Source organism: Haloarcula sp. CBA1127, assembly GCF_001485575.1.
In the GTDB taxonomy this organism is placed as follows: Archaea; Halobacteriota; Halobacteria; order Halobacteriales; family Haloarculaceae; genus Haloarcula.
The window spans coordinates 388070-442688 of sequence record NZ_BCNB01000006.1 but is presented as its reverse complement, the minus strand read 5'-3'; the positions used below and the strand labels follow the sequence as shown (position 1 = coordinate 442688).

General features: G+C 63.8%; 62 protein-coding genes (2 of these 62 cut by a window edge). 33 read left to right on the top strand and 29 right to left on the bottom strand.

The window, feature by feature from the left end:
* Positions 1 to 285, bottom strand: the 5' end (the start) of a protein-coding gene (locus AV059_RS06880) for a hypothetical protein (protein WP_058993326.1). It extends 501 nt beyond the left edge of the window; the window shows 285 of its 786 coding nt (coding positions 1-285); the start codon lies at positions 283 to 285; its stop codon lies off the left edge, out of view.
* A gap of 167 nt (positions 286 to 452) precedes the next feature.
* Here AV059_RS06880 and AV059_RS06875 point away from each other — a divergent pair, with 167 nt between their 5' ends.
* Complete coding sequence (locus AV059_RS06875) at positions 453 to 839, top strand: RidA family protein (protein WP_058993325.1); 387 nt, start codon at positions 453 to 455, stop codon at positions 837 to 839.
* 41 nt (positions 840 to 880) lie between these two features.
* On the opposite strand, the gene AV059_RS06870 is transcribed toward AV059_RS06875, so the two are convergent.
* Complete coding sequence (locus AV059_RS06870) at positions 881 to 2350, bottom strand: MATE family efflux transporter (protein ID WP_058993323.1); 1470 nt, start codon at positions 2348 to 2350, stop codon at positions 881 to 883.
* Positions 2351 to 2434: 84 nt separating this feature from the next.
* Between AV059_RS06870 and AV059_RS06865 the strand changes: the two genes are divergently transcribed.
* The gene (locus AV059_RS06865) at positions 2435 to 2881 is read left to right on the top strand and encodes a MaoC/PaaZ C-terminal domain-containing protein (protein WP_058993321.1); all 447 of its coding nucleotides are present in this window, start codon (positions 2435 to 2437) and stop codon (positions 2879 to 2881) included.
* Here the strand turns inward: AV059_RS06865 and AV059_RS06860 are convergent.
* A complete protein-coding gene (locus AV059_RS06860; RefSeq protein WP_004960333.1) occupies positions 2871 to 3116 on the bottom strand; it encodes a ferredoxin in 246 nt (81 codons plus the stop codon). The genes AV059_RS06865 and AV059_RS06860 overlap by 11 nt on opposite strands.
* Before the next feature lie 115 nt (positions 3117 to 3231).
* Here AV059_RS06860 and AV059_RS06855 point away from each other — a divergent pair, with 115 nt between their 5' ends.
* From AV059_RS06855 to AV059_RS06840, 4 genes are all read left to right on the top strand, one after another.
* Positions 3232 to 5631, top strand: coding sequence for an ATP-dependent DNA helicase (locus AV059_RS06855; RefSeq protein WP_058993319.1), 2400 nt, complete (start codon positions 3232 to 3234; stop codon positions 5629 to 5631).
* A complete protein-coding gene (cgi121, locus tag AV059_RS06850) occupies positions 5631 to 6158 on the top strand; it encodes a KEOPS complex subunit Cgi121 (protein ID WP_058993317.1) in 528 nt (175 codons plus the stop codon). The genes AV059_RS06855 and cgi121 overlap by 1 nt, the downstream gene beginning before the upstream one ends.
* Positions 6159 to 6279: 121 nt before the next feature.
* Positions 6280 to 7584 (top strand): NADH-dependent flavin oxidoreductase, encoded by a 1305-nt coding sequence (locus AV059_RS06845; protein ID WP_058993315.1) that lies wholly within the window; start codon positions 6280 to 6282, stop codon positions 7582 to 7584.
* A 76-nt stretch (positions 7585 to 7660) separates the two neighbouring features.
* Positions 7661 to 8503 (top strand): alpha/beta fold hydrolase, encoded by an 843-nt coding sequence (locus AV059_RS06840; RefSeq protein WP_058993313.1) that lies wholly within the window; start codon positions 7661 to 7663, stop codon positions 8501 to 8503.
* Here AV059_RS06840 and AV059_RS06835 read toward each other — a convergent pair whose 3' ends face one another.
* Positions 8504 to 9049: a MaoC family dehydratase gene (locus tag AV059_RS06835; protein WP_079990738.1), complete on the bottom strand. Its 546-nt coding sequence runs from the start codon at positions 9047 to 9049 to the stop codon at positions 8504 to 8506.
* A gap of 300 nt (positions 9050 to 9349) precedes the next feature.
* On the opposite strand from AV059_RS06835, the gene AV059_RS06830 reads away from it, so the two are divergent.
* Genes AV059_RS06830 through AV059_RS06810 form a run of 5 tightly spaced genes read left to right on the top strand, consistent with a single transcriptional unit; the run spans position 9350 to position 12739 of the window.
* Positions 9350 to 9649: an AbrB/MazE/SpoVT family DNA-binding domain-containing protein gene (locus AV059_RS06830; protein WP_004960320.1), complete on the top strand. Its 300-nt coding sequence runs from the start codon at positions 9350 to 9352 to the stop codon at positions 9647 to 9649.
* A 7-nt stretch (positions 9650 to 9656) separates the two neighbouring features.
* Entirely contained in the window at positions 9657 to 10214 is a 558-nt protein-coding gene (locus tag AV059_RS06825) for a hypothetical protein (protein ID WP_058993308.1), read from the top strand.
* A 45-nt stretch (positions 10215 to 10259) separates the two neighbouring features.
* On the top strand, positions 10260 to 10805 hold the full coding sequence (locus AV059_RS06820) for a poly(R)-hydroxyalkanoic acid synthase subunit PhaE (protein ID WP_058993306.1): 546 nt from the start codon (positions 10260 to 10262) through the stop codon (positions 10803 to 10805).
* Between the two features lie 2 nt (positions 10806 to 10807).
* Complete coding sequence (phaC, locus tag AV059_RS06815) at positions 10808 to 12241, top strand: poly(3-hydroxyalkanoate) polymerase subunit PhaC (protein WP_058993304.1); 1434 nt, start codon at positions 10808 to 10810, stop codon at positions 12239 to 12241.
* A gap of 39 nt (positions 12242 to 12280) precedes the next feature.
* On the top strand, positions 12281 to 12739 hold the full coding sequence (locus tag AV059_RS06810; RefSeq protein WP_058993302.1) for a TIGR00725 family protein: 459 nt from the start codon (positions 12281 to 12283) through the stop codon (positions 12737 to 12739).
* 8 nt (positions 12740 to 12747) lie between these two features.
* Here the strand turns inward: AV059_RS06810 and AV059_RS06805 are convergent, their stop codons facing one another.
* The 4 genes from AV059_RS06805 to AV059_RS06790 all read right to left on the bottom strand — a co-directional run bounded on the left by AV059_RS06805 (position 12748) and on the right by AV059_RS06790 (position 17228).
* Positions 12748 to 12972 carry a hypothetical protein gene (locus AV059_RS06805; RefSeq protein ID WP_058993300.1) on the bottom strand — a complete coding sequence of 75 codons (225 nt, stop codon included), beginning with the start codon at positions 12970 to 12972 and terminating at the stop codon, positions 12748 to 12750.
* 310 nt (positions 12973 to 13282) lie between these two features.
* Positions 13283 to 14965 carry a thermosome subunit alpha gene (gene thsA / locus AV059_RS06800; protein ID WP_049939188.1) on the bottom strand — a complete coding sequence of 561 codons (1683 nt, stop codon included), beginning with the start codon at positions 14963 to 14965 and terminating at the stop codon, positions 13283 to 13285.
* Between the two features lie 146 nt (positions 14966 to 15111).
* Positions 15112 to 16107: an AAA family ATPase gene (locus AV059_RS06795; protein ID WP_058997495.1), complete on the bottom strand. Its 996-nt coding sequence runs from the start codon at positions 16105 to 16107 to the stop codon at positions 15112 to 15114.
* Between the two features lie 146 nt (positions 16108 to 16253).
* The gene (locus AV059_RS06790) at positions 16254 to 17228 is read right to left on the bottom strand and encodes a DUF5784 family protein (RefSeq protein WP_058993298.1); all 975 of its coding nucleotides are present in this window, start codon (positions 17226 to 17228) and stop codon (positions 16254 to 16256) included.
* A gap of 154 nt (positions 17229 to 17382) precedes the next feature.
* Between AV059_RS06790 and AV059_RS22320 the strand changes: the two genes are divergently transcribed.
* Complete coding sequence (locus AV059_RS22320) at positions 17383 to 17556, top strand: DUF5786 family protein (protein WP_004960301.1); 174 nt, start codon at positions 17383 to 17385, stop codon at positions 17554 to 17556.
* Here the strand turns inward: AV059_RS22320 and AV059_RS06785 are convergent.
* Genes AV059_RS06785 through AV059_RS06775 form a run of 3 tightly spaced genes read right to left on the bottom strand, consistent with a single transcriptional unit; the run spans position 17543 to position 20253 of the window.
* Complete coding sequence (locus tag AV059_RS06785) at positions 17543 to 18277, bottom strand: hypothetical protein (protein ID WP_058993296.1); 735 nt, start codon at positions 18275 to 18277, stop codon at positions 17543 to 17545. The genes AV059_RS22320 and AV059_RS06785 overlap by 14 nt on opposite strands.
* Positions 18274 to 19212, bottom strand: a complete 939-nt coding sequence (locus AV059_RS06780) for an NAD(P)H-binding protein (RefSeq protein WP_058993294.1) — start codon at positions 19210 to 19212, stop codon at positions 18274 to 18276. Before AV059_RS06780 ends, AV059_RS06785 begins: the two co-directional genes overlap by 4 nt.
* A 54-nt stretch (positions 19213 to 19266) precedes the next feature.
* Positions 19267 to 20253 carry an SDR family oxidoreductase gene (locus AV059_RS06775; RefSeq protein WP_058993292.1) on the bottom strand — a complete coding sequence of 329 codons (987 nt, stop codon included), beginning with the start codon at positions 20251 to 20253 and terminating at the stop codon, positions 19267 to 19269.
* A gap of 109 nt (positions 20254 to 20362) precedes the next feature.
* Here AV059_RS06775 and AV059_RS06770 point away from each other — a divergent pair, with 109 nt between their 5' ends.
* The gene (locus AV059_RS06770; RefSeq protein ID WP_058997493.1) at positions 20363 to 20566 is read left to right on the top strand and encodes a hypothetical protein; all 204 of its coding nucleotides are present in this window, start codon (positions 20363 to 20365) and stop codon (positions 20564 to 20566) included.
* A gap of 5 nt (positions 20567 to 20571) precedes the next feature.
* On the opposite strand, the gene AV059_RS06765 is transcribed toward AV059_RS06770, so the two are convergent.
* Positions 20572 to 21555, bottom strand: coding sequence for a CPBP family intramembrane glutamic endopeptidase (locus AV059_RS06765; RefSeq protein WP_058993291.1), 984 nt, complete (start codon positions 21553 to 21555; stop codon positions 20572 to 20574).
* Between the two features lie 99 nt (positions 21556 to 21654).
* Here AV059_RS06765 and AV059_RS06760 point away from each other — a divergent pair, with 99 nt between their 5' ends.
* From AV059_RS06760 to AV059_RS06750, 3 genes are read left to right on the top strand one after another with little or no spacing between them, the layout of a single operon-like run.
* Complete coding sequence (locus AV059_RS06760; protein ID WP_058993288.1) at positions 21655 to 21999, top strand: winged helix-turn-helix domain-containing protein; 345 nt, start codon at positions 21655 to 21657, stop codon at positions 21997 to 21999.
* A 1-nt stretch (position 22000) separates the two neighbouring features.
* Positions 22001 to 22330: a hypothetical protein gene (locus AV059_RS06755; protein WP_058993286.1), complete on the top strand. Its 330-nt coding sequence runs from the start codon at positions 22001 to 22003 to the stop codon at positions 22328 to 22330.
* Entirely contained in the window at positions 22327 to 22620 is a 294-nt protein-coding gene (locus AV059_RS06750) for a hypothetical protein (RefSeq protein ID WP_058993284.1), read from the top strand. Before AV059_RS06755 ends, AV059_RS06750 begins: the two co-directional genes overlap by 4 nt.
* Before the next feature lie 53 nt (positions 22621 to 22673).
* Here AV059_RS06750 and AV059_RS06745 read toward each other — a convergent pair whose 3' ends face one another.
* On the bottom strand, positions 22674 to 22868 hold the full coding sequence (locus tag AV059_RS06745) for a cold-shock protein (protein WP_004516469.1): 195 nt from the start codon (positions 22866 to 22868) through the stop codon (positions 22674 to 22676).
* Between the two features lie 160 nt (positions 22869 to 23028).
* On the opposite strand from AV059_RS06745, the gene AV059_RS06740 reads away from it, so the two are divergent.
* Positions 23029 to 24756, top strand: a complete 1728-nt coding sequence (locus tag AV059_RS06740) for an ATP-dependent DNA helicase (protein WP_058993282.1) — start codon at positions 23029 to 23031, stop codon at positions 24754 to 24756.
* Between the two features lie 146 nt (positions 24757 to 24902).
* Complete coding sequence (locus tag AV059_RS06735) at positions 24903 to 27029, top strand: S9 family peptidase (RefSeq protein WP_228841762.1); 2127 nt, start codon at positions 24903 to 24905, stop codon at positions 27027 to 27029.
* A 246-nt stretch (positions 27030 to 27275) separates the two neighbouring features.
* Here the strand turns inward: AV059_RS06735 and AV059_RS06730 are convergent, their stop codons facing one another.
* The 3 genes from AV059_RS06730 to AV059_RS06720 form a co-directional block, all read right to left on the bottom strand.
* Positions 27276 to 28370 (bottom strand): class I SAM-dependent methyltransferase family protein, encoded by a 1095-nt coding sequence (locus AV059_RS06730; protein ID WP_058997491.1) that lies wholly within the window; start codon positions 28368 to 28370, stop codon positions 27276 to 27278.
* Positions 28363 to 29502 carry a 60S ribosomal export protein NMD3 gene (locus tag AV059_RS06725; RefSeq protein ID WP_058993278.1) on the bottom strand — a complete coding sequence of 380 codons (1140 nt, stop codon included), beginning with the start codon at positions 29500 to 29502 and terminating at the stop codon, positions 28363 to 28365. The genes AV059_RS06730 and AV059_RS06725 overlap by 8 nt, the downstream gene beginning before the upstream one ends.
* 86 nt (positions 29503 to 29588) lie before the next feature.
* Complete coding sequence (locus tag AV059_RS06720; RefSeq protein WP_058993276.1) at positions 29589 to 30482, bottom strand: NAD(P)-dependent oxidoreductase; 894 nt, start codon at positions 30480 to 30482, stop codon at positions 29589 to 29591.
* A gap of 127 nt (positions 30483 to 30609) precedes the next feature.
* Between AV059_RS06720 and htpX the strand changes: the two genes are divergently transcribed.
* The 3 genes from htpX to radA all read left to right on the top strand — a co-directional run bounded on the left by htpX (position 30610) and on the right by radA (position 33971).
* Positions 30610 to 31488 carry a zinc metalloprotease HtpX gene (gene htpX, locus AV059_RS06715; protein ID WP_058993274.1) on the top strand — a complete coding sequence of 293 codons (879 nt, stop codon included), beginning with the start codon at positions 30610 to 30612 and terminating at the stop codon, positions 31486 to 31488.
* Between the two features lie 215 nt (positions 31489 to 31703).
* Entirely contained in the window at positions 31704 to 32321 is a 618-nt protein-coding gene (locus AV059_RS06710) for a hypothetical protein (RefSeq protein ID WP_058993271.1), read from the top strand.
* Between the two features lie 600 nt (positions 32322 to 32921).
* Entirely contained in the window at positions 32922 to 33971 is a 1050-nt protein-coding gene (gene radA / locus AV059_RS06705; RefSeq protein WP_058993269.1) for a DNA repair and recombination protein RadA, read from the top strand.
* Between the two features lie 431 nt (positions 33972 to 34402).
* Here the strand turns inward: radA and AV059_RS06700 are convergent, their stop codons facing one another.
* Together AV059_RS06700 and AV059_RS06695 are read right to left on the bottom strand one after the other, a co-directional pair.
* A complete protein-coding gene (locus AV059_RS06700; protein ID WP_058993267.1) occupies positions 34403 to 35455 on the bottom strand; it encodes an aldo/keto reductase in 1053 nt (350 codons plus the stop codon).
* A 24-nt stretch (positions 35456 to 35479) separates the two neighbouring features.
* On the bottom strand, positions 35480 to 36493 hold the full coding sequence (locus tag AV059_RS06695) for a CPBP family intramembrane glutamic endopeptidase (RefSeq protein ID WP_058993265.1): 1014 nt from the start codon (positions 36491 to 36493) through the stop codon (positions 35480 to 35482).
* Between the two features lie 131 nt (positions 36494 to 36624).
* Between AV059_RS06695 and AV059_RS06690 the strand changes: the two genes are divergently transcribed.
* The 4 genes from AV059_RS06690 (at position 36625) to AV059_RS06675 (ending at position 39471) form a co-directional block, all read left to right on the top strand.
* Entirely contained in the window at positions 36625 to 37530 is a 906-nt protein-coding gene (locus AV059_RS06690) for an acyltransferase (protein WP_058993263.1), read from the top strand.
* Between the two features lie 66 nt (positions 37531 to 37596).
* Positions 37597 to 38304, top strand: coding sequence for a hypothetical protein (locus AV059_RS06685; RefSeq protein WP_058993260.1), 708 nt, complete (start codon positions 37597 to 37599; stop codon positions 38302 to 38304).
* Positions 38305 to 38377: 73 nt separating this feature from the next.
* The gene (locus AV059_RS06680; protein ID WP_058993259.1) at positions 38378 to 39064 is read left to right on the top strand and encodes an ATPase domain-containing protein; all 687 of its coding nucleotides are present in this window, start codon (positions 38378 to 38380) and stop codon (positions 39062 to 39064) included.
* Complete coding sequence (locus tag AV059_RS06675) at positions 39061 to 39471, top strand: hypothetical protein (protein ID WP_004960253.1); 411 nt, start codon at positions 39061 to 39063, stop codon at positions 39469 to 39471. Before AV059_RS06680 ends, AV059_RS06675 begins: the two co-directional genes overlap by 4 nt.
* A gap of 114 nt (positions 39472 to 39585) precedes the next feature.
* On the opposite strand, the gene AV059_RS06670 is transcribed toward AV059_RS06675, so the two are convergent.
* Positions 39586 to 39873, bottom strand: a complete 288-nt coding sequence (locus tag AV059_RS06670) for a hypothetical protein (RefSeq protein WP_004516454.1) — start codon at positions 39871 to 39873, stop codon at positions 39586 to 39588.
* 146 nt (positions 39874 to 40019) lie between these two features.
* Here AV059_RS06670 and AV059_RS06665 point away from each other — a divergent pair, with 146 nt between their 5' ends.
* From AV059_RS06665 to AV059_RS06660, 3 genes are all read left to right on the top strand, one after another.
* The gene (locus tag AV059_RS06665) at positions 40020 to 40796 is read left to right on the top strand and encodes a PHP domain-containing protein (RefSeq protein ID WP_058993257.1); all 777 of its coding nucleotides are present in this window, start codon (positions 40020 to 40022) and stop codon (positions 40794 to 40796) included.
* A 54-nt stretch (positions 40797 to 40850) separates the two neighbouring features.
* Positions 40851 to 41015, top strand: a complete 165-nt coding sequence (locus tag AV059_RS22315) for a DUF6757 family protein (RefSeq protein ID WP_004516452.1) — start codon at positions 40851 to 40853, stop codon at positions 41013 to 41015.
* Positions 41016 to 41117: 102 nt separating this feature from the next.
* A complete protein-coding gene (locus tag AV059_RS06660; protein ID WP_058993255.1) occupies positions 41118 to 41585 on the top strand; it encodes a cupin domain-containing protein in 468 nt (155 codons plus the stop codon).
* A 24-nt stretch (positions 41586 to 41609) separates the two neighbouring features.
* Here the strand turns inward: AV059_RS06660 and AV059_RS06655 are convergent, their stop codons facing one another.
* The 7 genes from AV059_RS06655 to AV059_RS06630 all read right to left on the bottom strand — a co-directional run bounded on the left by AV059_RS06655 (position 41610) and on the right by AV059_RS06630 (position 46521).
* Positions 41610 to 42326, bottom strand: coding sequence for a type 1 glutamine amidotransferase (locus AV059_RS06655; protein ID WP_058993253.1), 717 nt, complete (start codon positions 42324 to 42326; stop codon positions 41610 to 41612).
* Between the two features lie 172 nt (positions 42327 to 42498).
* Positions 42499 to 42636 (bottom strand): hypothetical protein, encoded by a 138-nt coding sequence (locus AV059_RS22310; protein WP_004516449.1) that lies wholly within the window; start codon positions 42634 to 42636, stop codon positions 42499 to 42501.
* 74 nt (positions 42637 to 42710) lie between these two features.
* The gene (locus tag AV059_RS06650) at positions 42711 to 42896 is read right to left on the bottom strand and encodes a hypothetical protein (protein ID WP_058993251.1); all 186 of its coding nucleotides are present in this window, start codon (positions 42894 to 42896) and stop codon (positions 42711 to 42713) included.
* A gap of 6 nt (positions 42897 to 42902) precedes the next feature.
* Positions 42903 to 43697 carry an aldo/keto reductase gene (locus tag AV059_RS06645; RefSeq protein WP_058997488.1) on the bottom strand — a complete coding sequence of 265 codons (795 nt, stop codon included), beginning with the start codon at positions 43695 to 43697 and terminating at the stop codon, positions 42903 to 42905.
* Positions 43698 to 43814: 117 nt separating this feature from the next.
* On the bottom strand, positions 43815 to 44798 hold the full coding sequence (locus AV059_RS06640; RefSeq protein ID WP_058993249.1) for a Gfo/Idh/MocA family protein: 984 nt from the start codon (positions 44796 to 44798) through the stop codon (positions 43815 to 43817).
* A 30-nt stretch (positions 44799 to 44828) separates the two neighbouring features.
* On the bottom strand, positions 44829 to 46124 hold the full coding sequence (locus AV059_RS06635; RefSeq protein WP_058993248.1) for a hypothetical protein: 1296 nt from the start codon (positions 46122 to 46124) through the stop codon (positions 44829 to 44831).
* 109 nt (positions 46125 to 46233) lie between these two features.
* Entirely contained in the window at positions 46234 to 46521 is a 288-nt protein-coding gene (locus tag AV059_RS06630) for a zinc-ribbon domain-containing protein (protein WP_007187919.1), read from the bottom strand.
* A gap of 48 nt (positions 46522 to 46569) precedes the next feature.
* Between AV059_RS06630 and AV059_RS06625 the strand changes: the two genes are divergently transcribed.
* Positions 46570 to 47145 (top strand): DUF6735 family protein, encoded by a 576-nt coding sequence (locus AV059_RS06625; RefSeq protein WP_228841761.1) that lies wholly within the window; start codon positions 46570 to 46572, stop codon positions 47143 to 47145.
* A 9-nt stretch (positions 47146 to 47154) separates the two neighbouring features.
* Positions 47155 to 47874 (top strand): endonuclease NucS, encoded by a 720-nt coding sequence (gene nucS, locus AV059_RS06620; RefSeq protein ID WP_058993246.1) that lies wholly within the window; start codon positions 47155 to 47157, stop codon positions 47872 to 47874.
* 83 nt (positions 47875 to 47957) lie between these two features.
* Here nucS and AV059_RS06615 read toward each other — a convergent pair whose 3' ends face one another.
* Positions 47958 to 48209, bottom strand: a complete 252-nt coding sequence (locus AV059_RS06615; RefSeq protein WP_058993243.1) for a HalOD1 output domain-containing protein — start codon at positions 48207 to 48209, stop codon at positions 47958 to 47960.
* A 120-nt stretch (positions 48210 to 48329) separates the two neighbouring features.
* Here AV059_RS06615 and AV059_RS06610 point away from each other — a divergent pair, with 120 nt between their 5' ends.
* Positions 48330 to 49046 (top strand): bacterio-opsin activator domain-containing protein, encoded by a 717-nt coding sequence (locus AV059_RS06610; RefSeq protein WP_079990737.1) that lies wholly within the window; start codon positions 48330 to 48332, stop codon positions 49044 to 49046.
* 9 nt (positions 49047 to 49055) lie between these two features.
* Here AV059_RS06610 and mutS read toward each other — a convergent pair whose 3' ends face one another.
* Positions 49056 to 51833, bottom strand: a complete 2778-nt coding sequence (gene mutS, locus AV059_RS06605; protein ID WP_058993242.1) for a DNA mismatch repair protein MutS — start codon at positions 51831 to 51833, stop codon at positions 49056 to 49058.
* A gap of 106 nt (positions 51834 to 51939) precedes the next feature.
* Between mutS and AV059_RS06600 the strand changes: the two genes are divergently transcribed.
* Positions 51940 to 52329: a hypothetical protein gene (locus tag AV059_RS06600; protein ID WP_058993240.1), complete on the top strand. Its 390-nt coding sequence runs from the start codon at positions 51940 to 51942 to the stop codon at positions 52327 to 52329.
* 174 nt (positions 52330 to 52503) lie between these two features.
* Positions 52504 to 54183: a thermosome subunit beta gene (gene thsB / locus AV059_RS06595; RefSeq protein ID WP_058993238.1), complete on the top strand. Its 1680-nt coding sequence runs from the start codon at positions 52504 to 52506 to the stop codon at positions 54181 to 54183.
* A 412-nt stretch (positions 54184 to 54595) separates the two neighbouring features.
* Here thsB and AV059_RS06590 read toward each other — a convergent pair whose 3' ends face one another.
* Positions 54596 to 54619: the final stretch of a hypothetical protein gene (locus tag AV059_RS06590; protein ID WP_058993236.1), read on the bottom strand. 840 nt of this gene lie beyond the right edge of the window; only the last 24 of its 864 coding nucleotides appear in the window; its start codon lies beyond the right edge, outside the window; the stop codon is at positions 54596 to 54598.

Here is a 54619-nt window from a genome sequence, read left to right as displayed (position 1 = left end):
GCAGGGCGGAACCGTCTGGCGTGTCCAGGCGACGCCGCCGTCGCCGGGCATCCCGATGGTGAGGTCATTCCCGATGTACTCCTGTAGCACTTCTGGCGCTGTGGTCGGGAGCCACGCACCGTCGTAGGAAATCTGGTCGAGGCTGTCTGTCACCAGCAGGAGTTCCTCGGCGACTGCGGGGTCCAGCGTCTCGAAGTCACGGTCGCAGTTCAGTACGAGAGTCTCGGGGGCGTAGGCCGCACGTACTGCCGGCAGCTCGCCGGACAGTGAACGCTCGGTGAACATCTACGCCGAGAACAGGACGAGGTTGATGACGATGCCGATCGACAGCAGTGCTGACACGCCGATTGTTCCGAGGACGATTTTGGTGGCCTTGCTCATGTCAATGAGTATCCCGGGCCAGACATTAAAACTTGAGAAACGATTTTCGGGGTCCGCAGTGTTCGTCGAGTATGCGCCGCGAACGCACCTCGACAGGCACCGCCTGGGAACAGCAGGTCGGCTACTCGCGGGCGATACGCACTGGCGATACCGTCCGCGTCGCCGGCACCATCGCCACGGACGACGATGGCGAAGTTGTCGCGCCGGGCGACCCCTACGAACAGACGAAACACGCGTTCGACATCGTCTCGGACGCACTGACAGCCCTCGACGCCGCTATCGAGGATGTCGTCCAGACCCGGATGTACGTCACCGATATCGACGATCAGGAACAGGTCGGCGAGGCTCACAGCGAGTTCTTCGACGACGTTCGCCCCGTTGCGACGATGGTCGAGGTGAGCGGGCTGGCAACACCCGAGGCCGTCGTCGAAGTCGAAGCCGTCGCGCAGGTCGAGTGAAGCGGTCGACAGCGGGCCGGTGTGGCTGATAGCCTCCGGCATCAGTCGTCGGTCGCACCGACGCCCGACCGCCTGGCCACGGCTCGCCACCCGCCGGACCAGAACCGGCCCGCGTTGACCGCGGCCTTCAGGTAGAAGTCGCCAACGAGCGCGGCGAAGATCGCCGGTAGTCCGAGTCCCAGTCCCGGCGAGACGGCGATATCGAGGATCGGAACGGTCACAAGGAACGACGACGGGAGGGCGAGGGCAGCCACTGGGAGCCGGTAGCAGTACCCGCCCAGGAATGTCCCGTACAGCGGCCAGCGGGTGTCGCCGGCACCCCGAAGGCTGCCCCGCATCGTCCGGGAGATGGAGAAGCCGGCGACGAGCAGGCCGAACACCCGGACGAACGCCGCCGCCAGGTCGGGGTAGGCGGTCCCGAACAGGGCGACGATGGGGCGGGCAAACACCACGAGCAGGACCGCCGCGACGAGCTGGACGGCGAGCGCTACGCGAAGCGTCTGCCAGCCGTAGGCGGTCGCCTCTCCTTCGTCACCGGCCCCCAGCGACTGCCCGACCAGGGTTGACGCGGCGGTGGCGTACCCCCACGCCGGCATCAGCGCGAGTAGCATGACCCGGCGGCCGATTGCGTAGGCCGCGAGCGTTGGCGTCCCCAGCACGCCTAGGATGAATAGGAACGGGAAGCGGGCGAACGTCTGCAGTAGCCGCATTCCGGACAATGGTAGGGCGACGCGGACGATTTCGCGCATGAGGTCGACGCTGAACTGCGTCCCGCCGGGTCGGAGCGTGACCACGTAGCGCCCGGACAGCAACAGCCCGAGGAAAATCACCGCCGCGAGTGTATTCGCGATGGCCGTCCCCCACGCTGCACCGGCGATGCCGAGTTCGGGGAACGGGCCGACGCCGAAGATGAGGACGGCGTTGAGCGCGACGTTCGTCGGCAGCGTGAGCAGGCGGACGTACATCGGCGTTCGGGTATCGGCGCTGCCCGCCAGCGCCCGGGCGGCGACCATGCTCCAGAACCGCGGGGCCAGCGACAGCATCACGATGGCGAGATACGTCGCGCCGAACCGGATCGTCGCCGCGTCGTCGGTGAGGACTCCCACCAGAAGCTCCGGATAGCGCCAACACAGCGCTGACAGCGGCAGAGAGACGAGCAACGCGATCCACAGCGACTGCTTGACCGCGAGGTTCGCCCGTTCAGGCTGATCGGCCCCCTGCAACCGCGAGACGACGCTGATCGTCCCGGAGGAGACCGCCAGCGAGAGCCCGAACCCGACGAAGTAGTACTGGAAGCCGAGTTCGAGGCCGGCGATGGCCGCGTCACCGAGCGCCAGACCGACCATCAGAAAGTCGGCGAGGCGCAGCAGGATGCGGAGGCCGCCGGTGACCATCACCGGCGCGGCGAGATCGGTCGCCGCGGTCGCCTTCTCGCGGTCGACGAGGCCTGCACTGGCCAGCAATGCGGGGAACGCGGTCAGCAGACGGCGGAGGGGACCACCGGTCGACATCGCTCTGACCTGAGGAGCCCAGCCCCCTGTGGGTTTCGGGACGAGGCCGGGGCTTTTTGCCCCAAAGTGCCGACAACCCAGCATATGCCTCCCGTCGAAGTCGGTGAGACGTTCACCGAAACCCGGACGTTTCAGCCCGAAGACGTCGACCAGTTCGCCGCCCTTTCCGGAGACGACCAGCCCCGCCACACGGTGCCTGATGGAGACGGCCGGCGGATGGTCCAGGGGTTGCTCACCGCGTCGCTGCTGACCAGCATCGGCGGTGATCTGGAAGTGCTTGCCTCGCGGATGGATTTGCAGTTCCAGCGCCCGGTGTACACCGGCGAGACGCTGGTCTGTGAACTGACGGTCGTGGACGTTGATCTGGATGTCGAGGGCGGCGTCGCTCTCGTGGGTGATGTAGCTGTCCGGCGCGTCAATCGCGACGATGACTCTGGTCAGGCTGACACAGCCGCCCCGAACTCGGCAGCTAGTGCTCCCGCCGGAACCGTCGTGCTTGAAGCGACCGTCGAAGGACTAATCAGGGAATGAGCTGTTCGCCGTCGTCGTCGTAAATCGTGATGGCGTCGACCGGACAGGTCCGGGCCGCGAACTTCGCGTCTAGTTCGGCGTCGTCCGGGACCTCCCGAACAAACACGTCCTCGTCCTGTTCCTCGCTGTCCGCCAGCACCGCCTTGCCGGCGTCCTCGTCGCGCTCGAAAGCGTCCCACTCCGCGACACACTGGAACATCCCGATACAGGTGTCATAGTCATATTCGACTCGCATACCCTGTGTTGGCCGCTCGCGGGCAAAGGCGTTCCCCTCGGTGCTTGATGCGCCAGCGGACCGACGCGGTTGCAGTGCGACAGTTTAAATCGGGGCAGGACCCAAGCGGGGTGTAATGGACGTTGCGGACCTGCCGGGCGTGCCCGAGTGGCTCCCGGACCACCTGCGCGACGACGGCATCGAGGAGCTGTACCCGCCACAGGCCGAGGCCGTCGAGGCCGGCGTCACCGAGGGGGAGAATCTGGTCGCGTCGATTCCGACGGCGAGCGGAAAGACCCTCATCGCCGAGTTAGCGATGCTTGCATCGGTTGCTCGCGGCGGGAAAGCGCTGTACATCGTTCCACTACGAGCGCTGGCCAGCGAGAAGCAGGCCGACTTCGAGGAGTTCGAACAGTACGGCCTCGATATCGGCGTCTCGACGGGGAACTACGAGTCTGAGGGCGGGTGGCTCGCCGACAAGGACATCGTTGTCGCCACCAGCGAGAAGGTGGACTCGCTTGTCCGGAACGACGCCCCCTGGATCGAGGACCTCACCTGCGTCGTCACTGACGAGGTCCACCTCGTCGACGACGGCGAGCGGGGGCCGACACTGGAGGTGACGCTGGCGAAACTCCGGCGGCTCAACCCCGACCTGCAGACCGTCGCGCTGTCGGCGACCATCGGCAACGCCGAGGCGCTGGCGACGTGGCTCGACGCGGGGCTTGTCGACTCTGACTGGCGGCCTATCGACCTCCAGAAGGGGGTCCACTACGGGCAGGCGCTGCATCTCGAAGACGGGAGCCAGCAGCGCCTCTCGGTGCAGAACAACGAGAAGCAGACGGCGGCTATCGTCCGCGATACGCTGGAAGACGACGGGTCGACGCTGGTGTTCGTCAACTCCCGGCGCAACGCCGAGGCGGCGGCGGGCCGACTGGCGAACACGGTTCGGCCCCACCTCACCGACGAGGAACGGGACCAGCTGGCCGACATCGCCGAGGAAATTCGAGACGTGAGCGACACGGAGACGAGCGACGACCTCGCGGATGCTGTCGCGGACGGGGCGGCGTTCCACCACGCTGGCCTCTCTCGGGGCCACCGCGAACTCGTCGAGGACGCCTTCCGTGACCGGCTGGTGAAGGTCGTCTGTGCGACGCCGACACTCGCCGCCGGGGTCAACACGCCCTCGCGGCGCGTCGTCGTCCGCGACTGGCGGCGCTACGACGGCTCGGCCGGCGGGATGGCCCCGCTGTCGGTGCTCGAAGTCCACCAGATGATGGGCCGTGCTGGCCGCCCGGGACTTGACCCCTACGGCGAGGCGGTCCTCATCGCCTCCAGCCACGACGAAGTGGACGAACTGTTCGAGCGTTACGTCTGGGCCGACCCAGAGCCGGTCCGGTCGAAACTCGCGGCCGAACCGGCCCTGCGGACCCACATCCTCGCCACCGTCGCCTCCGGCTTTGCCCGCTCGCGTGAGGGACTGCTTGAGTTCCTCGAACAGACGCTGTACGCCAGCCAAACCGACGACAGCGGCCAACTGGAGCGCGTCGTCGACGACGTGCTCACGTACCTCCAGCGCAATGACTTCTTAGAAATCGAAGCTGGCGAACTCGACGCTACCTCGCTGGGCCACACTGTCTCGCGGCTCTATCTGGACCCGATGAGCGCCGCGGAAATCGTCGACGGCCTGCGGGACTGGGAACGGGGAGCCAGCGATAGCACCTCGGCCAGCGGGTCGCCGGCTGACGCGAAAGCGGAGCCGCCGGCAGACAGCGGCTTCACAACCGCAAGCGAACTGGCCGAGGACGCTGACGAGAGCGACGCCGACAGGGACCCGGACGACATCTCCGCGCTGGGCCTGTACCACCTCGTCTCGCGGACGCCGGATATGTACCAGCTGTATCTCCGCTCGGGCGACCGCGAGGAGTACGAGATGGAACTGTTCGAACGCGAGGAAGAACTGCTCGGACCTACGCCATCAGAGTTTGAGGAGGGCCGCTTCGAGGACTGGCTCTCGGCGCTGAAGACCGCCCGTCTGCTCGAAGACTGGGCCACGGAGGTCGACGAGGCGACGATAACGGACCGGTACGGCGTCGGCCCGGGCGACATCCGTGGGAAAGTCGAAACCGCCCAGTGGCTGCTTGGAGCCGCCGAATCGCTGGCCAGCGAGGTAGATTTGGACGCCGCACGAGCCATCAGTGAGGCTCGAATTCGCGTCGAACACGGCGTTCGGGAGGAGCTGGTCGACCTGGCCGGCGTCCGCGGTGTCGGCCGCAAGCGGGCCCGCCGGCTGTTTCAGGCCGGTATCACCGACCGCGCACAGCTCCGGGACGCGGACAAAGCCGTCGTGCTGGCGGCGCTTCGGGGCCGCCGGAAGACAGCCGAAAACGTTCTCGAAAACGCTGGCCACCGTGACCCGTCGATGGACGGCGTCGAGCCCGCGCCCGACGTGTCCGTCGAGCTTGATGACGGTGCAGACGGGGACGCGAACGCCGAATCGACAGCCAACGACGACCAGTCCAGTCTGGGTGATTTCTGATGCAGGTCGTTGAGGGAACTGCTGAAATCGACGACGTGGGCGCGTTCGTGGAGACGCTCAGTGCAATCGGCGACAGCCACGGCGTCACGGTGCAGGCGTTCGACGCCCGCTACGTCGTGGACCGCGCCCACCTCGAACTGGCTGTCGAACTCGCAACCCGGGCTCACGACCGCGGCGACGCTATCGCCGAGGATTTCGGTGTTGAAATCCTGCTGTACGCGGCCGGCCGCCGCCAGATCAACCGCGCGCTGACGATGGGTGTCAGCGAGGGGGCCTGTCCCGTGGTCGCGGTCATTGTCGACCACGAACGGACAGATACTCACGTCGGAAAAAGCGAACAGCACGGTATCGAGGCAGCGGAAGACGACGTTCGTGAGGAACTTACGGCTACGGTCACCCTGGGCGAGTACGACGCAGACCGCGTCCGGTCGTTTTTCGATGTGACGGACACCGAACTCGCTGCGACAGCCGGCGACCTTCCCGACGCCGTTCGGGAGCGTGTCGCGCTGTTACCGGTCGAGAAGTAACGGCAGTATTTTTGCTGACGGGCGTGTTAACTTCACGCATGAACTCACAGCTGACGGCACGGAAGCGGGCCAGCAAGCGCGCCCGCCGGACCGAGGCGACAGTTGACGAGCGCGAACAGCCGTGACCGCGCTGGAGGCGCCGCTGTCCATCGGTGGCATTGCGGTCCCCAACCGGCTGTATCGCGCACCGGTACTGGAGTGTGCAGGTAACGGTGAGACCGCCGTCGACACACTCATCGACGAACTCGAACCGACGGCAGCCTCCGGTGTCGGCCTCCTCTTCCAGGGGGCAAGCATCGTCACCGACCGCGGCGGCTGCGCCGCGCCGAACATGACGCGGGTCCACGACCCGGCGTTCGTCGAGCGCCTTGAACGGCTGACCGGGACGATTCATGACCACGGCGGTCGCATCTTCCTCCAACTGGCCCACGGCGGCCTCCGGAGCATGGCGACGTGGCACGCCGAGTACCGCCGCCAGCACCCGGACCAGCGCCAGCTCGCCGTTAGTCGTCCCCCCTGGCAGCTCCGGATGCTTGACCGGCTTGGCCTGATTTCGCTCCAGCCGGATGTCCTCTCGACAGAGGAGGTGTGGGCCTTGGCCGAGCAGTTCGGGCGCTGTGCCGGCTACGCCGTCGACGCGGGCTATGACGGCATCCACCTTTCTGCGGCGAACATGAGCCTGATCCAGCAGTTCCTCTCGCCGTTTTACAACCATCGGAACGACGAGTTCCGGGACGGTGTCCGCTTCCTCGAAGCAATCCACGACGCCGTTCGGGAACACGCTGGCGACGTGCCGCTGGTCACGAAGGTCCCAGCTGAGACCGCTGCGCCGAGTTTCGTTCGACGGCATCTCACTCGGAGGGATGGTGTGGCTATTGCGACGCGAGCAGCGGCCATCGGCTATGACGGTCTTGTGCCGGTCGAAGTGTCCCCGTTCTGGGATATGAGCATTGTCCGTGGTGCGTTTCCGGACCGGGCCTGGGACGCGAGTGACCTGCAGGACGACTACGCAGCGGTCTTCGGCGGACGCCGACGAGCGCGTGCCGTTCAGTTGCTTAATCGCCTGCAGGCCCGCCGTTTCAGCCGCGACCCAGGCTGGAACGCCGACTTCTGCCGAGCGGTGCGCGAGCGCGTGGACGTGCCGGTTTTGCTGGAGGGCGGTCTTCGAACGCGTGCCGACTGTGACCGGTATCTCGGAGCGACTGGAGCGACCACCGCCGCTGACGCGGTCGGGATGGCCCGCCCGTTCTACGCCGAACCGCGACTCGGCGCACGCCTGCTCGACGGCGCAGACGCGCTGTGTGAGAGCTGTAACAACTGTACCGTCCCGCAGGTCACCGGCGAACCGGGCCGCTGTCGAACGCCGGCTATCGTCCGCGAACAGGCCCGGCTCCGGCGGGATGGTGCCTACGAGCGAACTGAGTGACCGGCCTTCGATACCGCCGCCACCGTCACTGAGCCGATACAAAGGCTCATACGCGCTCGGTCCCGAACGAGTGCCGATGACTACAGGGATTTCGTCCGAACGCGTCGAGCTGTCCGTCGACGGCGAGGACGTTGACATTCACTACCGGACCGGTGGCGAGGGGCCGCCGATGGTGTTTCTCCACGGTATCGGGCTGGACGCCGCGACCGTCTCGTGGCGACACGCGCTGCCCGCACTCGCGCCGGAGCGAACGGTGTATGCGCTTGACCTGCCGGGCCATGGCGACAGTGACAAGCCCGACCGCACGTACACGACCGACTACTATCTTGAGACGCTCTCCGAGTTTCTCGATGTGCTCGCCATCGAGGAACCCGCGCTAGCTGGCCTCTCGATGGGCGGCGCAGTTGCGCTCGGCCACGCGCTTGACGGCGGCCCCGTTGAACGGCTGGTGTTAGTCGACAGCTACGGGCTGGGGGCTGACGCCTACTGGCGAACGGCGGCCAGCAGTGTCTTGCAGACGCCGATACTCGGCAATATGCTCTGGCAGGGCGTGGGGTCGTCCCAATCAGCTATCCGGAACAGTCTCCGAAGCATGGGTCCCGGCGAGCCACCTCAGCAACTGGTCGAAGATGTCGATAGCGCTGTTGACCGACAGACTGTCCGGGCGATGCGGCGCTGGCAGCGCAGTGAGTTCCGGTGGTCTGGCTTCCGGACTGACTACTCCGACCGGTTAGCAGAACTAGACGTGCCGACGATGCTGATTCACGGGGCCGTCGACCCACTGCTGCCCCGTCGATGGTCCGAGCAGGCTGCTGGGACAGTCACTGACAGCACGCTGAAAATCTTCGAGAACTGCGGACACTGTCCGCCGCGGGAACATCCCGACCGTTTCAACCGGGCCGTTCGAACGTTCTGCTGACTATTCTGGCAGGTCGTCGATGAGGACGACCGCTTCGCCGTCGATGACAACTTCGTCGTCTACGAGGACCCGCGTGGTCAGCCGGTACTGCTCGTCGCCGAGGTCCTCAACAATCTCACACTCGGCGGTGAGGCGGTCGCCGATACGGACTGGGTTGTGGAACTCCAGATCCTGTGAGAGGTAGATCGTCAGCCCTGGCAGGCGTGCCAGCGCTGCGCTGATGAGGCTTCCGACGAGCGTCCCGTGGGCGATACGGCCGCGGAAGCGCGTCTGCTCCGCAAACTCGTCGTCAAGATGGAGCGGGTTCGTGTCACCGCTCGCGGCGGCGAACTGCTGCACGTCGTGCTCCGAGATCGTTTTCGTGAAATCGACGTGGTCGCCGACGCCGAGGCGGCCCGGGTGCTCCTCGGAGATCGAGACGTGCCATTCTGGGAGGTCTTCATCCGGTTCGATACGTTCTGCGGGCGTTACGCCGTTTTCCTCCTCCTGCTGGACGCCGAACGCGGCGAACGCTGCCCGGTTAGCTGCGACGACGCTGTTGAACATATGTGACGATGTTTCAGTCCATGTGTCTAACAGCGGGTTTCGTGGCGATTCAGAACTCATCTGTTCTGGTAATTTATTGGTCGGAGTATTAAACCTTGGTGTTAGTTTCGCTTCAGCTGTCGGTATACGCCGTCTAACGGGCGTCAGACGCGTATTTGGGGTTCCAGTTATCGATGCTGCAGGGCGTAGCACGCCCATCGACGCCCCTTAACCGCTAATACCATTCTCTACCATTCAATGGTACTCAATGGTTTTCTGCGGAAGGTTTATATTGTTGAGGAGAGTACATGTAGATGACCGATGGCCGACGAGGATGATGGCCTGATGTGGCCTCCGATGTTCAAGGGGATGCAACAGGCGAGCGAGAATGCGATGGAACAGCAACAGCAGCTGATGAAACAGATGTTCGCCAGCGGTGGCATGCCGAGCTTCGATATGAATCAGCTCGGTGCTATGAGCCAGATGGCGACGTTCAAGACCCGCGTGCAAAGCGGGGGTCGGATCAGTATTCCCGATGCGGAGCGAGAGGCGCTGGGCATCGACGAAGGCGATATCGTTCAAGCCGTCGTCCTCCCGGTCACTAACAACAACAGCGAGTAATCCAACAATGGTAGACTACACAACCCCCGTCGCGACGGCGTTCGAGATGCAGCGCGCAACGATTGAACAGAGCCAGAAGGCGCTCGAACAGAGCGTTTCCTTCCAGCAAAACGTCAACAGCGCGGTTGTTGACAGCCTCGACACACAGGAGTCGGCGCAGCGCCGCGGTGTCGAGCTTCAGCAGACCGCGTTCCACAGCTACCTCGACGCGATGGCGTCGACGATGCCCGGCATGACCGAAACTGTCGAGCAGATCCGCGAGACCGTCGACGAGCAGTTCGACTTCCTGCTCGAAAACCACGCCGAAGTCTTCGACAACATGGAAACCGAACTCGAAGAGGGCGTCGACACCTACGACGAGATGACTGACGAGTACGTCACGGCTGTCAACGATCAGGTCGACATGCTCGTCGAGGCCCACGAGGAACTCGAAGCCCAATCCGTCGAGGCCGCCGAACAGTTCGGCGAGCAAATTGAAGAAGTGCAGGAGCAAGTCGAGGAGATTCAGGAGCAGGTCGAGGAAGTGCAGGCCGAAGCCGCCGACGCTGTCGACGTCGAAGCGTAAGTACGACAGTCGGTTTTTTTGTGCGCCCGCCGCCGAGGTACTATTATGAGTAATACAAACAACATTCAGGAGGAATGGACGGAGATGGTTGAGGAGATGAACAATGCGGTCGCTGACTCGATGGAGCAGAACATGAAGGCCCAGGCGGCCTTCGTGGAGTCGTGGGCCGATGCCGTCGAGGATACAATCCCGGAGCAAGAGAACCTTGCCGATGGGATGGACGGCTACAACCGCGCCTACGAGGAATGGATGGACGCCGCCGAGCAGATGGTCGAACGCTCGACCGACGCCGCACAGGGCGAAGACGTCGACCCGGCCGAGTTCCGTGATATCTGGCTGCAGTCCGCAAACGAGGCGTTCAAGCACGTTATGGGCACCTCGGCGTTTGCGGCCGCCAACGGCCAGCTCGTCGAGTCGATGATGGAGATGCAACAGGAAGCGGACGACCTGAGCCAGGACACACTGGAACAGCTCGGCTTCCCAACGCGCAACGACGTTGACGAAATCGCTGAGCGGCTTATCGAGCTTGAGCGTCGCCAGCACGCGGTCGAACAGAAGCTTGACCGCGTTCTCGAACACCTAGAAGAATAACCATGTCCAGCAACCCCTTCAATCCGTTCGAGGCCGCGCTCAACTGGCAGCGAAAGACGCTGGAGAACATGACTGATGCCGCCGAGACCAGTCAGGTCGCCGACGAGCGACTGGAGCTGATGGAGTCCGTCGACGTCGGCCAGACGCCCAGTAACGTCGTCTACGAGGAGAATAAGCTCGAACTCCTCCACTACGACGCCGAAGCCGCCGGCATCGAGGTGCCCGACGAGGAGAAGGAAGACGTGCCGATACTCATCGTTTACGCGCTCATCAACCGGCCGTACATCCTCGACCTGCAGGAAGAGCGGTCGGTCGTCCGACGCCTGCTTGAGGCGGGCCACGACGTGTATCTCATCGACTGGAACGAGCCGTCGCGGCTTGACCAGCACCTCACCCTCGACGACTACGTCAACCGCTACATGGACAACTGCGTCGACGTGGTCTGCGACCGCTCCGGGCAGGACGCGATCAACATCCTCGGCTACTGTATGGGCGGCACGATGTCGGTGATGTACACCGCACTCCACAAGGAGAAAGTCAACACCCTGGGCCTGATGGCTGCCGGGCTGTGCTTCGACCACACCGGCGGTGTCCTCGAAGAGTGGGGCTCAGAGGAGTACTACTCCCCGCAGGATGTCGTCGACACGTTCGGCAACGTCCCCGCGGATATGCTCGACATTGGCTTCGCGCTGATGGACCCGGTCGAGAACTACGTCACGAAGTACATCCGGTTCGCGGAGAACATGGAAAACGAGGGCTTCGTCGAGAACTTCGGCCGGATGGAGCAGTGGCTCGGTGACGGTATCGACGTCGCCGGCGAGGCCTACGTTCAGTTCCTCGAAGACGTGTATCAGGACAACAAACTCTATCGGAACGAACTGGAACTCGACGGCAAGCACGTCGACCTGGACAACATCGACATGCCTGTCCTCCAGCTCATGGGTGAGTACGACCACCTCATCCCGCCGGAGGCCTCCAAGCCGTTCAATGAGGTCATCGCCAGCGACGACACGCGCACCATCGAGTTCTCGACGGGCCACATCGGCCTCTCGGTCTCGTCGTCGACCCACGCCGACCTCTGGCCCGAGGTCGCCGAGTGGTACTCGGAGCGCAGCACGGGGGGCGAGGAAGTCGATATTGAGGTCGAATCTCCCGAAGTGGCTGCAGACGACGCGGCGGACCAGTCGGAACTCACCGATATCGACGTTGACGCGACTGACGACGTCGATACCGATGCTACCGAGGATGAAGACGATGCAAACGACGAATCAGCCGATGTCGACAGCGTCTCCGGTATCGGCCCGACCTACGCTGACCGACTCCACGACGCTGGCGTCCACAGCGTTGCGGACCTGGCTGACTACGACGCGGCCGAACTGGCCGATATCGCTGAGACCACCGAGTCCCGTGCGCAGGACTGGCTCGACCAGCTGTAATCCGGCGCTGTTTTTCTGTTTCCCGCTGCACGGCTAGTCATGCGCGTTTCCGTTATTGGCGGCTCGACAGTCACCGACGAACAGTACCAGCAGGCACGCGAGGTCGGGCGACGACTCGGTGAGCATGGCCACGATATCGTCTGTGGCGGCCTCACCGGCGTGATGGAGGCGGCCTGTCGGGGTGCAAGCGAGGCCGGCGGTCACACTGTCGGTATCCTCCCTGGCGAGCGCCGGGCCGCCGCAAACGACTACGTCCAGACCGCCATTGCGACGGGACTCGGAAACGCCCGCAACGCTCTCGTCGTAATGAACGGCGCGGCCGTTATTGCCGTTGACGGCGGCACTGGGACGCTCTCAGAACTCGGCCATGCCCTCGACATAGGCCGACCGGTTGCCGGGCTCGGAACACACCGCCTCGATAGCCCGGTGGCCGACGCCATCGAACACGTCGACACTCCCGCCGAGGCCGTCGAACACGTCGTGTCTGCCGTGCAGTAGCCGCCGTTTTAGTCGAGTAGCCGCCGCAGTACCGCCGCAACAACGAGGTTCCCAACGCCAAGCAGCCTGACCCGGCGACGGGCCCCATCCTGCGGCGTGAACTCAACCGACAGCACCCAGCGATAGCCCAGCCGCGCCAGCGACAGTAACAGCCCCGGAACGAGTAGATGGAGTACGCCCGCTAGTGCCGCTCCGATCCACAGTAGCTGCCGTTCGGTCCGTGTCAGGTCCATATTGAGTCAACGTGCTGCGCCGGTTTGACCGTGGCGTCTGCCTTCGAAATGTGTGTTCTGGGAGACCCTTCGAAAACCCAAATAGCGTCGTCACTGCCCCGGACTGAAAATGGAAAATATAGAACCGCGGTGATTGTCGCTCGAATCGACGAGTAGGGCAAACATCCGGCGCGCGAAGCGCGCCGGTTCAATCGCAGCGAGTGACTACCGCGCCGCGAAGCGGCGCGACAGGAACGAGCCGCGATTTTTCCCCACGTTTTTGCCTGAACGAGCGCCGCGAAGCGGCGCGAGTGAAGTGCAAAAAGTGGTTTTACATCATGCCGCCCATACCGCCGCCCATGCCGCCCATGCCGCCGCCCATTCCGCCGGGCGCGCCGCCTGGGCCGCCAGGTCCGCCTTCGTCCTCGTCGTCGTCGCCCTGGCCACCCTTGAGGTCGCCAGCAGCGATGACGTCATCGATGCGGAGGATCATGACGGCTGCTTCGGTTGCGCTTTCGACGGCTTGGGTCTTGACACGGAGGGGCTCGACGACGCCGTCCTCTTCCATGTCGACGACCTCACCGGTGTAGGCGTCAAGCCCGGAGGTGACTGCGCCACCGTCGTGCTTGCTGCGGAGGTCGACCAGCGAGTCGATCGGGTCGAGACCGGCGTTCTCCGCGAGGGTGCGCGGGATGACGTCGATGGCGTCGGCGAAGGCTTCGACGGCGAGCTGTTCGCGCCCACCAACTGAGTCAGCGTGGTCACGCAGGCCGAGTGCGAGCTGCGTCTCGGGGGCACCGCCGCCGGGCAGGACCTTGCCGTCCTCCAGCGTGGCGGCGACGACGCCGAGCGAGTCTTCGATGGCGCGCTCGACTTCGTCGACGACGTGTTCGGTGCCGCCGCGGAGAATCATCGTGACAGCGCGGGCGTCCTCGACGTCTTCGACGAAGATGCGCTCGTCGCCAGCGATGTCCTTCTGGGCAACGGAGCCGGCGAAGCCGAGGTCGTCGGCTTCGATGTCGTCGATGTTCGAGATGATGCGCGCGCCGGTCGAGCGCGAGAGCGCTTCGATGTCGGACTTCTTCGCGCGGCGAACAGCGAGGATGCCTTCCTGTGCGAGGTAGTGCTGGGCCATGTCGTCGATGCCCTTCTGGCAGAAGACGACGTCAGCACCGGCCTCGGCGAGCTGGTCGACCATTTCCTTGAGCTGTTCCTCTTCCTGGTCGAGGAACTGCTGGAGCTGGTCGGGGTCGGTGACGTTGACTTCGGTGTCGAGCTCCGTTTCCGGAACCTCGATGGCCGTGTCGAGCAGGGCCACGTCGGCGTCCTCGACGGCGAACGGCATGTTGTCGTGGACGCGTTCCTTGTCGACGATGACGCCTTCGACGAGTTCGGACTCATCGGTTGCGCCGCCGACGACGGTTTCGATCTGGATGTTGTCGGTGTCAACACTGCCGTCGTCGTCGACGACGGACTGTGCGGCGCGGACGACGAGCTCGGCGAGGACGTCCTTGGAGGACTCCGCGCCCTTGCCGGTCATCGCGGTCGCGGCGACCTTTTCGAGGGTCTCCGTGTCGTCGGCGTCGACGTCGATGGCGTTGTCTTCGAGGATTTCCTTGGCTTTCTCGGCGGCCTGGCGGTACCCCTGAGCCAGGATGCTGGCGTGGATGTCCTGGTCGAGGAGTTCCTCGGCCTTCGAGAGGAGTTCGCCGGCCATGACAACCGCCGTGGTCGTGCCGTCGCCCACTTCGTCTTCCTGGGTCTGGGCGACCTCGACGATCATGTTGGCGGCGGGGTGCTCGATGTCCATCTCATCAAGGATGGTGACGCCGTCGTTCGTGACGACGACTGAGCCCGAGTTGTCGACGAGCATCTTGTCCATGCCCTTCGGACCCAGAGTCGTCCGAACGGCCTCGGCGACGGCCGTCCCGGCCGTGATGTTCATCGACTGCGCGTCCTTTCCGGATGTCCGCTGGGACTCCTCGGAAAGTACAATCATGGGCTGGTTGCCCATCTGCTGTTGAGCCATAGTCAAACGATGATTGAATGTGATTCTATATAAATGCTGTGGTCACAACCGCCATATCGCCTTACTGCATGCCACACTCGACGGTGTGATACTACCTAACGTGGGTGGTTTATATACCCGCTCAGGAACGCTCAGCGGCCCATTCCGAACCGCCGGTGGCGCAACTCCGGCGTAATCTGGATGCGGGAGATGTCCTGTCCGGTCCGGTACCAGACGAACGCCGCCCTTGTGAACAGTTCACGACACTCGATGCGGACTTCCCGAGGATTGCCATCGGTCCGCTCGTGGATGTCTTCGATTGCGGCCCGGGTGAACAGGTCCGGGGCCTGTCCTTCGTAGGGTTCGTCTCGGAAGTACGCCAGCGAGCGGGCGGCGTACTCGGCTACGTCGTCCGGCGAAAACGGGTCGATACCCTCATAATATCGTAGTCGGGAGTCGAGTGTCCCGCGGATCTCCGCCACCCGCCGTTTCCCTTCCGGTGTGCCGGTGAGGAACAGCCGAACGCCGGCGTCACCGGCCACCTGCAGCGGCGACAGCAGGTCCGCCTCAAGCACCTCGATCTCGTCGACGACCAGCAGGAGCGTTTTCTCGTCCTCGCGCACGCGACGGACGATCTCGTGGACGGCGTCTTTCGCTTCAGCGGTCGCCCACGGAATCCCGTCGCGGACCTGCGAGTAGTTGCGCTGATCGATGGAGTAGCCCGCGGCGTAGGCGGCTGTCAGCACCGTCTGGTACAGTTTTCGGGGCGTCGTCTCGCGTGGGTTGTCCAGATGCGTGATGACAAAACCCTCGTGTTTCGAGAGGTCCCGCAGCACGATTTCGCGGAAGGCGGTCTTTCCGGTGCCGTAGGGACTCACTAACCCGATGTGCTGGTCCTGCAGGAGCCACGACGTGACCTGGTTCAGCATCTCGGTGTCGTGACGGACGTACAGCGGCTCGGGCATATGGTCCAGGCCGGCTTCCTCGGTAAACGGGAGGTCGGTCACGGTGTCGGCCGTGCCGCCCAGCGCCTCACCGAAGGCTAGCAGCCGCTGTTCGACCTCCTGTAGCTGGTCCAGTAGCACGCCGGCGGCGGCGCTCTCGGCACGTTCTTCGTCTTCGGACCGGAGCGATTCGAGTCGGTCCATTACCTCCGAGACCGACTGTCCCGCGCCGCTGGAACCCGGTTGCTCTGTGTCGTCCACCACGGCTATCTCTCTCAGCCTTACCCGTCCGGCGCGTTATATGTTACGCCCCGAATTTCGAGGAAGATACCGTGACCTGTCCGTCCTACCTAGAACGGCAGTGGAAACGGAACCGAGCCGTAGGCGTACCCTTCCATGCTGCCGTCCGGTCGAGCGCGGAACACGATAGTCGGCGAGTACCCCACGTCTGGCTGTTCGCCGTAGACCCGACGCCAGTCGTCGTCCGGGAAGGAACTGCAGTCCACCACGAGGACCGCACCGGGGTGGGCCGCTAGCTGGTCGCGTGTCTTCGCATCGCCGGACGCCTTCACCGCGCCGACGGCAGTGTCGACCTGCCGCCGGGACGGCGGCCGCGGGCGAGTGACCTCGACGAGTGTGTCTTCGACCCGGAAGTCGACGGAGTGTCCCGAGTCCAGTTCGACCTCGGGGGTGATGTCGTTGCCCGCGTCGACGAGCAGTTTGGCGACGTTGAACTCGCCCATCGTTGCCCGCATCCGCGACAGGTCAAAGCCCTCGCTGGTCCCGAGTTTGCTCGCCATCGTGTAGCGATAGTCGTCCAGTGCGCCGGTCGCGAGGAAGTCGTCGTAGAACGCCAGCCCGTTCGCTCGATCGGCGTCGGGGAAGCCGCCGGCGTGCTCCCGGAAGAACGTCCGTGTCGACTCCCGGCCGTCCTTGGAGAGAAACACGGGCAAGAAAAAGTGCGCCAGCGTCTCGTACTCGGTGAGCCACGGGTCTTCCACCTCCAACTGTGCGAACAGTTCACGCTGGACCCACTCGCTAATCTCGTCGGGCACCTCGTCGAACGTGTACTTCTCCGTCCGCCACAGCGTCTCCGGTGTCTCCGTATTTCCGACCCAGTACGCCCGCTGGCCGTTCCAGCAAAACAGCGCCAGGTCGCCGTTGTCCATCTCCAGTCGTCGCGCAGCCCACCCCTCCGGCGGGGCGAACCACGGCCCGTTCATCGTCGCACCGAAGGTGTTCTGCAACGGTGTCAGCAGGTCTGTCCGGACCCGCTTCTCGCTCCATCGCTCGTTCGACCGTCGCAGGCGTAAGGGACCAGCCACAGGGTCGTGTAGACGGTCAGTGGTCTTGGGCGTTCCGCCCTATCGGAACACCCCTGTTCGGCCCGCTCGACTGCTCTGTCGCCTGTATGGTGCGGTTTCTGGAACCACCGTTACATTGATAATCACTAGCAGCCAAGCTTTACCGTGGTAATCTATGTCGATGGGAGCGTACGACGACGACGAACACGAACGCCGTGAGCGCAAGAACAGCGAGGTCGAACTGTCGGAAGACGACGACCGGAGTACATACCACGGGAGCGTCGACTACGACGGTGACGAGTCGACAGAAGAGCTGCTCGACCAGTTCAAGCAGATTAACTCCGACTGACTGCGGTCGTTCTCGACCGGTAGCGCAATAGTCCGACAGAGACGGCTGTCACGGCAGTCACGGCTATCACATGGCCGACCAGCGCCGCGAGCAGCACCGGCTGGTCGAGCACGAATGGCACGAGCACGAGCTGGAGGACGCCAAAGCCCCATATCTCTAAGTCGGCCCGCATGAACACCCGTGCCGTCTCGGGGTCGAACCGGTAGCGAGCCGACCGCCACAGGCCCGTGACGCTGGCCCACCAGCCCGTCCCGATGCGGTAACTCACGTCCCAGAGGATGAGCAGCGTTAGATACACGACCAGTACCGGCGGCTCTGGCCCGAATAGCCGGCCCAGTAGCGGCATCGAGCTGACCTGTGGGTCGAAAACGAACAGATGGGTGAGTAGCGCGATGTACGCGAGGACGGACAACACGACTTCGACGTTCGAGGCGAACAGCAGTGCACGGTAGGTCGGCGGCACGTCGATACGCCGGATGAGCGTGCTGATGCGGAGCATCTCTGCGCTCCCGATGGTGGCGACGAACACGACGACCGTGCCAGCGATTGCGGCGCTCCAGACCTCGTAGTACCACGACAGGGCGATGATGGCGACCTCGAAGATGAGGAGCTGAATCGCCATCGCTGCCCACGTCGGCAGCCGGATTCCCGGCAGTGCGCCGATGATGCTCTCGTACACCCACGTCTCGCCGTACTCGGGACGGGCGCTATCCCCGCTCATCTGCCCGCACCACCCGTGGCCGCGGCCGCCCGTGCTGCGTTTCGACTCCGTGGCTCGCTGAGGGCTAGCTTGACCGCATCCCCGAACGATGTCGGGGCAACGGAGAACTGTGCCTGAGCGGCCTCGGTGTCCGCGACCACTGGCGTCTTCAGCCCGTGGATGAGCGGCCGGGCGACGCTCGATGGTACGTCGGTCAGTAGACCGACCCAGTACGCGGACAGCTTCGGCGTTAACACCGGTATCGGCACGATTTTCGGCTCGCCCGTGCCCATGATTCGCCCTGTCCGCCGAAGTATCTCCGCGTAGGTCAGTACCTCCGGCCCGCCGATTTCGTACGTTTCGCCGGCTGTTTCGGGTGTGTCGAGCACGTCGATGAGGTACACGATGACGTCGTCGATAGCGATGGGGTGGCAGTCGGTCCGGACCCAACGCGGCGTCACCAGCACTGGCAGCCGCGTCGCTAGCTCGCGTATCATTCGAAAGCTGGCCGAGCCCGCGCCGATGATGATGGCCGCCCGGAACGTCGTCAGGTCGGACGCTCCTTCTCGGAGAATAAACTCGACCTCACGGCGTGACCGGAGGTGCTTGGACAGCGTCTCGTCCTCCTCGCCGAGGCCGCCGAGGTAGACGACCCGGTCGACACCGGCCTCGTCAGCCGCCTGACGAAAGTTCCGCGCTGCCCGCCGGTCCCGCTCGGCGTAGTCGCTCCCGGCACGCATCGAATGGACCAGATAGTACGCGACGTCGACCCCCGCGAGGGCGGCGTCGAAACTGCCTGCGTCGAGTAGGTCACCCGCCGCCACGTCGATGCCGTCGGGCGGGTCGTACTCGCTCGGGTCGCGAACGAGCGCCCGGACGCTGTGGCCGGCCGCGAGGAGCGCCGGGACGAGATGGCTCCCGACGAACCCCGTCGCACCGGTCACGAGCACATGCATACCCTTCCTGCAGGACGGGAGGGGGTTAAAACCGTGGCCTGTTCGTGTCGCTCGTCAGGACTGTCGAACGAGCGGCTCGTACCAGTCGCGGTTGTCGCGATACCAGTCGATGAACTTCGCGACGCCCTCCCGGATGGTGTGGTCCGGATCGTAGCCGAGCAGTTCCTCGGCACGGTCGGTCGCAGCGTGGGTGTGTTCGGCGTCGGCGTCGTGGCGTTCCTCGTAGATCAGGTCGAGGTCCGGGTCGATCTGGTCGCGGATCTCCGTCGCGAGCGTCTTGATCTCGATGTTGTCCGTCGACCCGATGTTCACGGCCTTCCCGTCGGCGGCGTCCTCGTGGAGCAACGTCATGTTCGCGTCGATGACGTCCTCGATGTAGGTGAAATCTCGCGTTTGCGTGCCATCACCGTAGATAACCGGGGGCTCGCCGTTGTGACACCGGGAGACGAAGTTCGATATCGCCATGTTCGGGCGCATCCGGGGGCCGTAGACGGTGAAATAGCGAAGAGCTACGGTAGAGAGGTCGTACACCTCACTGTAAGCGCAGGCGTACCGCTCGGCGGCGAGCTTTGACGCGCCGTAGGGCGAAACAGGCGTCGTGGGGTGTTGCTCGTCGTAGGGCAGGTACTGTGGCTTCCCGTAGACGGAGGAGGAGGAAGCCATCACGAACCGTTCGATGCCCTCGTCACGGCAGGCATCGAGGAGGTTCAGCGTGCCGTCTACGTTGACCTCGTCGTACTTGCGGGGGTTCTTGACGCTCGGGCGGACGCCGGCCTGGGCGGCTTGATGGTAGACGTAGTCGGCGTCGGCGACGAGATCTGTGACCAGCTCCGCGTCACGTACGTCGCCCTCGATGAACTCGTAGCTCCCGTCGCTGTTCCGGGCGGCCTCCTGCCCGGCATCGACGTTGTGTTGCTTGATATCCAGATCGTAGAACGGGTCGCGGTTGTCCAGCACGATGACATCGTGGCCGTCGGCGGCGAACCGCTGTGCCAGGTGACCGCCGATGAACCCGGCACCCCCTGTGACCAGTATTTGCATTATTTGGATGGTACCCATCGGACGACAAAAGTATGCCGAGAGTTACTCGGCTGAACTGTTCGAAGGAGCTAGCTACCTTGAAGTGTATACAGTGCATAAAATTTGGATAATGGCCTCCAGAGCCTGCGACGGGTGCGATACGAACGTTTCGATAGCTGGCGGCATCGCCAACATCTGGTCGCAGGAGTCCAGACCGACCGAGGGCATCGTTCTCGAACTCGGCGACGGCACGGAGCATTTCCTCTGTTATGACTGCATCGACCAGTTGCCCGACGACCGGGACGTGACTGCAGCGGACGTGGCCGCACTCTAACGTCGTCACGTCTCCCGCTCGGATCTTGGCGTCCACTGCGTCACGCGCTCGTCGATTCTGAGATGGCCGTCGCGCCAGCGAACGTATGCCAATATCAGAAGCCCTCCGATGACAGCAAAGACAGTGAAGACGACCCCTTCTTCGCCGACCCATCGAGGTGGACCGACGATCTCGACGGCGAGCAGTTCGGGGGTTTGTTGTGAGTGGCCGAGACCGAACACCGCGCTTTGGGTAAAGTTGTACCAGACGTGAAAGCCGATCGGGAGCGCGAGGTCGCCGGTGAGTACGTACGCACCGCTCAAGACGAGTCCGGCGAGTAGGTAGTAGCCGTACTGGCTCGGGTGATCGATCTTCCCGCCGTGCAGGAAGGCGAAGACGAGCGCACTCAGGAGCACCGCGAGCCCGACCGCCGCCCACCGCGGGACCAGTTCATCTGTCCCCTCGGCGAGGTTTTTCAGCATCGCACCGCGGAAGACGACTTCCTCCCACGCCGACGCGAGGGCGACGTACGCGAAGACGACGCCCATCGCCGGCAGAAACGGGAGGTCCCCGGATCCCTCCGCGATCCCGACGACCGTGGCCCAGCCCGCACCGACAGCGACGGCGAGCGCGCCGGCGTTGATGACGGTCGCTATCGCGCCGCCGACGGCGAACGACTGCCACCAGCGGCGGTCGAGTGACAGGCCGTACTCGCCGACGGATCGACGGTCGAGGAGCCGAGCGCTGACGAACACTGTGGCGACGAGAATTGCCCCGATCCCGGCCGCTTCGATCGGTTCTCGGACAGGGTGTGCGAACCGGGCTCGAACGACGGACTGTAGCGCCGCGAGGGCCAGAAACGACAACACCGCCGGAAGCACTGCACGCAGCAGCGCTCTGACCCTCCTGTCTGCACTGTTCCAGACCGGCCAGCGGAGTCCCGAGGCGGCCCGCTCGGCCATGCTCGCGGTCGCTTGGCTGTCTCTTTGCTCCGGTGAATTCGGTGACATAGATGGACTGCCGGCCGGAGCAGACGTATCATCGCGGGCACCGCTTCCGGGTTGGAAGCCGGTGAGACTTTTTATTGTACTCCGCTCGCTGGATCGACTATGGACGCGGTCGGCGACGACGAACTGCTCGCGCTACTCGAAGACGAGTACGCGCGGGCCATCATCGCTGAACTCACCACCGGACCGATGTCTGTCTCTGAACTCTGTACGGCCTGCGAGATGTCTGATCCGACGGCGTACCGCCGCCTCGACCGACTGGAGGCCGCCGACCTTGTCGCCGAACGGCAGGCCGTCGACCCTGATGGCCATCACTACAAGCGCTACGTCGCGACCGTCGAGGACGTGACGGTCACGTTCGCCGACGGGACGTACGACATCGCTGTCACGCGGTCCTCGCAGGACCCGGCAGACCGATTCACTGACCTGTTTGAGGGGCTGTCCTGAGATGCTCGCGACACTACTACAGATACGCACGGGCTGGACCGATACGGGTATCGCGCTGGCCGTTATCGCGCTTTCGCTTGTCACAGTTGCACTCTCGGCCGCCATCGCCGTCGTCTTGATCCGTGGCTACCGCCGCGGCCCCGGCCGAACCGGCATGCTGACCCTCGCTGTCGGGCTTCTCCTCCTCACGACTGTCCCGGAAACCCTCCGTATCGTGCTCCCCACGGCCACTGCCGTCGGTACCGTCGGGCGCTCGCTCCTCGTGAGTGCCTGCGAACTGTCCGGACTCGGAACGATTCTCTGGACCGTTTACGGCGGTGAGTCGTCGTGACGGTGGCCCTCGACTTGCTTGCGCCGGATCTCGTCGCGGAACTCTCGCGGGCCCTGACAGCCGCTGTCGGACTGTTCGTCGCATCGCTGGCCTATCGCGGCTATCGGCGCAACGACGCGTCGAAGATGCGATGGCTCGCCGTTGGTATCGCGTCGCTGACTGCCGGCGTTTACGCCGCTGTCACCGTCGCTGACTGGGCGGGTGCCGGAGAAGGGGTCGTGTTACTCGTCAGGGGTCTCGTGACTGTCGCAGGGCTCTGTGCCGTGCTGTACGCGCTGCTCGTCGAGTGAGCGTCAATAAGAACAAGTGTCAGATACGGTCGCTGATCGACCGGAAATCTGCCTTAGTTGCGGACGACGTTCGTCGCGCGGGGGCCCTTGTCGGCCTGTTCGATGTCGAATTCGATTTCCTCGCCTTCTTCGAGGTCAGGGCCGCCAACGTCTTCCATGTGGAAGAAAACGTCATCGTCCGCGTCCTCAGTCGAGATGAAACCGTAACCGCCTGTGTCGTTGAAGAAATCAACCTTACCGTTTGCCATTGCAAATATACGTACAGGGGGTATATGTATAAGCGTTCCGAGAGTGCCAGTACCACGACCGTGTGGCTGTGAACACGACTCACGCTGTCGTCACGGATAGCTGCTGACGCACACCCGGCGACAAGAAAGGTTTAGGCCGCCTCGTCCGTTGCTTTCTCGCGTGTACCCCGCACGGATTACCGACGAGTTCCCGGCCCCGTCCTACCGGGGCAACCAGAAGCAGGCTCTGGCTGATATCCGTGCGGCCTTTGAGCGCGGCAAGGACGTTGTCCTCGTTCGCGCACCGACCGGTAGCGGCAAATCGTTGCTCGCTCGGGCCATCGCCGGGTGTGCCCGGACTGCCGGCGATGCCGCCGCTGAACAGGTCATCGACGCCTACTACACCACGCCACAGGTCTCGCAACTTGACGATGTGGCTGAGGACGCCCTGCTGGAGGACCTCTGTGTCATCCGCGGGAAGAACAACTACGACTGTATCCTCCCCGGTGAGACTGACACGCCGGTGAATCAGGCCCCGTGCGTGCGCGAACGGAAGTTCGATTGTCAGGTCAAGCACCGCTGCCCGTACTTCTCGGACCGTGCCATCGCCTCGAACCGGCGCATCGCTGCGATGACGCTGGCGTATTTTATGCAGACCGCTGGCAGCGACGTGTTCGGCAAGCGCGACGTGGTCGTCATCGACGAGGCCCACGGTCTGGGCGAATGGGCGGAGATGTACGCCACTATTGACCTCTCGCCGCAGTCCATCCCGATGTGGAACGATATCGACGTGCCTGACATCGACGGGCTAGACGAAGCCGTCGCCTTCACCGAGCGCGTTGAACATCTCGCCGAACGCCGCGTGAAGGAACTACGAAAGAAGGCGGAACTCACCGGTGAGGAAGTCGCCGAGCGGGACTCGTTGAACACGCTCCGGCAGGACCTCGGGTGGTTCCGCGAGGACTACACCGACACCGAGAGCGCGACCACGTGGGTCGTCGACCAGGCCGACGGCGAGCACGCACCGGTGACGATCAAGCCGATGAACCCGGAGCGATACCTCAAACACACCGTCTGGGACCGTGGCAATCGCTTTGCCCTGTTGTCGGCGACCATTCTCAACAAGGAAGCGTTCTGTGCTAACGTCGGTCTCGACCCGGATAACGTCGCACTCGTGGAAGTCGGCCACACCTTCCCCGTCGAGAACCGTCCGTTGTACAACGTCGCTCAGGGGAAGATGACCTACGAGCACCGCGACGACACGCTGCCGGACATCGCCCGCACTATCGTGCGTATCATGGCCCGGCACACGGACGAGAAGGGACTGATTCACTGCCACTCGTATGCTATTCAGGAGCAACTGAAGACCCTCCTTGACGACTTCGGCGTCGGCGCTCGCGTCCGCACCCACGACAAGGAGGGTCGAGACGGAGCGCTGTCCGCCTGGAAGCGCAGCGACAACCCCGACGTGTTCCTTTCGGTGAAGATGGAGGAAGCCCTCGACTTGGAGGGCGACCTCTGTCGCTGGCAGGTGCTGTGCAAGGCTCCCTACCCCAACACTCGCGATTCCCGCGTCGCCCAACGGCTCGAAGACGACCAGTGGGGCTGGTACTACCGGACTGCGCTGCGGACGGTCATTCAGGCCTGTGGCCGTGTCGTCCGTGCGCCTGACGACTACGGCGCGACCTACCTCGCGGACTCGTCGCTGCTTGACCTGTTCGAGCGCGCGGAACACGACATGCCCGACTGGTTCCGTGCCCAGGTCGATCGCCTTTCCGAGCCCGATCTGCCGCGGTTCGCGCCGGACCAGGCGCTCTCGGCGCTCAGCTCGGGCACGAAACGCCGGCACGACCGCTCGCGGTCGCGGTCCGGGAACGGAAATCACCCGCTTTCGGACGTGTGGGACTAACGGCCACGCCGCCGACGCCCGGTAGACACGACCGATGTCTATCACGTGTTCGCTGGCGGAACTGTTCATCGTGGCCGGTGTGACCCTCGAATCCGGATGTTTCGACTAAACATAATTTTTTAATGACATCCACTAGACCAAACGGCATGGACGACCTCCCCGCGGATGCGGTCTATGACTTTCGGCGTCCCACGGATGTCGCGGTCTCTCCGGACGGCGAGTACGTTGCCATCGTCGTCTCCGAGGCCGCCCCTGCAGAAGACGAATTCCTCCAGTCTGTCTTCGTCGTGCCTACCGACGGCAGTCGCGACCCACATCGGTTGAGCCGTGCCTCAGGTGCCTGGAACGTCGAATGGTCGCCTGACGGGTCACAACTGGGTATGGTGATGGTTCGTGACGACGACCTGGTACTCCGCGTCGGTCGCGATAACGATGGCGAGCTTGGCGAATCGGACACTGAGACGGACGACGAGACGGCCGAGGCGAACGACCCTGGCGCCGACGATGGACCCAAACCGCAGGTCTGGGTGTACGACCTCGAACTGGGTGGTGACGCACGACAGGTGACCCAACAAGAACACGGCGTTCGTGACTTCGACTGGGGACCGGCGGGCGAACGGCTCGTCGTATCGGCGCGCGACCCGACGGACGAGGAACAGGCATACCTCGAACAGCGCCAGGAAAACGGCCCGATAGAAACTGAACGCCTCCAGCACAAGTTCGACGGCGAGGGCTGGCTCGATACGGTGACGACCTACCTGTTCGTCGTCGATGTCGACACACGCCAAGAGCACCGTCTCGACGACGCCCACGGCGGCGGGATATTCGAATCGATGTTCGGTCTCCAGCCCGCCTGGCACCCGACGGACGACCGAGTCGCCTTCTGTGCGTACCACGGCGAGAACGGCGACGATACGAACGTCTATGATGTTCACATCGCCGACATCGAGAGCGATGAGGTCGAACAGGTGACTTCAGGGGAGTACTCGGCGGTTGAACCGACCTGGAGTCCCGATGGCGAGCGCCTCGCGTTTGGTGCACAAAACCCCGAGAACCCGTACGTACCCGGTGACGTCTGCGTGGCCGAGGCCCCGGACGACTACCGCGTCGTCACCGCGGACCTCGACCGAACGATTAGCCGGCCTGGCGCACCGACGTGGGTAGACGATACGACACTGCTTGCGAGTATCGGTGACAAAGGGTGGACCAGATTCGTTCGCCTCGACGCGACGGGCGGCCACGAACGTGTCTTCGACCGACAGCGAAACGACGAAGCACACCGCCAGTTCGACGTCGGTGGCGGAACGGTCGCGGCAGTTCGAAGTCATTCTTCAGAGGGGGTGGATGTCTACGCAATGCCCGTCGACGGACTCGACGTCGATGATGACGGGCCAGACCCGCGGCGGCAACTCACTGCACTCAACGATGGCGTCCTTGCGGAGTATGCGCACCCGGAGACGACCCGGCTCACCGTCGAAAGTGACGATGGGATCGAGGTCGAATGTATCGCCCACCACTCCCCGGAGTTCGATCCGCTCGATCCGGACCCTCGTCCGACGCTGTTGTGGATCCACGGTGGCCCGATGGCCTACGACGAGCCGAATTTCGATCTCAGTACGAGCTTCTGGACGACGCGCGGGTATCTCGTCTTGCACGTCAATTACCGGGGCTCGACCTCTTACGGTCGGTCGTTCTGTGAATCGTTACGTGGAGCCTGGAACGGCGTCGAGGTTGAGGACCTGCTCGCAGGCGTCGACGCAGTGGTTGAGCGCGGTTGGGCGGACCCCGACCGACTCTTCGCTGGTGGGTTCTCCCAGGGCGCTGTCAACACTGCATATCTCGTTACCCGCACTGACCGATTCGCCGCAGGTCTCGCCGAACATGGCATCTACGATATGCGCTCGGTGTTCGGTACCGACGACTCCCACAAGTGGTTCGAACACGATTACGGCGTCCCCTGGGAGAACCCCGATGCGTACGAGGCGGCTTCGTCGATTACCGAAGTCGACGACATCGAGACCCCGCTGCTTCTCACCGCCGGTGGAGAGGACTGGCGCTGTCCGCCGACCCAGTCCGAGCAACTGTACCGTTCGCTCAAGAAACGTGACGTCGATTCGAAGCTCGTCGTCTACCCCGACGAACACCACAACGTCGGTGACCCAGACCGGGCGATACACCGCCTCGAAACGCTTGATGAATGGGTTGCCCGATTCGACCCCGGTCGGGAGGGAGGCGGTGCCGCGACCGAAGATTCGGCTAGCGACGCTCTGTGACCACCGACCCGGGCGCTTCCGTACCGTCCATCGGACACATCCGCTTTCGGACGTGTGGGACTAAAAGAAGGCGAAGGCTAATCCGTAGACCACTGACGACCCGACCATCAGGCCGACGAGGATTATGCTGATAATCTGCTGTCTGTTCATGCCCTCTTCTTGAGGACTCGCCTAATTAGGCGTTACGACCATTTGTTCGTCGTGCGTTACTTGCTCTCTATCCTGGACTGCTTGGCTAAAGACACCCTACCGTACCCGAGCGTCCACGACGACGTGGGCGACGCCTTCGCTGTACTCCTTGACGCGCCGGGTGTCCAGAACTTCGACATCCCGGTCGGCTTCGGCGGCAGCCGCTTCTAGCCGTTCTATCGGGCGGTCGAACACGAGCGAATCTGGTGTCGCTTCGTGCATGTGGAGGACGCCGCCGGGCGCGAGCGCGTCAAGCGCGCTGTCGAGGTACTCGTGTGCCTCGTAGTAGCCCATCACGACTCGGTCGGCGCGCCCCTCGCTGGCAAAGCCCGGCACGACATCTCGACAGTCAGCCCGATACGGGTGTACGCGCTCGTCCACGTCGTTCAGCATGACGTTCTCGACCAGAAAGCGAAACGCCGTGGGATTGCGCTCGACGGCGGTGACCTGTGCGCCGGCGCGAGCCATCGGGAGTGTGAAATAGCCGATGCCGGCGAACATGTCCAGTACGCGCTCGCCGCCCTCGCTCGCGGCTTCACCGCTCGCCCGTTCCGAGGGCCTGGTCCCCCGCTCCTCGCTGACGATTTCGCCCATCCGCGCCCGCTCGGCTTTGTTGCCGGGCGAAAACATCACTTCTGCGAGGTCCATCGCGTAGCGCGTGCCGTGTTCGGTGTGGACCGTCTCGGTGTCGCCGTCGCCGGCGATGACCTCGACGCTGGGTTCGCGATGCTCGCCGGAGATGCCGTGGCGGGCTAGCACCGTCTCGGCCTCGCCGTGAAGCGCCAACAGCGCGTCGCCGACTTCTGCTGGCCGGGGGCTGTCGCCGATGTCGACCAGCACGACGGAGCCAAGGACGGCCCAGGAACTCGGGGCGGCATCGATTTCCGCGTCGGTCCAGCCGCGCTCCCGGAGGTGGTCGTCGAGCGTTCGGAGGCGGCGCTTCCCGACCTGCCGGACGACCTCCCGGAACTGCGTCTCCTGTGGTGGGGCCGTCACCGGGACGGCGACGCTGTCCGCGGTCCACTCTGTCACACTTCTGGAGTCGTCGTAGACGCCCTCGGCTTGCAGGGACTCGATAGCGACCTGTGAGCGAGGTTTGTGGACAACGACGGCTAGCTGCTGGTCGTCCGCTGTCTCCGTGTCCTCACTCATCGGTATCCGCGTCGGCATCGGGGAGAATGTGCAACCCCGCATGACTCTTCAGCACCGGCACCTCGTCGGCGTCGGTGTCGAGATAGTCCGGTCGGGGGACGGTCTTGCTCTCGAAGGTCTCGGGATCAAGCACCTGGACGGCATTGGCGTCCTCGACGGCGACGAGAGTCGTCGTCTGGGCGTCCTCGCGGAACCCCAGCCGCCGGGCGTCGGGGGTCTCGCCGTCCTCGAAACTGGCTTCGTAGTCCTCGCCGGTCGCCAGACGGACGCCCTTGAGGTTCCCCTGGACCGAGCGGACCAGCACCGGCCCGTCGCCGTCCTCCGGGTCGATTACCTCGCCCTGTCGATAGCGGGGCAGGCGGACGGCGTAGGTCATCCGGTACAGCTCCTGACCATCCTCGTCCTCGGAGATGAGACGCCGCGAATCGGAGTACGAGCCGCCGAGCTGGGCGGTGATGCGCTTGGCGATGCCCAGCCCCATCTGATTGGTCGAGATCTTCATGTCCAGCCCGTCGTCGACGGACTTGGTCTCGGTAATGAATGCGTTGCGGTCGCCCGTTTCCTCACGGGCGGCGATGTACTCCTCCGCGATCTCCTCGGCGCGCTCTCGCTCGTCGTCGGTCGGATCGCGGCTGTCGGCCCGCACCTGCACGATACTGGCGAAGGAACCGCCGGCGATTTTCCCACAGCGCTTGCACGTCTGCCGGGAGATGCGAACGGGGACGGTGACCTCCTCGGTAACCGGCGTCTCGCGGATGACACCGGAGAACTCCGCGTGCATCCGGATGTTGTTCTTGTCGAGTTGCTCGGGAGCGACCTGCCAGGCGACCGACTGTGCGTCGACGTGGATACCCAGTGCTTCGCTGACCTGCTCGACGGCGATGTCCGTGTAGTCCTCTGCGCCGATGTCGACCCAGCGGTTCCCCTTGTGGACCGCGCCACACCGTGAACAGACCCGCACCTGAATCGTGTCGGGGGCGTCCACCAGGTCGAACTCCTCGAAGTAGCAGGCGTCACAGAGGACGTGCTCGGAGTTGCGCTGGCCGCCAGCACCCGCAAGCTCCGGGCGCTCGTCAGTGCCCTCCGGTATCTCGTCACCGCAGCGTGGACAGAACTCTCCCGACCGGCTCATTACTGGTCTTACTGTACTGACCCGTTTAAGCCGTGTGTTCCGCCACCGCGGTCGGCCGCCGCCGGCAGGCTCGGGACTGCTCTCAATTACTCGCCCGTGAGAGTTGGCGCTGCAACGTCGGCGTCGACGGCCTCACGCCAATCGTGTTCGGGCTCCCAGTCCAACAGCCCCTGTGCTTTCGCCGTCGAGAGCGCCGACTGATCGCCGTCCAGCTTACACTCCGCGGGACGCTCATTCCACTGCTCCTTGACGAGTTCAGCCGTCGGCCGGCCGACGTAGTTCTCGGCGGCGGCGACGTTGAACGCCTCGTGCCCGCCGAGGTCGGCATCGAGCGCTGCCGCGACGGCCGTCGCCACGTCGCGCACGTCGACATACGACCAGCAGTTACCCGCGCCGTCGGCGAGGTCGCCCGTGGCCACGTCCCGACAGTTGTACTCGCCGGGGTACTGAATCCACGACGGCCGTATCGAAGCAACGTCGACGCCGTCGCGCCGGGTGACCATCTTCGCCACCTCTTCGCCGGCGACCTTCGACGTGCCGTACGGGTCCTCCGGCGCGGTCGGATGGGATTCGTCTATCGGGAGATACGCCGGGAGCGGCGTTTCCTCGGCGAAGGCCAGCCCGTAGGCGCTCTCGGAGGACGCCCAGACGACGTCTGCGCCCGCACGACCTGCGGCGTCAATGACGTTGTACGTCGCCGAAACGTTAGTGTCGAACACTCGCGTGCCCGCGTGGCGCTCCGGTGCTGGCAACGCAGCCCAGTGGACGACGGCGTCCGGGTCGATCTCGCTAAAGAGGTCCCGGACCTCCACTCCTTCAGTCACGTCAACAGCCTTGAAATCAATGTGCTCCCGCGTCGGAATTTCCCAGCCGGGGTGGTCACGGTCCACGCAGACGACGTGATACTCACCGGCGAGGTGGTCGCAAATCCAGCGCCCGGAGCGTCCGCGCCCACCAGTGACGACGACTGTGTCGGTCATGCATCCGATTGTTGTCCGGAGAGTAAATGCGTGTGGACAGCTGCCCCGTTGACGGCTCCTCTGGCTCTGCCGTGTGGCGCTTTCCCACGATAGCGAGGTTTTAGAGTGTCGACCGTCTATCAAGGGTATGGAGTGGCAAACAGACTGGGGGCTCCGTGGCCGGATGGCCCTGACGATGTTCCTGCTGTTCGCGCTGTACATCGTCTTCCTTGGAGCGCTCACGCTGTATTTCAGCAATCTCGCACTCATCGTGGTTGTCATGGGACTGTTCCTCGGCGCACAGTTCTTCTTCAGCGACAAGCTCGCCCTGTACTCGATGGGGGCCCGGACGGTCGAACCGGAGGAGTATCCGGAACTCCACCGGACCGTCGACCGCCTGGCCCAGCAGGCCGACCTCCCGAAGCCGAAGGTCGCTGTCGCCGACTCGCGGGTGCCCAACGCCTTCGCCACCGGCCGGTCGAAGAGTAGCTCGGCCGTCTGCGTGACGACGGGCATCATGGACACGCTGGACCAGGACGAACTGGAGGGCGTCATCGCGCACGAACTGGCCCACATCAAGAACCGCGACGTGATGGTGATGACTATCGCGTCGTTCCTCTCGACTATCGCCTTCCTCATCGTCCGGTGGGGCTGGCTGTTCAGCGGCGGCCGCGAACGCGGCGGCCAGCAGGTGCCCGTCATCGTCGCCATCCTCATCTCGCTGGTCGTCTGGGTCATCTCGTTCCTCCTGATCCGGACGCTCAGCCGCTACCGCGAGTACGCCGCCGACCGCGGCGGCGCGATGATTACCGGCAAGCCCGCCGCCCTCGCGAACGCACTGATGAAAATCGACGGTCGGATGGACAAGGTCCCCAAGGAGGATATGCGCGACCAGGCGGAGATGAACGCCTTCTTCATCATCCCCATCAGCGTCGGCTGGATCGGGCGTCTGGCTAGCACTCACCCCTCGACCGAGAAACGCATCGACCGTCTACAGGACCTCGAACGCGAACTCGAAAGCCGCTAGCAATAGTTGGCTTTTTGACTGACAGGTATGAAGGAGTGTGCCGTCTCGCAGTAGCTACTGTATAGAGCCAGAAAGTCCCGCCCGTAAGCGGTTGGTCAATCCAGGCTGGGTGGGGCTTTCCGGCTGTTAGAACAGTTGTCCTTGTCTTCGGACACAACCACATCAACTAGTCGAGACGCAAACCACCTTGGTCCCGGGCCCATAGAGACTGTTATATGGGACTGCTCGACGGACTCAAAAGCGTTCTTGGGGTGAAAGCCGAGGCCGACGCAACACGGGATGCCGACCCCGACGACCTGTTCGGGATGAGTACCGCCTACATCACGATGGAGGCCGATCTGGGGTACGAACCGACCGGCGAGGCAGCGCTGTGTTTCGCCGATGTCGACAGTACGGACTTTCAGGATGCCATCGACGAGGTCGAATCCATTCTCGACGCCGGGATGGTCGAGACGGGAACGCGGGCGACATTCGAGACCGACGACCACGGCTATCAGTGGGTCGTGCTGCACGACGACGACTTCGAGGACCTGCTCACGTCGATCCACTTCGCGGCGGACACGCTCGTCGAGCGCCGCTACGGGTCCCGTCTGCTTGCGGCGCTGTTCTCGTTCGAGGACGCGCGCAGCGACCAGACCGTCTACTGGGTGTACTCCTTCCGCCGGGGCGCGTACTACCCGTTCGCGCCGGACCCACACGACAGCCACGAGCGCAACACCTCCGCGGAGTTCAAACTGGACAGCAACCTCAGTGACGAGATCACCGTCGAGGACGACAAGGAATACTGGTATCCGCTGTGGCCGGACCGCCCCGGCTACCACCCCTGGGAGTGAGATGGCTGACGACGGCGTCGCTGTCGGTGACCACATCCAGCCGACCAAGCCTGGCCGCGACAGCCGCGTCCCCGACAGTGTTTATCGCGTCGTCGGTACGGACGATGATTCCGTGACGCTGCTGGTAGTCGGCGATGCGGCCGGCCATCGGGTCTACACTGGTGAGGTGGTGACTGTCGCTCACGGGACCTCGACACGTTCGAGCCCGCCGAGAACCCGGACGCAAGTCGCTCATTTGCCACACGCATTCTCTCACAGCTTGCCGGCCTCCGGTGGTCGCTCTGGCTGTTTTGGCGCTCAATCCGCTCTCGGCCGATTTCCGGCACGACTGCGATTACGCTCCTCCTTGTCGGCGCGTTCGGCGAAGGGATAGTACCGGTGTCCGAGACGGTGCTGACTGGCCTCTTTTTGCTGGGCATGCTCCTACTCGTCTATCTCAGCCGAGCGGGTCCGGTCTGAGTCCGTTTCCACTGCACTCCGACTCCCCTCCCTATCTAAAGCTCCCGATTCTGTCCCGAACCGTACCGCTGCAGTCCCACACTTTCACTTTCACTCTGGTGTTAACGAGGCTTTATACCCCCGGACGCACAAGCCACGTCCATGTCCGCAAGTGAGGACCTCGAAGAGCTGCCGGGCGTCGGTCCGGCGACAGCAGAGAAACTCGAAGACAACGGCTACGACTCCTATCAGGGGATTGCAGTCGCCTCCCCCGGCGAACTGTCGAATACGGCCGACATCGGCGAATCGTCGGCGGCAGATATCATTCAGGCTGCCCGCGAAGCGGCCGACATCGGCGGGTTCGAAACTGGGTCGACGGTGCTCGAACGTCGAGAGCAGATTGGGAAGCTCTCCTGGGGCGTCGACGAGGTCGATGACCTGCTCGGCGGCGGCGTCGAAACCCAGTCCATCACCGAGGTGTACGGCGAGTTCGGGGCCGGGAAGTCCCAGGTAACGCACCAGCTCTCTGTCAACGTCCAGTTGCCGGCCGAACACGGCGGGCTGGAGGGCAGCGCTATCTTCGTCGACTCTGAGGATACGTTCCGACCCGAGCGTATCGAACAGATGGTAAAGGGCCTCGCCGACGAGGTACTGGCAGATACGATGGTCCTCCACGGCATCGTCGAGGAGGAGGCCGACGCAGATCCAACCGATGAGGACCTACTCGATGACCTCGTCGCCTCCGTGCTGGAGAAAATCCACGTCGCGAAGGCGTTCAACTCCAACCACCAGATCCTTCTGGCCGAGAAGGCACAGGAAATCGCCAGTGAGAGCCAGGAGGAGGAGTTCCCCGTTCGCCTGCTCGCCGTCGACTCACTGACCGCCCACTTCCGCGCTGAGTACGTCGGCCGTGGCGAACTTGCCGACCGCCAGCAGAAGCTCAACAAACACCTCCACGACCTGATGCGGGTCGGCGACCTCAACAACACCGCCGTCGTCGTCACGAACCAGGTCGCCTCCAACCCCGACTCCTTCTTCGGCGACCCGACCCAGCCCATCGGTGGCAACATCCTCGGCCACACCTCTACGTTCCGGATGTACCTCCGGAAGTCCAAGGGGAACAAGCGTATCGTCAAACTCGTCGACGCGCCGAACCTCCCGGACGGCGAGGGTGTCATGCGTGTCGAAGAGGACGGCCTGCTGAACGAGTAACCGGACCTAGCAGTAGCGACTATCGTTGACCCACGACTGCAGACCATTTTTGCGGCAGTCTCTGATACTTGCTACAGCCGTCATCCGGACTGGTATGTGTACTGGTCTCGCGACTCGAACCCCTTCGTTTCATCTCGAACCGACTCCTGTCTGGCGTCTTGCGGCCGTCAGACGCACCGTGGTGAATGTGAAACTTCAACACCCTAACCGCAAGACGGCGGTACATCTCCTGTCGAAACAGAGGGGTAGCAGTCGGGAACCGACAGACGGCTGTCCGGTCGTCGATGTTTTCTGGGGGGTAAACTGTCGACTGGAGATTTTAGTATCAAACCGTCGTTGCTCGGACGGTGCGAAAAGCAGGTAAGTGGCGGTAAACTTAGTCGCCTGCCTGGTCTGCCGTGCCTGTGTGTCGGCGCTCCAGTGCCTCGCTGTCAGTCCCCGGCAGATTTCATCCCGGTCTCTTCGAGGTCCGCACCGCCGACCGACGAGCGCAGGGCGTCCATCCCGTCGTCGCGGTCGATACCGAAGTTGTCCCGGTACAGTTCCTGTACGCGGTCGTACTCCTCGTCGCTGAGCGGCGGCGTGTCGGGCGCGCCGGCCCACTCGTCGATATCGGCGTTCGTCCGGAACGTCGGGGTGACCGACGCCACTTCGTCGTTGTAGAGGAGCCACTGGATGGCGGCCTGACCCATCGTCCGTGCCCCATCACGCTCGAGGAACCGGATCTCTTCGACCTTCTCCCAGCCGGTCTCGTACCACTCGCTCGGCCGGTGGGAGCGGTGGTCGCCCTTACCGAGTTCCGTCTCGGGGGTCACTTGCTCGTTCAGCAGGCCCGAGGAGTGTGGAACGCGAGCGAGCACCGACGTGTCGGCGTTCTGCTCGCGGATGGTGTCGATGAAGTGCTGACCGGGGGTCTGTTCGAAGAGGTTAAAGACGGTCTGGAGCGCGTCGAACTCGTTTGCGACCGCGGCGTCGCCCTCAGCGAGCCAGCCGATAGAGGGGCCAAGCGCCCAGCCGATGGCGTCGACCGTCCCCTCCTCGCGGAGTTCGTCGAGCGCTTCCAGCACGTCCTCGTCGACCTCGTCGACGTTGGCGTTGTGAAGCATCAGGAGCTCGACGTGGTCCATGCCGAGACGGTCGAGCGAGCGATCAACGGCAGTGTGCACCCACTCGGGCGTGACTTTCTTCGGGAGCTCGCCGTGACCAGCCTGTGGGTTGTTGTAGAAGTCGTAGCCGATTTTTGTCGAGACGGTAACTTCGTCGCGGTGTTCTGCCAGCGCCTCGCCGATGATCTCCTCGCTGTCGCCGTGGCCGTATACGTCGCCGGTATCGAAGAACGTCACGTCCTCGTCGAGCGCGTGCTGGACCATATCGATGGCATCGTCGCGAGTGCGGTCGCCCCACCAGTCCGTGCCGACGACCCAGGCACCGAACCCGACTTCTGAGACTTCGACGCCGGAGTTTCCGAGTGTCGCGTATTCCATACGCGTTTTAGCGGCGCTGTCCACTTAGCCGTCTTGGTTTGCGGTGTCGGACCGCGTCCGAATCCGGAGCTGCGGGGTCGCAATGTCGTCAAGCAACTCGACTGCGCCGTACTCCCGGCGGACCCACCAGTACAGCCCGGCTCCGCCGACGGCGAGCAGTGGAAGGGCGACGAGTCCCCCTTCGGGTCCGAACTCGCCGCCGGTCACCACCGTGGGACCAGTCGCATCGGTCGAGAGCAGGGCAACGCCCATCCGGAGGCCGCTGACGGGGAAGCCAAGCAGTGCCAGCGTGTAGTTCCAGGCGACGTGGAAGCCGCTGGCGACTCCGAGTCGACCAGTCAGGACGTAACACGCGCCGAGCAGGAGGCCGTAGAGGGTGATGTTGGTTACGCTGAGCAGCGACGCGCTGGGGTTCGTCCAGTGGAGGACGCCGAACAGTGCGCCCGTCAGTCCCGTTGCGGCGATGATTGCGCCCCGCTTGCCGACCCACCCGGCGAGCCCCTCAGCCGTGTTCGTCAGGAGATACCCACGGACGAGCACTTCCTCGGTAGTCGCCTGCACGAGGAAGAACGCCCCCAGAAGGAGGACGGCGACCAGCGGCCCGAACGCGGTCAGCGGGAGCGGCCCGCTATCGATGGTTGCGAGGGCGACGCTGACCTCGATGAAGCCGACGGCCATCTCGACGAGCAGGACGAGCGCGGGAAGCCCCACCCCGAGCGCGAGGCCGAAAGCCGCGTCGCGCCACCACTGGCGGTCGAATCCCAGCCCGTAATCCGGGAGCGTCCGCCGATCGAGCAGATAGCCGATCCCGACGGCGACGACGGTTCCGGCAGCAAAAATCGCGATCTGGCGCACGACAGCGACCGTCGGCGTCATGCGCACTACTGACGACACCACTGCGATTATCCCTGAGAGGAGGACGAGGCCGAACACGGCGAGAAACAGCCACAACGTAACCCGCCACGGCGCCCGCAGCCGGCGCTCCGCGGGATTGACAATGTAGCGCCGTATCTCCATAATGAAGTCCGACTTGACCATGTCGTGGTCTGGAACGGCGGCGTCTTAACTGTGGCTTGCTCGCTGTGACACTCGGTGTCGTGACACGGGTGTTACTGGGTGGGTTTCACGTAACGGAAACCCCTATCTGCCCGCGAAGCCACGTACTCGACATGACGAAGCGTCACGTGTCGCTGCCACCGCTCGCCGAGGAGGGGCTCAGGGCGTTCATCGACGAGGTCGACGAACGCCTCTCCGGCGACGAGGACACCTGCGATGTTGTCACTGACGTGCTGGTCGACCTCCACGGCGACCGGGACGCCTACGAGCGCTGGCAGGACGGCGCGGATATATCTCCGGCCGAGCGGGTCCGGCTCCAGGGCTATGACCCCTGTAACACGACCCTCGAAAGCGAGTACTACGCCGAGAAAGACGAGGAGCGGTTCAAACGCTCGAAGCATCTCCAGTGGCTCTGGCGGCAGTTCGACGCGACGCCGATGGCGGACAACGTCGAGTTCGCGCTCCGGTTCCGTCGGATGCTTGCCGACCATCTCTTCGAGTCCTGCGGCGAGGGCTGTCGCTTCTTCAAGGGCATCTCCTTTACCTACGGCCACAACATCGAGGTCGGCGACAACGTCGTCGTCCACGACGACGTCCATCTGGACGACCGCGGGAAACTCACAATCGGCGATCGCGTCTCTATCTCCGACGACACCCACGTCTACAGCCACGACCACGACGCCGTCGACCAGACCCACGTCGATAATTACCACACCATCATCGAAGACGACGTGCGCCTGACCTACGACTCGATGGTCCGGGCCGGTGTGAAGGTCGGCGAAAACGCCATTCTCGCGGCGAAGTCCATCGCCGGCAAGGATATCCCCGCCCATCACGTCGCTGCCGGCACACCGGCGAAGTCCCTGACTGTCAAGGACGGATGGGAGTCCGTCGCGGAGCCGATTGAGGGGGCCAACGTCGACCGCCGCGCCGAACGGCAACTGTCGACTGACTTGCCCGACAATCTGGAGCAGTTCGACGAGTTCCAGCGGGACCTCTCGCCGCCGGACCGCGAGTAGGCACCGACAGCACGTCTCCCTTCTCCGCAACCGAAGTCCTTTCTCGCAAACCGACCAACAATGGCTATGCGAAGTGTCGCAATCAACGTCGGAGCCAACACGAACGAGCCCGGCTTTCGCGGCCCGTTGTTTCCTGACGGCTCTTTCGAGTACATTCCGATTCCCGAGTCGAAACCGACCAGCGAGCCCGTGCCGACCTACGGCGACCTCGACCTGCGGACCGACGTGTCCGCAGTGGCCGACCAGCCGGTTCACTTCGACCCGGAGTTTCCGGAGGCCGGCGGCGAACGCTACACGTACGGCGACGAACACGGCGTGAAGGCGGGCCCGCTCTCGGACCTGTCGGCCGGTGACTATCTGTTTTTCTACGCGACGCTGTCGGTAGCTGATGAGTGTCCGGCCTGGGCGTCGCCGGAGTGGGGTGCCCACGTTATCGGTCACTTCCAGCTCGCCCGCGACGCGGTTTCGGGTGAGGAGTACCGCGATCTCCCGTCCGCGGAACAGGCCCAGTTTGCCTCGAACGCCCACGTGAAACGCGAGCCATTCGACGCTCGCGTTCTCATTCGCGGCAACGCCGATGAATCACGACTGTATGACACAGTGGTCCCGCTGTCGGCACCGAGCGGTGGCACCGACGCGAACGAACTGGTCACCGAACTGTCGTCCGACTCGGGGAAGGGGCCGTGGTGGCGACGGCCGATGCGGTTCGACGAGGCCGGTACGGAGCGACTGCTCGAACTGGCCGATAGCCACCCCAGCGCTATCGAACGCTGACGCAGCCGAATAAGTTATCACCGGTGAAAATAGAATGTGAAAGCATATGTCCAGACGGACTCAGATAGCTGATATGCGTCTCTCTAGTGGGGTCCCCGGATTCGACGAACTCATTGAGGGGGGGTTACTCCCGAATCGTCTTTACGTGGTCAGTGGCCCGCCGGGCAGCGGGAAGACAACCTTCTGTTCACAGTTCATTACACAGGGCGTCAAGGACGGCGAAACGTGCCTGTACGTGACGATGCACGAGACCAAGACGGAGTTGATGCAGGACATGGCCGGCTACGAGTTCGGCTTCGACCGGGCCATGCAGTCTGATGCCATCCAGTTTCTCAACCTCGTCACTGAGAGCGGGAAACGAACTATCACGCAGTTCGGCAGCGAGGGCGGCCTGACGAACCGACTCGTGGCCTATATCAAACAGAACGACATCCAGCGGGTCGTCATCGACTCGACGATGCTGTTACAGCACTTCATGGCCGATGTCGAAGACGAGATTACGGGCTTTCTTTCTGCGCTGAAACAGACTGACGCGACGACACTGCTCATTTCCGAGATGACCGACCCGTCCTCCTACAGCGACGAGCACTACCTCGCCCACGGCGTCGTCTTCTTCCATAACTTCCTCGAAAATGGGAGCATGACCCGCGGCGTTCAGGTCATCAAGATGCGGGGCACCGCTATCGACTGTGACATCCGCGAAATCTCCTTTTCTGATGCCGGACTGCAGGTTCACACTGACCGGAAAGTGGAGACATGAGTCGCTACGAGCGTGAGTTTGGCACCGACTGGGACACTCTCGACAAAGACGAGGCTACCGACCGGGCCTACGCCATCGGTGTCGCCGAGCGCCTCGGGGAGTACAACCGCGAGGAACTCGAAGCCATCTACGCCGAGATGAACTCGGCGTATCACAAGAGCATGGTCGAACTCGCGTACGACGAAGGGCGCAACGAAGCAAAGGAAGCGGCGGAGACGACCAACGCCGACCGGGACGCCCTCTGGGCTGACCTGATCAACGGTGAGAAGACGTACATCGACGAAGGAGAGGTGCCGACCGGCGGCCGTGACGGCCTGCCGTCGGCGCTCGATTCCTCGGAGCTGCTGGACAGGCAGTCAGTCGACAGCACTGACGCTGTCGACAGGCCGGACTTTCTCGACAGGTAGTCACTCTAATGCGTGTACTCTCTGATAGCGATAGCGCTGTTGCTCGCCTATGTAAAAACGAAGGAGACGGAAAATCCGTCCAGAGCTGGGGTGACTGCAGGCCGTTCCGGGCCGTTAGAAGGAGACTTGGTCCGGCCCGTCTTCGCCCATGCAGATCGGGTCGCGGTCGGAGTAACCCTTCCGGCCGATGGCCTTGCTCGAGACGCCCGAGAACGCCGCGAACTCGGCGTCTTCCGCGCTCTCGAAGGTTTCCGGGGCCGACCGGCTGAGCGCGTCGCCCAGCCGCTCAGTGCCGTTTGGCAGTTCGAGTTCCATGTCGCCGTCGCCCTCGATGATTTCTTCGGCTGAAACCGGGTAGTCGTACGATTGGAAGGCGTCCGTTGCGTTGCTTAGCATTCGCATATCTATCGAAAGTTCATGGTTCCTAATAAACCTTCACTATAGATAATCATAATATCCCTTAATGCGTATAAGGAACCCACGTTTCGTGTGCCCACAACTCATGATTCGACCAGAAGCGGCTTCCTGCTGGGGATTGTGTGAACCGTATGGTCGTCGCTGACTTACACGTACACACGACCCGCTCCGACGGGACACTCTCCTTCGACGAGATCCCGGCCGCTGCGAGACGAGCGGGCGTCGAGGTTGTCGCCGTCACGGACCACGACCGACTCCAGCCTGCACTCGACGGCCCCGTCACCCAGCGGGACGGCGTGACGCTGCTCCACGGTATCGAACTCCGCGTCGAAACCGAGACCCAGCGACTGGACTTGCTGGGCTACGGCGTTGACCCGACCGACGAACTCCGGACCGAATGTGCGCGCATCCAGCGGAACCGCCGCGAGCGCGGCGCGCGCATCATCGAGTGCGTCGAAGACCGCCTAGGCGTCTCGCTGCCGGTCGAACCGCGCGACGGCCTCGGTCGGCCACACATCGCCCGCGCAGTCGCCGAGGTGTCGGACCACACCTTCCAGTCCGCGTTTGACGAACTCATCGGCGACGACTGCCCCTGTTACGTCCCACGGGAAGTCCCGTCCTTCGAGCGCGGCTGTGCCGTTCTCTCAGACGCGTGCGGGCTGGTCGGCCTCGCGCACCCGTTCAGATACCCTGAGACGGCGGCTGCACTGTCGAAGTGTGCGCCGCTCGATGCTGTTGAACGGTGGTATCCCTACGGCCGGGCGGTTGACGACAGCCTCGTCGACGATGCTATCGAGCGATACGACCTCGTCCCGACGGGCGGCAGCGACGCCCACGGCGAGACGCTGGGTGACACCGGCCTGGATGCCGCCGCTTGGGACCGAGTCGAAACGGCGCTCAACGTCTGACAACCGGCAGACGGAACCCGAGGGTTCAATGTCGTTCGGGTATATAATTCAAGTATGCAGTGTCACTACTGCGACCGTGAAGCCGACATCGCCGTTGAGAACGACGGTGTCAAGGTCGGTGTCTGCAAGACACACTTCCGTGAACAGATGGCGGAACTGGAAGACGCTGACTGGCTTGAAGACCTCGACGAAGAACTCGATATCGACCGACGCGAGTGATCGACGCTCCGTTTCTCTGCTTCTGCCGTTGCGTGACTCCCGTGTCACCACTGTGGCTCGCCCTGACTAACCGTTAAGGACTGCCCGCCGTACATGGCAACTATGGAGAAAGTCAATATCGACGCCGTCGAATCGCGAATGGGGCCGGCGTCGGTCAAGCGGGCGCTCGCTGGACCGCTCGGCACCGACGACATCGCGCTGAACTACTACGAACTGGCACCGGGCGAGTCCTTCGGCTTCGGCTACCACCGCCACCCGGACCAAGAGGAAGTGTTTCTCGTTCAGTCAGGCACAGCGACGTTCGAGACGGAGGACGGCGACGTACGCGTTGGAGCGGGCGAGGCCATCCGCTTCGCTCCCGGCGAGTGGCAACGCGGGCACAACGAGGGCGACGAGCGCGTCGTTGCGCTCGCGCTCGGTGCACCACAGGAAATGGGCGACACGGATATGCTCCGGCACTGCGAGGACTGTGGCGGTCGCACGCACAACTACGTCGAGATGACGGACGACCGCGACGCGCTGGTGACACGCTGTGCGGAATGTGACGCCGAGACTGGTCGGTTCACCTGACCGGCAACAGTTCCCTCGGTGTGGTTAGTCGTCGGCAGCGGTGGTCGCACCGGTCACGCCACCCGCGTGACGCGCGGCGAACTCAGTGAAGTTTCCGAACAGTCGCTTGGCCTCGCAGGCGGCGCGGTAGTTCTCTTCGGTGACGCCGTCTAGTACCGTCTCGATACGCTCGTCGGCGAGCTGGTCGTCCTTGCCTTTCGTCACCGTCTCGGCCGTCTCGGGGTCGTACTCGGGGTGGAACTGTACCGAGAAGACGGGACCTTTCCGGAACCCGTGGACGCCGTAGTCGTTCTCGGCGAACGTGGTTGCGCCCGGTGGCACCTCGGCGACGCGGTCCGAATGCGTCGTGAAGACGGTGAAGGACTCGTCGACGCCATCGAGCAGTTCGTTCTCGCCGTCATGTTCGACCGTCCGGTAGCCGATCTCGTACTCCTCCATCGGCTCGACGGTGCCGCCGAGTGCGTGTGCGAGCAACTGGTGGCCGAAACAGACGCCCAGGAACGCGATGTCGCGGTCGATTGCCGCATCCACCCAGGATTCGAGGTCCCGAATCCAGGGCTCGTCCCAGTAGACGGACGCGCGGCTGCCGGTGACCAGACAGCCGTCGAACGCGAAGGTGTCGGGCAGTTCGCGCTCGGTCACGTCGTATTCCACAAGGTCGGCGTCGAGTTCCCGCCGGAAGTTCCGACGATTGTCGTCGCCGTCGTGGGCCGCGTTCAGCAGGGCGATTCGTGGCCTCATTACGAGTACGCAGCGGCTCAAATCGTAAAAACATGCGTACCGACGGCAGTGATTGCCGCTCACAGTGACGGGGACGCCGGCGTCGAAGTGCACGCGGGTACAGCGGCTCTTGGGAACGATTGAACTCTCAGAACGGTCTCGCTACGGGCCGCTGACGACTGCGATATGTATGTTACGTCTGGTCCGCTTCCGGGTTGTTCGTCCGCCGATAGGAGCCCACCATCTTCCACAGCGTGTCGTTGAAGTCGTCGTTGTTGGCTTCGCTCTCGATCTGCCGGTACAGGTTTTCCGAGACTTCGATACGGGGCATCAGGTGTGTATAGAGAGCGGGAGTAAATAAATCTCCGCTGACACGGAATCGAGTAAAAGCTTCAACGCGCCCCTCTAGGGGCCGTATAACCATTTGGCACCGAAAAAGACGAACCAGGCCATCCAGATGCAGAAGACGACCAGCCATGTCCCGTACTGGACCGTCGGGTCCGGGACCAGAACGTACGCCACGACAAGCAAAGCGGCGATGCTTGCCGCCGCGGCGGCGTCCCAGCGGTCCAGTGCGGGCGGTTCGACCATCTGGGGTTACTGCGAGATGCCGTAGGTGTCGTTGGCCCAGTCGTTGATGCCGGTGTCGTAGACCGCTTGCTCGCGTTCGATGGCGTCGATGCGCTCGCGGTCGGCGGCGTCGAGTTCCCAGTCGAACAGTTCGAGATTCTGCCGGACGTGTTCAGGCGAGGACGATTTGGGCAGCACCACCACGTCGTTCTCGACTGCCCACTTCAGGACGATCTGAGCGGGCGACCTGTCGTATTTCTCGCTCAGGTCCTGAATGACGTCGTCGGCGAACACCTCGGTCCGACCCAGCGGCGCGGCTGCCTCGACGACAGTGTCGGTGTCGCGACAGAACTCGACGACCTGGTCTTGGGTGTTCCAGGGGTGGTACTCGATCTGGTTGACGGCGATTGGCACGTCGGCGACGTGCTGGGCGGCCCCGAGCTGGTACGCGCTGAAGTTCGAGACGCCGACGTTGCGGACCTTCCCCTGGTCGTGCAGCGTCGCCATGGCGTTCATCGTCTCGCGGATGGAGGTCGCGGGGTTGGGCCAGTGGACGAGATACAGGTCGAGGTAGTCAGTCCCGAGGCGCTCGAGCGACGCCTCGCAGGCCTCGATGACGGATTCGTAGTCGAGATGTTTGGGCAGCACTTTCGACGTGAGGAACACGTCCTCGCGGTCGTAGTCAGCGAGAGCCTCGCCGATTTCGCTCTCGTTCTTGTAGCCCTCGGCGGTGTCGACGTGGGCGTAGCCTACATCGAGTCCGGCCCGAACGGACTCCTGAACCGTGTCGCCGTCGATGTCCCACGTCCCGACGCCGACCATCGGCAGTTCGTCGCCACTCGGGAGTGTCGCTGTTGGGGGTGTCACAGTACGTGTCTCACTCGCGGCGGTCAAAACCGTTTCGCGCTCGCCGCGGTACGGTACACACCCGGCCGTCTCTCACTCGGGGCTGGCGATGTCGACCGGTTCGCCGGTGTCTGCGCTTCTGGCCAGCGCGTCCATGGCGCGCATATTCCCCAGTGTCTCGGCCTGGTCGATGGGCGGCGTCTCCCCGTTCTCGACGGCGTCCGCGAACGCCTCGACCTGCAATTGATAGTGGTCGACCGGATCGAACGTTTCGGTGACCTCGCGGCCATCGACGCTGTAGGTCAGCGAGACGGACTGGTCGTGGGCCGGGCCGAAGCAGTTCGGCGCTTCGAGCCAGCCGTCATCGGCCTCGACCCGGTAGTGCTCCCGTCTCGGCCCGTCGAACCCACAGGAAATCGAGGCGACCCGTCCGTCGTCGTACGCGAGAACGCCGCTGAGGTTCGTGTCCACGCCGCTGTCCCGGGAATCCCGGGCATGGGCAAACGCCCGGTCCGGTTCGCCGAGGAAGCCCCGCGCCGCGCTAACGGCGTAACAGCCCACGTCCATCAGGCTCCCACCGGCCAGCTCCGGGTCTAGCCGGATGTTACTGGAGTCGTCAAGCGAGAACTTGAACGACGCGTCGACAGTGTGAACCTCGCCCAGTTCGTTTTCGACGATGTCCCTGGCCCGCCGGGTCCGCGGGTGGAACTGATACATGAACGCTTCCATTAGCGTGACGCCCTGTTCGGCACAGTAGTCGAAGAGGTCCACTGCCCCGGCCGTGTCGACGGTCAGTGGCTTTTCACAGAGCACGTCGAGCCCGTGGTCGGCGGCCCGTTGGCTCCACTCGGCATGGAGCGCGTTCGGAAGCGGGTTGTACACCGCGTCGATGTCCGCCTCGGCGAACATCGTCTCGTAGTCGCCGAAGGCACTGTCGATACCCAGCGTTTCGGCCACCTCGCTGGCACGATCTCGGCTTCTGGAGCTGATTGCCGCGACCGTGTGGTCCGATCTCTGGATACCCGGAATTACATCTTTGCGTGCGATTTTCGCCGTTGAAATGACCCCAAAGCGCATACCGATACCCGGCTCCCCGCTGATAAACAATTACCGACCTTTCGGCTCCGATTCGACGCTGACTCCCTGTTCGGATACGGCGGCCAGTTCGTCCGCTGGCGGCTCGCATCTGTCGGGCACGAGTTCGGCGGCAACCTCGCGTGCGCGTTCGAAGTGAGCCGTTGCACTGTCACACGCGGCTCCGGAAGTGTCTCGATTTGACTCGTCGCTGCCCTCACGTCGCTTCTGTCGCCCCGCTTCACGGTGTGTCTCGACCAGTTCGACAGCGATGTCTGCGAGCGCCTGCCGGAGCGACGCCCGGTCGCCGTCGAAGCGGCGGTCACGGCCCCAGTCCAGTTCGTACGCCGTCCGGTAGCGGTCGAGGGCGTCTTCCCAGTGTGTAGCCCGCGCTGCCGGGTCTGTCGTGGCTCTGGCCGCGCTCGCAGCCACCTGTGCCGCGTCGACCGGGGCTGACAGGAGTTCGGTGTATTCCACTTCGATTGCGTTTCGAGCGTCCGCGATGGTTTCTGTGGGCGGCTCTGGTGCCGTTACCGCCAGCGCTCGTTCGTATTCGGTCTTTGCCTGCGCGTACGCGTCCGCGGCCCGTTCGTATGCCCGGTTCTCCCATGCACGTCGGGCCGTGTCGCGGTACTCGTCGCCCGCGCTGACGTGGCGTCGGCGCTGACACGTGTCGATCCGTGCCTGCGTTGACTGGCGACGCTCTTCGATACTCGCTGCCGCCCCCTCCCCCAGTGCTTCGACTCGCTCTCGCCCGTTGTCGAGCGCTTCCTGTGCGGCCGTGATATGCGTGGCTGCCGTCTCGAGGTCTGTTGCCTCCAGTGCCGTCACAGCAGCCTCAACCTGCGACTCGGCCCGGTCAAGCTCGGTTAGCGTGCGCGTCCAGACTTGTGTGGCTTTGTCGACGAACTCCCGAACCGGCGTCAGGTCGCCCTTACATTCGAACGCCCAGCGGTCTTCGTCGACGGTAACGATTTCGAGTGTCGACGTGCGGAGCCCCGACGTACAGCGCACGGCCACGATGTCTTCGTAGGGGAGCGAGATTGTCCGGTCACCGTCGTCGTCGCCGACGACGAACACCACTCGGACGTTCGTTGCGAGCAGATACGCGCGGTAGTCGCCAGCCGGCGTGAGCGCCTCGTTGTTGCCCTTGGCAGCGACGACGCCGGACTGACCGTTGTACACAAGATATTGTGGCGTCTCTGTCTCCCGTACGTACTGCCCCAGCGGCTGCTGAAGCCGGCGCGTGCGTCCGAACAGCCCGTCCGTGTTCACTCGGTCGAATATCTCCGGTCGACCCGAGGAACGTATGTCGGTAACAGTTTCCACAGTCTACCCCGTTCGTGACAGTATATTCAAATATATCGTTGGAGAAATAAATCCTTTGGCCGACAACAGCGCTCAAGCCGGCTGGTTCGACCCCAGCCTTACACCGGTGTCAGTACGGCTGGCTTCGGTCCGTCGGCTGACGCTGCGGGCTCCCGCTCGTCAGGTCGGCGGTGCACTGCCGGCAGAACTGGTAGTCCTGCTCGTTCCTCGCCCCGCAGTGGGGACAGTCGATGGATGTAGTGCTGTCGTCGGTGGCGCTGCCACGGCGCGGTTCAGTATCGCCCTGACCGGTCGCACCGGCTGGGTCACCCCGGTGCCGGTACGCGTACAGCATAGTCAGGACGTGGAGCCCCACGAGAAGCGCGATTGCGCCGTAGAGCCACTCGCTCACCATCATATGTAACGATACGTGAACGTACTACTTGAGGGTTGTGCCGAGTTACCAATGGACGGCAATTTTGACGAGTTCGGAAGCATCCCCTGTGACTACTTGACGAGCAGACGGGTGCGCTGTGGGCTAGCGTTCAAATACGACCACGCAGCCACGGGAACCCATGCCCGTTCACACGCTCGGTGGTCCCTGATGGGTCGTCGAACGCTCGTGGCTGTCGCCCGTCCCAACGGGTGCTACGACTGCCGCATCGCACACTGGGGCGTCGACGCCGACCCCATTGCCCAGTCTCGGCCGCTCGGGAACGATTGGACGGCCGCTGCCGTCCTCGCGGCCCTTGATGCTACCTACGAGCAGCTAGTCCTGCTTGACGGATCGGTCCGGACCTACGCTGTCTGCTGGCTCGATCCGACGCTGTCGGACCTCAACGATATCGTCCTCGCCCGCGTTGCCGACCCGGATGCGTTCCGGACGTGGTGGGTCGAGCGCAAGGACGATGCCTGTCGCGCCCTCGACAGCGGAGGTTGCGACCCGGCAACTGTCCGGCGCGCCCTGCTTGCGTCGCTCCAAGACCGCACTTCGTCCGTGTACTGCCCCGACGACGCGTCCTTTTTACGCGGGGACCGCTAACCGCCACCCGTGACTGCCGTCGAGACGCTGACGTACCCCGACCCCGCCGACGCGCTGGATCTTGCGTCGCGTAACGCCGACCGCGGCGCGCTGGTGACACTCGTCGGCACCTGTACGGTCGAGTACGAGGGGCGAGCGGCTAGCTCGCTGGGGCTTGGCGACCGCCACGTCATGCTCAAGCCCGACGGGGCTGCGCTGGTCCACACCGACGAGGGCCAGCAGCCGGTGAACTGGCAGCCGCCGGGCTGTGAGCACAGCATCAGCGTCGACGACGGCTCGCTGGTTGTTCGTTCTACGCGTTCAACTCCGGAAGAATCGCTTGAAGTGACCTTTGAAACGGTCGCCCACGCCGCCGCCTTTGACGTGACCGATTCCAAGGACCTCGCGCTCACCGGAACGGAGGCCGACCTGAAAGACCGCATCCTCGACGAGCCGGGGCTGGTCGAGGCGGGCTTTACGCCGCTTGCGACAGAGCGGGAGACCCCCGCTGGTGCAGTCGACATCTACGGCGAGGACGCCGACGGCCGGACGACGATACTCGAACTCAAGCGCCGGCGCGTGGGACCCGACGCAGTCGGCCAACTGGGGCGGTACGTCGATGCGTTAGAACGCGACCTGCACGCCGATACCGAAGTCCGAGGTATCCTCGTCGCTCCGTCGGTGACCGACCGAGCGCGTCAGTTGCTCGCCGAGAAAGGGCTGGAGTTCGTCTCGCTGGAGCCGCCATGACCCTATTTTCTTCGCTTCCCTGGGTGCTGTCAGTCTTGCGCCCGTACTGACTGCCGCTGTCGTCACACAGCCGGATGACGCAGTTATCTGTCAACGGTAACCGTTCCATCGGTGTCGACGACCACACGGTAGCCGCTGTAGTCGAACGCCACGTGGCCGTTGGTGTTCGAATCAGCGATGCACGTCGTCAGTGCATCCGGATTGATACTGTCGGCCAGTGGGGGAAGCGTCTCGACCGGTCGTCTCTCCGCGGTCGCGACAGCGCGAACGACTGCCGTGATGATAGACTGGTCGGTGCCGTGGACTTCTATAACGGTTGGTGATTTTCCGGACACGGTTCTCTGACCTCACGTTGTATTTGTCTTATAGGTGTAAAGTTCAGTGTGGCTAGCATAGTAAACTCCGAAACACGATGTATGCCAACATTCTTCACAATCTGTCGACTACATTTATGTATGTCCCAACAGTCTGGTAATGGCCGGGTGGTCACCCGTGTGGAGTTTGCCCTCTCTGATGGGTCGTATCCCTTCGTATCGGTGTCTGAATCCGAATCGTGTTCAGTAATTCTCGAAAAATGTCTCCCCCAGACGGACGACACGTACGCCGAGTTTTTTTCTGTCGAGGGTGCTCGCCCCAGCCGTCTTGTCGAGCGCATCGAAGACGTCAACGGCGGTGAGGCGCGGGTGCTTGAACGCACCAGCGACGGTGGGCTCGTCGAAATCGACGTGCGAGATAACTGTCCCGTTGTCTCGCTTGCGGATGTCGGGGCGGTACCGCAGACCGTCCGGAGTGTCGATGGTGAAGGGACTGTCGTAGCTGATGTCCCGGGTCAAATCGAGACGGGGTCGGTTATCGATTCGTTCCTGACGGCCCATCCGGAGGCCGAACTCGCGGCGAAGAAACAGCGTGAGTCTATCGTCCCGCTGTTCGGGTTCCAGAACTATGCGTCCCACACCGAGTCACTGACCAACCGACAGCAGGAGGTTCTCGCGACGGCCCACGAAGCGGGATACTACAGTTGGCCCCGCGAGGCGACGGCCGCAGACCTGGCTGAACTCCTCGACATCTCGGAGCCAACGCTCCACAAGCATCTGCGGGCCGCCGAACAGAAACTCGTCGCGACCATGTTCGCCTGCCCGCATGAGGAACGGGCCGCTGACGGAGATAGCTGACTGCTGCTGTTATTCGAGTCGGTCCTGTAGCTTGGCGAGCGCGTTCATCGCCTCTATCGGTGTCATCGTCGCGACATCGAGCGAGGCCAACTGCTGTACCACTGATTCCCGGAACTCCTCCTCGACGGCGGCCCCGTTCGTCCGAAGCGTCTCCTGTGTGGGGCCGTCCGCTCCACCCTCTCTGGTCGAGGCCGACGCTGTTCCGTTCTCCGTCGGGCCAGTCGTCTCCGTGGCGGCGGAATCCGTGTCGGAGTCGGCCGTCTCGGCATCCGTCAGGAGGTCCCGCGACCGTTTAACAACGGATTCGGGGACGCCAGCCATGCTCGCCACCTCGACGCCGTAGGAGGCCGCCGCGGGACCGGGCGCGAGTTCGTGGTCGAAACGAACGTCGCCGTCCTCGCGGCTGGTCTCGAAGTGGCGGTTGGTTGCGCCGGGGAGCGCCGCGGCGACGGCGGTCAGGTCGTGATGGTGGGTCGCAAACAGCGTGTACGCGCCGACCTCGTCGTGGAGATGCTCCGTGACGGCGCGGGCGATAGCCAGCCCGTCGGCCGTCGACGTGCCGCGACCGACCTCGTCCAGCAGCACCAGCGAGTCGGCGGTCGCCGCGTCGAGAATCGTCGCCAGCTCGGTCATCTCGATCATGAACGTCGAGCGGCCCCCGGCGATGTCGTCGCTGGCTCCAACGCGGGTGAACACGCGGTCGAGAATCGGGAGAGCGGCCGCTTTTGCGGGAACGAAACTGCCCGACTGTGCGAGCAGGCAAATCAACGCGACCTGCCGCATATACGTCGACTTCCCACTCATGTTCGGCCCCGTGACGACGGCGAGGAAGGGCTGTATTTCGTCCGTGGCGACGCCGTCGTCGCTCCCGTCTCCGCTTGCTGGGACTGGCCCGCTCCCCAGATGCGTATCATTAGGGATGAAGGCGTCCTCGGTCCGCTCGACGACCGGATGGCGGCCGGCGGTGATGTCGATGCCGTCGCTATCGATGGTGGGTCGGCAGTAGTCGTACTGCGCCGCGACCTCGGCGAACGAAACCAGTACGTCCAGTCGGGCGAGGCGGTCAGCCAGCGCCTGCACGCGCTCGGCCTCGTCGGCCACCTCGTCCCGGACCGCACAGAACAGGTCGTACTCTAGGTCGTCGGCCGCGCTCTCGGCCCGTAGAATCTCGTCCTCGCGCTCCTTGAGCTCCGGCGTGTAGTAGCGCTCGCTGTTTTTCAGCGTCTGGCGGCGCTGGTAATCGTCGGGAACGGCATCGAGGTTGGCGTTTGTCACCTCGATGTAGTAGCCGTGGACGGAGGTATGCCCGACCTTCAGCGAGTCGATGCCGGTCCGCTCGCGCTCGCTCGCTTCGAGGTCGTCGATCCACTCCTTGCCGGACTGTTCGGTCGAGCGAAGCCCGTCCAGTTCCGCGTCGTAGCCTTCGGGGATGACGCCGCCCTCGGTCACCTGCTGTGGCGGGTCCGGGCGGATCGCCGCCTCAATTTCCTCGCGAGTCTCGGCCAGCGGGTCCAGCGTCGCGTGCAGGTCCGCGAGCAGGCGAGCGTCGGCGTCGGCAAGGTGGTCCTTGATATCCGGCACGACCGACAGCGTGGCGGCCAGCGACCGGAGGTCACGGGCGTTCGCCCGACCACGGGAGACGCGTGAAATGAGCCGTTCGAGGTCGTACACCTCCGCGAGCAGGTCCGAGAGCGCCTCTCTGGTGGCGGGGTCACGCTGGAGTTCCGCGACCGCGCCGTGGCGGGCCTCAATGCGGTCAGCGTCGAGCAGCGGCCGGCGGAGCCAGTCGGTCAGTTTCCGCCGGCCCAGCGCACACGCCGTCTCGTCGACCGTGTCCACGAGCGTGCGGTTCTCGTGACCCCGGACCGAGCGCCGCTCGAACAGTTCGAGACTCTCGACGGCGACGGCGTCGAGCAGCATGTACTCCCGCGGGTCGTACCGCGTGAGGTGATTGAGATAGTCGAGCGTGCCGGCGGGGTCCACGTTCGCGTCGACCGGCTCGCCGTCGGGGCCGACTGCCCCGCTGCTGCCGCGGGTGTACTCCGCGTAGGCCAGCAGGCCGCCACACGCCCTGATTTCCGCGCCGCCGGCGAGCAGACGCTCCGGCGGGCCGAAGTACTGTCCCACCCGGTCCTCGGCGCGTTCTCTGGCGAAGGCATCCGCGTCGTAGCGCGTCACCAGACAGGCCGGCCCGAAGACGGCGTCCCGGTCCACGTCGACGTCCGGCCCGACGATGGCTTCGGCGGGCCCGAACCGGCTGAGTTCGTCGGCAACGGCGTTTTCGGAGCCGACGCTCGTGGCGTAGCAGTCGCCAGTCGAGACATCGAGCAGCGCCAACCCGTACCGCTCGCCGGCGGTCAGAGCCGCGACGTAGTTGTTGTCTGCCCCGCCCAGCAGTTCGCTCTCCGTGAGCGTGCCGGGGGTGACGATTCGCGTCACCGCGCGTTCGACCACGCCGCTGACCTCGTCGGGGTCCTCGACCTGGTCGGCGATGGCGACCCGATAGCCCGCGTCCAACAGCGTCTCGACGTAGGATTCGGCGTTGTCAATTGGGATGCCGGCCATCGGGTACTCACCGGTCGAATCCTCGCGCTGGGTCAACGTGATCTCACACAGGCGGGCGACCCGTTTCGCGGCCGCACAGAAGGCCTCGTAGAAGTCCCCAACCTGAAAGAGGACCAGCGCGTCGTCGTACTGCCGGCACAGCTCGTAGTACTGTGCCATCATCGGCGTCAGGTCCTCTTCGAGCTCGGCCATCTGCTCGGGCGGGCCAAGCGCAGCGTCCATACCGATGGGCAACAGCCGACACCTGATAGGCGCTCCGCTCTCCCTTGCCATGTGTGCAACGGCGACCAGCCACTAATTTTTATACCGTCCGGGAGACGTAGCCTGTATGTCACGTCGCGCCAACTACGCGCTCTGTGAGTTCCAGCAGCACCTCGGTCCGTCGGTGGACTCGCTTGACGTTCCCTGGGCTGAGTACACCGGGAATTCGACTGATCCGGTTTCTTTCGACATTCCCACCGAGTCACCAGCAGACCCGCACGTACAGATGCAGGTGTTCGATGTCGAAGATTTCAACCACGAAATCGTGGTCAACGGTGAGGCGCTGTCGGGGTTCGATATCGCGCCCGGCGAGGGGTGGCAGCTCTGGATGGATACGATTGCGCCCGAGCGACTCCACCTCGGCGAGAACACGATTCAGTTCCGGCGGAACATCGACTCGGCGGACGCTTTCGTCGTCGGGTCGGTTACGGTCCACTGGACTGAGCCCGTCGAATGAATATATAAACAGATCGACGCTGTTTCGGTGGGGCGTGCCAACAGCTACCACTACTAACGGACAGTCCCCCTTCAGTCGGGTGATTTCACCTGTTCTGGCCTGGGCAACCGGTGACCGGCGAGCGCCCTATAACCCCTACTTTTATATAGAACCACATACAATCTTCGCTTGATTATGAGCCAACGCCAGATGCAGGGCCAGCCGATGATCATCCTGGGAGAGGACTCCCAGCGGATGAAGGACAAGTCTGCACAGGAACACAACATCTCGGCCGCTCGCGCGGTCGCCGAGTCAGTACGCTCGACGCTCGGCCCGAAGGGGATGGACAAGATGCTCGTCTCCTCGATGGGCGACGTCACCGTCACGAACGACGGCGTCACCATCCTCTCGGAGATGGACATCGACAACCCGACAGCCTCGATGATTGTCGAGGTTGCCGAGACACAGGAAGACGAGGCCGGTGACGGTACCACCTCTGCTGTCGCCATCGCAGGCGAACTCCTCAAGAACGCCGAGGACCTCCTCGAACAGGACATTCACCCGACGGCGATCATCAAAGGGTTCAACATGGCCGCCACGCAGGCCAAGGACGAACTCGACGACATCGCTACGGAAGTCGACCCCGACGACGAGGAACTCCTGAAAAAGGTCGCCGAAACCTCGATGACGGGCAAGGGCGCGGAGCTCAACAAGGAGCTACTCGCCCAGATCATCGTCGACGCGGTCAACGCCGTGACCGTCGAGGCCGAGGACGGCTCCGTCATCGCCGACCTTGAGTACCTCAACATTGAGACCCAGACCGGCAGCTCCGCCGGGAACTCCGAGCTCCTCGAAGGCGCAGTCATCGACAAGGACCCGGTCCACGAGGAGATGGCAACCGAGGCAGAAGACGCCGATGTCCTCCTCGTCGACACGGCCATCGAACTCGACGAGACCGAAGTCGACGCGCAGCTCTCTGTCGACGACCCGAGCCAGCTCCAGAACTTCCTCGACAAGGAAGAAGAGCAGCTCAAGCAGATGGTCGACCAGATCGCGGACACCGGCGCTGATGTCGTCTTCTGCCAGAAGGGCATCGACGACATGGCCCAGCACTACCTCGCCGAGAAGGGTATTCTGGCCGTCCGCCGCGCCAAGAAATCCGACATCGAGTTCCTCAAAGAGGTTCTGGGTGCCCGCATCGTCTCCGATCTCGACTCCGCGACCGCGGAAGACCTCGGCCACGGCTCCGTCACCCGCGACGACGCCGAAGGCCTGTTCTACGTCGAAGGCAGCGGCGACGGGGCCCACGGTGTCACTCTCCTGCTCCGTGGCTCGACCGACCACGTCGTCGACGAACTCGAACGCGGCGTCACGGACGCGCTCGATGTCGTCGCGTCCACGGTCGCCAACGGCAGCGTCCTCGGTGGCGGCGGCGCACCCGAAGTCGAAGTCGCCCGCCGGCTCCGCGACTACGCCGACAGCGTCGAAGGCCGCGAACAGCTCGCTATCGAGTCCTTCGCCGACGCGCTGGAGATCATCCCGCGCACCCTCGCCGAGAACGCTGGTCTCGACAGCATCGACACGCTCGTCGACCTGCGCGCCGCTCACGAGGACGGCGATGTCAGCGCCGGCCTGAACGTCTTCTCTGGTGACGTCGAGAACACGCTCGATACCGGCGTCGTTGAGCCAGCCCACGCCAAGCGACAGGCGATTTCCTCGGCTGCAGAGGCCGCGAACCTGGTCCTCAAGATCGACGACATCATCGCTGCCGGCGAGCTTTCGACCTCCGGCGGCGACGAAGGCGGCCCCGGCGGCCCCGGTGGCGCCCCTGGCGGCATGGGCGGCATGGGTGGCGGCATGGGCGGCATGATGTAAGCGAGGGGCCGAACGAAGTGAGGGCCCTCGAATAGTGAGCGGGGAACAGAGCGGGACCGAAGGTCCCGCAGGCAGTCGGGCGGCATCGCCGCCCGACGACGAAGTGACCCGCGAGCACTGTAGTTGAGCAAAAGCAGACTTTCTGCACGAACACCCACGCAGTTCCGCTGGGCGTGTGTTGCTTCCGAACCGACCTGCAGATAATCGTTTCCTCAATTACAGGTCAGTGTCCCACAGCTACGGATATGCCGTGACACCGCCGATATCGAGACGTGAAACCGGAGAAACAGTTAGGTACGTCTCTGAGAAGTATCGACTGTCCCGGTCTGTTTGGTGGGACGGACTGGTGACAGCGGGTGGGGACCTCTCTTCGTTTTAGCGGGCAGTCGACAGCGTCCAACCGTCGCGCCAATCATTCAGGGCGTGTTGTTCGGTT

Coding starts and splice junctions, on each gene's coding strand:
- AV059_RS06875 (WP_058993325.1), top strand. CDS start 453: ATGCGCCGCGAACGCACCTCGACAGGCACCGCCTGGGAACAGCAGGTC.
- AV059_RS06870 (WP_058993323.1), bottom strand. CDS start 2,350: ATGTCGACCGGTGGTCCCCTCCGCCGTCTGCTGACCGCGTTCCCCGCA.
- AV059_RS06865 (WP_058993321.1), top strand. CDS start 2,435: ATGCCTCCCGTCGAAGTCGGTGAGACGTTCACCGAAACCCGGACGTTT.
- AV059_RS06860 (WP_004960333.1), bottom strand. CDS start 3,116: ATGCGAGTCGAATATGACTATGACACCTGTATCGGGATGTTCCAGTGT.
- AV059_RS06855 (WP_058993319.1), top strand. CDS start 3,232: ATGGACGTTGCGGACCTGCCGGGCGTGCCCGAGTGGCTCCCGGACCAC.
- cgi121 (WP_058993317.1), top strand. CDS start 5,631: ATGCAGGTCGTTGAGGGAACTGCTGAAATCGACGACGTGGGCGCGTTC.
- AV059_RS06840 (WP_058993313.1), top strand. CDS start 7,661: ATGACTACAGGGATTTCGTCCGAACGCGTCGAGCTGTCCGTCGACGGC.
- AV059_RS06835 (WP_079990738.1), bottom strand. CDS start 9,049: ATGTTCAACAGCGTCGTCGCAGCTAACCGGGCAGCGTTCGCCGCGTTC.
- AV059_RS06830 (WP_004960320.1), top strand. CDS start 9,350: ATGGCCGACGAGGATGATGGCCTGATGTGGCCTCCGATGTTCAAGGGG.
- AV059_RS06825 (WP_058993308.1), top strand. CDS start 9,657: ATGGTAGACTACACAACCCCCGTCGCGACGGCGTTCGAGATGCAGCGC.
- AV059_RS06820 (WP_058993306.1), top strand. CDS start 10,260: ATGAGTAATACAAACAACATTCAGGAGGAATGGACGGAGATGGTTGAG.
- phaC (WP_058993304.1), top strand. CDS start 10,808: ATGTCCAGCAACCCCTTCAATCCGTTCGAGGCCGCGCTCAACTGGCAG.
- AV059_RS06810 (WP_058993302.1), top strand. CDS start 12,281: ATGCGCGTTTCCGTTATTGGCGGCTCGACAGTCACCGACGAACAGTAC.
- AV059_RS06805 (WP_058993300.1), bottom strand. CDS start 12,972: ATGGACCTGACACGGACCGAACGGCAGCTACTGTGGATCGGAGCGGCA.
- thsA (WP_049939188.1), bottom strand. CDS start 14,965: ATGGGCAACCAGCCCATGATTGTACTTTCCGAGGAGTCCCAGCGGACA.
- AV059_RS06795 (WP_058997495.1), bottom strand. CDS start 16,107: ATGGACCGACTCGAATCGCTCCGGTCCGAAGACGAAGAACGTGCCGAG.
- AV059_RS22320 (WP_004960301.1), top strand. CDS start 17,383: ATGTCGATGGGAGCGTACGACGACGACGAACACGAACGCCGTGAGCGC.
- AV059_RS06785 (WP_058993296.1), bottom strand. CDS start 18,277: ATGAGCGGGGATAGCGCCCGTCCCGAGTACGGCGAGACGTGGGTGTAC.
- AV059_RS06780 (WP_058993294.1), bottom strand. CDS start 19,212: ATGCATGTGCTCGTGACCGGTGCGACGGGGTTCGTCGGGAGCCATCTC.
- AV059_RS06775 (WP_058993292.1), bottom strand. CDS start 20,253: ATGCAAATACTGGTCACAGGGGGTGCCGGGTTCATCGGCGGTCACCTG.
- AV059_RS06770 (WP_058997493.1), top strand. CDS start 20,363: ATGGCCTCCAGAGCCTGCGACGGGTGCGATACGAACGTTTCGATAGCT.
- AV059_RS06765 (WP_058993291.1), bottom strand. CDS start 21,555: ATGTCACCGAATTCACCGGAGCAAAGAGACAGCCAAGCGACCGCGAGC.
- AV059_RS06760 (WP_058993288.1), top strand. CDS start 21,655: ATGGACGCGGTCGGCGACGACGAACTGCTCGCGCTACTCGAAGACGAG.
- AV059_RS06755 (WP_058993286.1), top strand. CDS start 22,001: ATGCTCGCGACACTACTACAGATACGCACGGGCTGGACCGATACGGGT.
- AV059_RS06745 (WP_004516469.1), bottom strand. CDS start 22,868: ATGGCAAACGGTAAGGTTGATTTCTTCAACGACACAGGCGGTTACGGT.
- AV059_RS06735 (WP_228841762.1), top strand. CDS start 24,903: ATGGACGACCTCCCCGCGGATGCGGTCTATGACTTTCGGCGTCCCACG.
- AV059_RS06730 (WP_058997491.1), bottom strand. CDS start 28,370: ATGAGTGAGGACACGGAGACAGCGGACGACCAGCAGCTAGCCGTCGTT.
- AV059_RS06725 (WP_058993278.1), bottom strand. CDS start 29,502: ATGAGCCGGTCGGGAGAGTTCTGTCCACGCTGCGGTGACGAGATACCG.
- AV059_RS06720 (WP_058993276.1), bottom strand. CDS start 30,482: ATGACCGACACAGTCGTCGTCACTGGTGGGCGCGGACGCTCCGGGCGC.
- htpX (WP_058993274.1), top strand. CDS start 30,610: ATGGAGTGGCAAACAGACTGGGGGCTCCGTGGCCGGATGGCCCTGACG.
- AV059_RS06710 (WP_058993271.1), top strand. CDS start 31,704: ATGGGACTGCTCGACGGACTCAAAAGCGTTCTTGGGGTGAAAGCCGAG.
- radA (WP_058993269.1), top strand. CDS start 32,922: ATGTCCGCAAGTGAGGACCTCGAAGAGCTGCCGGGCGTCGGTCCGGCG.
- AV059_RS06700 (WP_058993267.1), bottom strand. CDS start 35,455: ATGGAATACGCGACACTCGGAAACTCCGGCGTCGAAGTCTCAGAAGTC.
- AV059_RS06695 (WP_058993265.1), bottom strand. CDS start 36,493: ATGGTCAAGTCGGACTTCATTATGGAGATACGGCGCTACATTGTCAAT.
- AV059_RS06690 (WP_058993263.1), top strand. CDS start 36,625: ATGACGAAGCGTCACGTGTCGCTGCCACCGCTCGCCGAGGAGGGGCTC.
- AV059_RS06685 (WP_058993260.1), top strand. CDS start 37,597: ATGCGAAGTGTCGCAATCAACGTCGGAGCCAACACGAACGAGCCCGGC.
- AV059_RS06680 (WP_058993259.1), top strand. CDS start 38,378: ATGCGTCTCTCTAGTGGGGTCCCCGGATTCGACGAACTCATTGAGGGG.
- AV059_RS06675 (WP_004960253.1), top strand. CDS start 39,061: ATGAGTCGCTACGAGCGTGAGTTTGGCACCGACTGGGACACTCTCGAC.
- AV059_RS06670 (WP_004516454.1), bottom strand. CDS start 39,873: ATGCGAATGCTAAGCAACGCAACGGACGCCTTCCAATCGTACGACTAC.
- AV059_RS06665 (WP_058993257.1), top strand. CDS start 40,020: ATGGTCGTCGCTGACTTACACGTACACACGACCCGCTCCGACGGGACA.
- AV059_RS22315 (WP_004516452.1), top strand. CDS start 40,851: ATGCAGTGTCACTACTGCGACCGTGAAGCCGACATCGCCGTTGAGAAC.
- AV059_RS06660 (WP_058993255.1), top strand. CDS start 41,118: ATGGAGAAAGTCAATATCGACGCCGTCGAATCGCGAATGGGGCCGGCG.
- AV059_RS06655 (WP_058993253.1), bottom strand. CDS start 42,326: ATGAGGCCACGAATCGCCCTGCTGAACGCGGCCCACGACGGCGACGAC.
- AV059_RS22310 (WP_004516449.1), bottom strand. CDS start 42,636: ATGCCCCGTATCGAAGTCTCGGAAAACCTGTACCGGCAGATCGAGAGC.
- AV059_RS06650 (WP_058993251.1), bottom strand. CDS start 42,896: ATGGTCGAACCGCCCGCACTGGACCGCTGGGACGCCGCCGCGGCGGCA.
- AV059_RS06645 (WP_058997488.1), bottom strand. CDS start 43,697: ATGGTCGGCGTCGGGACGTGGGACATCGACGGCGACACGGTTCAGGAG.
- AV059_RS06640 (WP_058993249.1), bottom strand. CDS start 44,798: ATGCGCTTTGGGGTCATTTCAACGGCGAAAATCGCACGCAAAGATGTA.
- AV059_RS06630 (WP_007187919.1), bottom strand. CDS start 46,521: ATGATGGTGAGCGAGTGGCTCTACGGCGCAATCGCGCTTCTCGTGGGG.
- AV059_RS06625 (WP_228841761.1), top strand. CDS start 46,570: ATGGACGGCAATTTTGACGAGTTCGGAAGCATCCCCTGTGACTACTTG.
- AV059_RS06610 (WP_079990737.1), top strand. CDS start 48,330: ATGTCCCAACAGTCTGGTAATGGCCGGGTGGTCACCCGTGTGGAGTTT.
- mutS (WP_058993242.1), bottom strand. CDS start 51,833: ATGGACGCTGCGCTTGGCCCGCCCGAGCAGATGGCCGAGCTCGAAGAG.
- AV059_RS06600 (WP_058993240.1), top strand. CDS start 51,940: ATGTCACGTCGCGCCAACTACGCGCTCTGTGAGTTCCAGCAGCACCTC.
- thsB (WP_058993238.1), top strand. CDS start 52,504: ATGAGCCAACGCCAGATGCAGGGCCAGCCGATGATCATCCTGGGAGAG.